Origin of the sequence: Paenibacillus timonensis (genome assembly GCF_022427145.1) — a bacterium.
Lineage (GTDB): Bacteria > Bacillota > Bacilli > Paenibacillales > Paenibacillaceae > Fontibacillus > Fontibacillus timonensis.
The window spans coordinates 1-55899 of sequence record NZ_JAKSXN010000029.1 but is presented as its reverse complement, the minus strand read 5'-3'; the positions used below and the strand labels follow the sequence as shown (position 1 = coordinate 55899).

59 protein-coding genes, 1 tRNA gene and 1 other annotated feature (1 of these 61 only partly in view) are annotated in these 55899 nt (G+C 55.0%); of the genes, 15 read left to right on the top strand and 45 right to left on the bottom strand.

Going from position 1 to position 55899, the window contains the following annotated elements; all coding sequences use genetic code 11:
- The 7 genes from MJ257_RS13060 to MJ257_RS13030 form a co-directional block, all read right to left on the bottom strand.
- A protein-coding gene (locus tag MJ257_RS13060; RefSeq protein WP_240269674.1) for a hypothetical protein crosses the window boundary here: on the bottom strand, positions 1 to 709 show its start. The gene continues 1298 nt to the left of window position 1, outside the view; only the first 709 of its 2007 coding nucleotides appear in the window; it begins with the start codon at positions 707 to 709; the stop codon falls past the left edge of the window.
- A gap of 22 nt (positions 710 to 731) precedes the next feature.
- A complete protein-coding gene (locus tag MJ257_RS13055; RefSeq protein ID WP_240269673.1) occupies positions 732 to 1814 on the bottom strand; it encodes a glycoside hydrolase family 172 protein in 1083 nt (360 codons plus the stop codon).
- 670 nt (positions 1815 to 2484) lie between these two features.
- Complete coding sequence (locus MJ257_RS13050; RefSeq protein ID WP_240269672.1) at positions 2485 to 4755, bottom strand: DUF6259 domain-containing protein; 2271 nt, start codon at positions 4753 to 4755, stop codon at positions 2485 to 2487.
- Positions 4756 to 4779: 24 nt separating this feature from the next.
- Entirely contained in the window at positions 4780 to 5607 is an 828-nt protein-coding gene (locus tag MJ257_RS13045) for a carbohydrate ABC transporter permease (protein WP_240269671.1), read from the bottom strand.
- A gap of 28 nt (positions 5608 to 5635) precedes the next feature.
- On the bottom strand, positions 5636 to 6523 hold the full coding sequence (locus MJ257_RS13040; RefSeq protein ID WP_240269670.1) for a carbohydrate ABC transporter permease: 888 nt from the start codon (positions 6521 to 6523) through the stop codon (positions 5636 to 5638).
- A gap of 2 nt (positions 6524 to 6525) precedes the next feature.
- On the bottom strand, positions 6526 to 7950 hold the full coding sequence (locus MJ257_RS13035) for an ABC transporter substrate-binding protein (RefSeq protein WP_240269669.1): 1425 nt from the start codon (positions 7948 to 7950) through the stop codon (positions 6526 to 6528).
- Positions 7951 to 8035: 85 nt separating this feature from the next.
- Positions 8036 to 9151, bottom strand: a complete 1116-nt coding sequence (locus MJ257_RS13030; protein ID WP_240269668.1) for a glycoside hydrolase family 183 protein — start codon at positions 9149 to 9151, stop codon at positions 8036 to 8038.
- Positions 9152 to 9557: 406 nt separating this feature from the next.
- Between MJ257_RS13030 and MJ257_RS13025 the strand changes: the two genes are divergently transcribed.
- Positions 9558 to 10457 carry an AraC family transcriptional regulator gene (locus MJ257_RS13025; protein WP_240269667.1) on the top strand — a complete coding sequence of 300 codons (900 nt, stop codon included), beginning with the start codon at positions 9558 to 9560 and terminating at the stop codon, positions 10455 to 10457.
- Between the two features lie 84 nt (positions 10458 to 10541).
- Here the strand turns inward: MJ257_RS13025 and MJ257_RS13020 are convergent, their stop codons facing one another.
- The 5 genes from MJ257_RS13020 to MJ257_RS13000 all read right to left on the bottom strand — a co-directional run bounded on the left by MJ257_RS13020 (position 10542) and on the right by MJ257_RS13000 (position 13275).
- Positions 10542 to 11507 (bottom strand): acetylxylan esterase, encoded by a 966-nt coding sequence (locus MJ257_RS13020; protein ID WP_240269666.1) that lies wholly within the window; start codon positions 11505 to 11507, stop codon positions 10542 to 10544.
- Between the two features lie 115 nt (positions 11508 to 11622).
- The gene (locus MJ257_RS13015; RefSeq protein WP_240269665.1) at positions 11623 to 11859 is read right to left on the bottom strand and encodes a YuzB family protein; all 237 of its coding nucleotides are present in this window, start codon (positions 11857 to 11859) and stop codon (positions 11623 to 11625) included.
- A gap of 31 nt (positions 11860 to 11890) precedes the next feature.
- Positions 11891 to 12193, bottom strand: coding sequence for an iron-sulfur cluster assembly accessory protein (locus tag MJ257_RS13010; RefSeq protein WP_240269664.1), 303 nt, complete (start codon positions 12191 to 12193; stop codon positions 11891 to 11893).
- A gap of 82 nt (positions 12194 to 12275) precedes the next feature.
- Positions 12276 to 12515 (bottom strand): hypothetical protein, encoded by a 240-nt coding sequence (locus MJ257_RS13005; RefSeq protein WP_240269663.1) that lies wholly within the window; start codon positions 12513 to 12515, stop codon positions 12276 to 12278.
- A 136-nt stretch (positions 12516 to 12651) separates the two neighbouring features.
- Complete coding sequence (locus MJ257_RS13000) at positions 12652 to 13275, bottom strand: TraX family protein (RefSeq protein ID WP_240269662.1); 624 nt, start codon at positions 13273 to 13275, stop codon at positions 12652 to 12654.
- 120 nt (positions 13276 to 13395) lie between these two features.
- Here MJ257_RS13000 and MJ257_RS12995 point away from each other — a divergent pair, with 120 nt between their 5' ends.
- A complete protein-coding gene (locus tag MJ257_RS12995; protein ID WP_240269661.1) occupies positions 13396 to 14307 on the top strand; it encodes a diacylglycerol/lipid kinase family protein in 912 nt (303 codons plus the stop codon).
- A gap of 70 nt (positions 14308 to 14377) precedes the next feature.
- Here the strand turns inward: MJ257_RS12995 and racE are convergent, their stop codons facing one another.
- From racE to MJ257_RS12975, 4 genes are all read right to left on the bottom strand, one after another.
- Complete coding sequence (gene racE, locus MJ257_RS12990; RefSeq protein ID WP_240269660.1) at positions 14378 to 15196, bottom strand: glutamate racemase; 819 nt, start codon at positions 15194 to 15196, stop codon at positions 14378 to 14380.
- Positions 15197 to 15374: 178 nt separating this feature from the next.
- Positions 15375 to 15809: a YtxH domain-containing protein gene (locus MJ257_RS12985; protein ID WP_240269659.1), complete on the bottom strand. Its 435-nt coding sequence runs from the start codon at positions 15807 to 15809 to the stop codon at positions 15375 to 15377.
- Positions 15810 to 15929: 120 nt separating this feature from the next.
- The gene (locus MJ257_RS12980; RefSeq protein ID WP_240269658.1) at positions 15930 to 16349 is read right to left on the bottom strand and encodes a DUF86 domain-containing protein; all 420 of its coding nucleotides are present in this window, start codon (positions 16347 to 16349) and stop codon (positions 15930 to 15932) included.
- A 25-nt stretch (positions 16350 to 16374) separates the two neighbouring features.
- Positions 16375 to 16662: a Dabb family protein gene (locus tag MJ257_RS12975; protein ID WP_240269657.1), complete on the bottom strand. Its 288-nt coding sequence runs from the start codon at positions 16660 to 16662 to the stop codon at positions 16375 to 16377.
- Between the two features lie 165 nt (positions 16663 to 16827).
- Between MJ257_RS12975 and MJ257_RS12970 the strand changes: the two genes are divergently transcribed.
- Entirely contained in the window at positions 16828 to 17136 is a 309-nt protein-coding gene (locus tag MJ257_RS12970; RefSeq protein ID WP_240269656.1) for a hypothetical protein, read from the top strand.
- A gap of 132 nt (positions 17137 to 17268) precedes the next feature.
- A tRNA-Ala gene (locus MJ257_RS12965) sits at positions 17269 to 17341 on the top strand.
- A gap of 48 nt (positions 17342 to 17389) precedes the next feature.
- Here MJ257_RS12965 and MJ257_RS12960 read toward each other — a convergent pair.
- The 3 genes from MJ257_RS12960 to MJ257_RS12950 all read right to left on the bottom strand — a co-directional run bounded on the left by MJ257_RS12960 (position 17390) and on the right by MJ257_RS12950 (position 20372).
- Complete coding sequence (locus MJ257_RS12960) at positions 17390 to 18298, bottom strand: VOC family protein (RefSeq protein ID WP_240269655.1); 909 nt, start codon at positions 18296 to 18298, stop codon at positions 17390 to 17392.
- 663 nt (positions 18299 to 18961) lie between these two features.
- Positions 18962 to 19636 (bottom strand): transcriptional regulator, encoded by a 675-nt coding sequence (locus MJ257_RS12955; protein ID WP_240269654.1) that lies wholly within the window; start codon positions 19634 to 19636, stop codon positions 18962 to 18964.
- A 157-nt stretch (positions 19637 to 19793) separates the two neighbouring features.
- On the bottom strand, positions 19794 to 20372 hold the full coding sequence (locus tag MJ257_RS12950; RefSeq protein WP_240269653.1) for a TetR/AcrR family transcriptional regulator: 579 nt from the start codon (positions 20370 to 20372) through the stop codon (positions 19794 to 19796).
- Positions 20373 to 20543: 171 nt separating this feature from the next.
- Between MJ257_RS12950 and MJ257_RS12945 the strand changes: the two genes are divergently transcribed.
- Positions 20544 to 21782, top strand: a complete 1239-nt coding sequence (locus MJ257_RS12945) for an MFS transporter (RefSeq protein WP_240269652.1) — start codon at positions 20544 to 20546, stop codon at positions 21780 to 21782.
- 67 nt (positions 21783 to 21849) lie between these two features.
- Positions 21850 to 22070 (top strand) — a binding site (T-box leader).
- A gap of 45 nt (positions 22071 to 22115) precedes the next feature.
- Positions 22116 to 23993 (top strand): arginine--tRNA ligase, encoded by a 1878-nt coding sequence (locus MJ257_RS12940; RefSeq protein WP_240269651.1) that lies wholly within the window; start codon positions 22116 to 22118, stop codon positions 23991 to 23993.
- 103 nt (positions 23994 to 24096) lie between these two features.
- Here MJ257_RS12940 and MJ257_RS12935 read toward each other — a convergent pair whose 3' ends face one another.
- From MJ257_RS12935 to MJ257_RS12920, 4 genes are read right to left on the bottom strand one after another with little or no spacing between them, the layout of a single operon-like run.
- Positions 24097 to 24891 carry an ABC transporter permease subunit gene (locus tag MJ257_RS12935; RefSeq protein WP_240269650.1) on the bottom strand — a complete coding sequence of 265 codons (795 nt, stop codon included), beginning with the start codon at positions 24889 to 24891 and terminating at the stop codon, positions 24097 to 24099.
- A 38-nt stretch (positions 24892 to 24929) separates the two neighbouring features.
- Positions 24930 to 25733: an ABC transporter permease subunit gene (locus MJ257_RS12930; RefSeq protein ID WP_240269649.1), complete on the bottom strand. Its 804-nt coding sequence runs from the start codon at positions 25731 to 25733 to the stop codon at positions 24930 to 24932.
- A 6-nt stretch (positions 25734 to 25739) separates the two neighbouring features.
- On the bottom strand, positions 25740 to 26621 hold the full coding sequence (locus tag MJ257_RS12925; protein WP_240269648.1) for an ABC transporter ATP-binding protein: 882 nt from the start codon (positions 26619 to 26621) through the stop codon (positions 25740 to 25742).
- A 32-nt stretch (positions 26622 to 26653) separates the two neighbouring features.
- On the bottom strand, positions 26654 to 27268 hold the full coding sequence (locus MJ257_RS12920; RefSeq protein WP_240269647.1) for a TetR/AcrR family transcriptional regulator: 615 nt from the start codon (positions 27266 to 27268) through the stop codon (positions 26654 to 26656).
- Positions 27269 to 27462: 194 nt separating this feature from the next.
- Between MJ257_RS12920 and MJ257_RS12915 the strand changes: the two genes are divergently transcribed.
- From MJ257_RS12915 to MJ257_RS12905, 3 genes are read left to right on the top strand one after another with little or no spacing between them, the layout of a single operon-like run.
- Positions 27463 to 28833 carry an ABC transporter substrate-binding protein gene (locus MJ257_RS12915; protein WP_372489796.1) on the top strand — a complete coding sequence of 457 codons (1371 nt, stop codon included), beginning with the start codon at positions 27463 to 27465 and terminating at the stop codon, positions 28831 to 28833.
- A 60-nt stretch (positions 28834 to 28893) separates the two neighbouring features.
- Complete coding sequence (locus MJ257_RS12910; RefSeq protein ID WP_240269645.1) at positions 28894 to 29781, top strand: carbohydrate ABC transporter permease; 888 nt, start codon at positions 28894 to 28896, stop codon at positions 29779 to 29781.
- 23 nt (positions 29782 to 29804) lie between these two features.
- The gene (locus tag MJ257_RS12905; protein WP_240269644.1) at positions 29805 to 30638 is read left to right on the top strand and encodes a carbohydrate ABC transporter permease; all 834 of its coding nucleotides are present in this window, start codon (positions 29805 to 29807) and stop codon (positions 30636 to 30638) included.
- Positions 30639 to 30653: 15 nt separating this feature from the next.
- Here the strand turns inward: MJ257_RS12905 and MJ257_RS12900 are convergent, their stop codons facing one another.
- Complete coding sequence (locus MJ257_RS12900) at positions 30654 to 31649, bottom strand: helix-turn-helix transcriptional regulator (RefSeq protein ID WP_240269643.1); 996 nt, start codon at positions 31647 to 31649, stop codon at positions 30654 to 30656.
- Positions 31650 to 31703: 54 nt separating this feature from the next.
- Positions 31704 to 32201, bottom strand: coding sequence for a DinB family protein (locus MJ257_RS12895; protein ID WP_240269642.1), 498 nt, complete (start codon positions 32199 to 32201; stop codon positions 31704 to 31706).
- 195 nt (positions 32202 to 32396) lie between these two features.
- Here MJ257_RS12895 and MJ257_RS12890 point away from each other — a divergent pair, with 195 nt between their 5' ends.
- Positions 32397 to 32561 (top strand): hypothetical protein, encoded by a 165-nt coding sequence (locus tag MJ257_RS12890; RefSeq protein WP_240269641.1) that lies wholly within the window; start codon positions 32397 to 32399, stop codon positions 32559 to 32561.
- Positions 32562 to 32630: 69 nt separating this feature from the next.
- On the top strand, positions 32631 to 33080 hold the full coding sequence (locus tag MJ257_RS12885; protein WP_240269640.1) for a DoxX family protein: 450 nt from the start codon (positions 32631 to 32633) through the stop codon (positions 33078 to 33080).
- 58 nt (positions 33081 to 33138) lie between these two features.
- Here MJ257_RS12885 and MJ257_RS12880 read toward each other — a convergent pair whose 3' ends face one another.
- Entirely contained in the window at positions 33139 to 33258 is a 120-nt protein-coding gene (locus tag MJ257_RS12880; protein WP_193419096.1) for a sporulation protein YjcZ, read from the bottom strand.
- A 204-nt stretch (positions 33259 to 33462) separates the two neighbouring features.
- Here MJ257_RS12880 and MJ257_RS12875 point away from each other — a divergent pair, with 204 nt between their 5' ends.
- Positions 33463 to 33717 carry a hypothetical protein gene (locus MJ257_RS12875; protein ID WP_240269639.1) on the top strand — a complete coding sequence of 85 codons (255 nt, stop codon included), beginning with the start codon at positions 33463 to 33465 and terminating at the stop codon, positions 33715 to 33717.
- A 37-nt stretch (positions 33718 to 33754) separates the two neighbouring features.
- On the opposite strand, the gene MJ257_RS12870 is transcribed toward MJ257_RS12875, so the two are convergent.
- The 6 genes from MJ257_RS12870 to nrdR form a co-directional block, all read right to left on the bottom strand.
- The gene (locus MJ257_RS12870; RefSeq protein ID WP_178021715.1) at positions 33755 to 34378 is read right to left on the bottom strand and encodes a DedA family protein; all 624 of its coding nucleotides are present in this window, start codon (positions 34376 to 34378) and stop codon (positions 33755 to 33757) included.
- Between the two features lie 213 nt (positions 34379 to 34591).
- Positions 34592 to 35350: a phosphate ABC transporter ATP-binding protein PstB gene (gene pstB / locus MJ257_RS12865; protein ID WP_178021714.1), complete on the bottom strand. Its 759-nt coding sequence runs from the start codon at positions 35348 to 35350 to the stop codon at positions 34592 to 34594.
- A 14-nt stretch (positions 35351 to 35364) separates the two neighbouring features.
- Entirely contained in the window at positions 35365 to 36252 is an 888-nt protein-coding gene (gene pstA, locus MJ257_RS12860; protein WP_178021713.1) for a phosphate ABC transporter permease PstA, read from the bottom strand.
- Positions 36249 to 37151, bottom strand: a complete 903-nt coding sequence (gene pstC / locus MJ257_RS12855) for a phosphate ABC transporter permease subunit PstC (protein WP_240269638.1) — start codon at positions 37149 to 37151, stop codon at positions 36249 to 36251. Before pstC ends, pstA begins: the two co-directional genes overlap by 4 nt.
- Before the next feature lie 89 nt (positions 37152 to 37240).
- Entirely contained in the window at positions 37241 to 38197 is a 957-nt protein-coding gene (locus MJ257_RS12850) for a phosphate ABC transporter substrate-binding protein (protein ID WP_240269637.1), read from the bottom strand.
- A gap of 186 nt (positions 38198 to 38383) precedes the next feature.
- Positions 38384 to 38854, bottom strand: coding sequence for a transcriptional regulator NrdR (gene nrdR / locus MJ257_RS12845; protein WP_240269636.1), 471 nt, complete (start codon positions 38852 to 38854; stop codon positions 38384 to 38386).
- A gap of 136 nt (positions 38855 to 38990) precedes the next feature.
- Between nrdR and MJ257_RS12840 the strand changes: the two genes are divergently transcribed.
- On the top strand, positions 38991 to 39212 hold the full coding sequence (locus MJ257_RS12840) for an alpha/beta-type small acid-soluble spore protein (protein WP_059046046.1): 222 nt from the start codon (positions 38991 to 38993) through the stop codon (positions 39210 to 39212).
- 74 nt (positions 39213 to 39286) lie between these two features.
- Here MJ257_RS12840 and MJ257_RS12835 read toward each other — a convergent pair whose 3' ends face one another.
- From MJ257_RS12835 to MJ257_RS12790, 10 genes are all read right to left on the bottom strand, one after another.
- Positions 39287 to 39850: a lytic transglycosylase domain-containing protein gene (locus MJ257_RS12835; protein WP_240269635.1), complete on the bottom strand. Its 564-nt coding sequence runs from the start codon at positions 39848 to 39850 to the stop codon at positions 39287 to 39289.
- Positions 39847 to 40443 carry a dephospho-CoA kinase gene (gene coaE, locus MJ257_RS12830; RefSeq protein WP_240269634.1) on the bottom strand — a complete coding sequence of 199 codons (597 nt, stop codon included), beginning with the start codon at positions 40441 to 40443 and terminating at the stop codon, positions 39847 to 39849. Before coaE ends, MJ257_RS12835 begins: the two co-directional genes overlap by 4 nt.
- Positions 40444 to 40481: 38 nt before the next feature.
- Entirely contained in the window at positions 40482 to 41357 is an 876-nt protein-coding gene (mutM, locus tag MJ257_RS12825; RefSeq protein ID WP_240269633.1) for a DNA-formamidopyrimidine glycosylase, read from the bottom strand.
- Between the two features lie 51 nt (positions 41358 to 41408).
- A complete protein-coding gene (polA, locus tag MJ257_RS12820) occupies positions 41409 to 44069 on the bottom strand; it encodes a DNA polymerase I (RefSeq protein WP_240269632.1) in 2661 nt (886 codons plus the stop codon).
- Positions 44070 to 44217: 148 nt separating this feature from the next.
- Positions 44218 to 44877 (bottom strand): phosphate signaling complex protein PhoU, encoded by a 660-nt coding sequence (phoU, locus tag MJ257_RS12815; protein WP_240269631.1) that lies wholly within the window; start codon positions 44875 to 44877, stop codon positions 44218 to 44220.
- Positions 44878 to 44895: 18 nt separating this feature from the next.
- The gene (gene pstB / locus MJ257_RS12810) at positions 44896 to 45651 is read right to left on the bottom strand and encodes a phosphate ABC transporter ATP-binding protein PstB (RefSeq protein ID WP_240269630.1); all 756 of its coding nucleotides are present in this window, start codon (positions 45649 to 45651) and stop codon (positions 44896 to 44898) included.
- Between the two features lie 237 nt (positions 45652 to 45888).
- Complete coding sequence (locus tag MJ257_RS12805) at positions 45889 to 47097, bottom strand: methyl-accepting chemotaxis protein (RefSeq protein WP_240269629.1); 1209 nt, start codon at positions 47095 to 47097, stop codon at positions 45889 to 45891.
- Positions 47098 to 47238: 141 nt separating this feature from the next.
- Positions 47239 to 47964 carry a response regulator transcription factor gene (locus tag MJ257_RS12800; RefSeq protein ID WP_240269628.1) on the bottom strand — a complete coding sequence of 242 codons (726 nt, stop codon included), beginning with the start codon at positions 47962 to 47964 and terminating at the stop codon, positions 47239 to 47241.
- A gap of 147 nt (positions 47965 to 48111) precedes the next feature.
- Positions 48112 to 49908, bottom strand: a complete 1797-nt coding sequence (pnpS, locus tag MJ257_RS12795) for a two-component system histidine kinase PnpS (RefSeq protein WP_240269627.1) — start codon at positions 49906 to 49908, stop codon at positions 48112 to 48114.
- Positions 49909 to 49910: 2 nt separating this feature from the next.
- Positions 49911 to 51461 (bottom strand): fumarate hydratase, encoded by a 1551-nt coding sequence (locus MJ257_RS12790; protein WP_240269626.1) that lies wholly within the window; start codon positions 51459 to 51461, stop codon positions 49911 to 49913.
- 174 nt (positions 51462 to 51635) lie between these two features.
- On the opposite strand from MJ257_RS12790, the gene yfbR reads away from it, so the two are divergent.
- Positions 51636 to 52256, top strand: a complete 621-nt coding sequence (yfbR, locus tag MJ257_RS12785; RefSeq protein WP_240269625.1) for a 5'-deoxynucleotidase — start codon at positions 51636 to 51638, stop codon at positions 52254 to 52256.
- A 98-nt stretch (positions 52257 to 52354) separates the two neighbouring features.
- Here yfbR and MJ257_RS12780 read toward each other — a convergent pair whose 3' ends face one another.
- Positions 52355 to 53224 carry an SDR family oxidoreductase gene (locus MJ257_RS12780; protein ID WP_240269624.1) on the bottom strand — a complete coding sequence of 290 codons (870 nt, stop codon included), beginning with the start codon at positions 53222 to 53224 and terminating at the stop codon, positions 52355 to 52357.
- 101 nt (positions 53225 to 53325) lie between these two features.
- The gene (locus MJ257_RS12775; protein ID WP_240269623.1) at positions 53326 to 54210 is read right to left on the bottom strand and encodes a glycosyltransferase family 2 protein; all 885 of its coding nucleotides are present in this window, start codon (positions 54208 to 54210) and stop codon (positions 53326 to 53328) included.
- 161 nt (positions 54211 to 54371) lie between these two features.
- On the opposite strand from MJ257_RS12775, the gene MJ257_RS12770 reads away from it, so the two are divergent.
- Positions 54372 to 54704 (top strand): helix-turn-helix domain-containing protein, encoded by a 333-nt coding sequence (locus tag MJ257_RS12770; protein WP_240269622.1) that lies wholly within the window; start codon positions 54372 to 54374, stop codon positions 54702 to 54704.
- 59 nt (positions 54705 to 54763) lie between these two features.
- On the opposite strand, the gene MJ257_RS12765 is transcribed toward MJ257_RS12770, so the two are convergent.
- Entirely contained in the window at positions 54764 to 55189 is a 426-nt protein-coding gene (locus MJ257_RS12765; protein ID WP_240269682.1) for a hypothetical protein, read from the bottom strand.
- Between the last annotated feature and the right edge of the window lie 710 nt (positions 55190 to 55899).

Below are 55899 nucleotides of genomic sequence, written 5' to 3'. Positions count from 1 at the left end.
CCGGGGCCCCTACCCGAATCCCGTTCCAATCAAACTCCTGCCACACCGGCCGTTCCCAATGCTCGAACGCCCAGCGATACGCGTACCGGACGAACGGTTCCAGCGGAGCGGTTAAGGGGGCCCCGGTCCGATAGAGCGGCGCCCCCCACCGTTCCCAAAGGAAACGCAGAACCGGGCGCCACGGGTTGGCCAGCGCTTCCGGCGCATCGCTGACCATCAGGTAAAAGCCAACCTTCACGCGGCCAGCGGCGTACCTTGCGCCGGGCATTTTTTCGTAAAGCACGTGTTCCTTTACCCGGCTTTCGCCCATGCCCAGCGCAAGCTCGTTCCGGGAAGCGTCATTATCCACATACCAGCGGACCTGCGTCCCTTCCCCCAGCACGTCGAGGTCGGGAATCAGCGCCAACATCCGCCGGTCATCCCGGACGATCAAGGCCGGGGAGCGGAAGCTGTGCTGATCGATCACATGGCGGTCGGTCGGGGTCAAATGGGGCGCCCAATGGAAAGAGGGGGCAAAGGCCGGTACGACCTTCACCCTCCAATCATCCTGCCGGACCGGACGATCCAGGCGAAACGTCAGCCTAAAATGGTACACGCCGGGTTCCGGCTCGCTGCCTTGCACCTCCGGCTCCGTACCTCCGATGAAATCGTACGCAATCGACGCGGCGAATTCCGACAGGTCCGGGCCGGGCGAAATGCTCCCTAGCATGTCATTCCCTCCTTGGATTCGCTTAAATGACTTCCAGCCCGTCGTTATCCGGCAGCTGCGGGTAAGCCGCATGCGGCTCCGATTGATACCAGTAGCTGACGGAGGCGATGTCGTCCTGCAGCGGCAAATACCGGCCGCCGGACCGCCAGCCGAGCGCCTGGATTGTGACGCGCAGGTCACTTTCGAACCGAATCGGGTCCATCACGTGCCAGCGGTACATGCCGAAGCGCTGCTGGCTCCGGTATAAGCCGTCCGGCTTGATGATCTGATGGAGACCTAAGTAAGCCGTGGAAAAGGAGGCGTATTCTCCTTTCGGCTGCTCGAAGTTCCACGCTCCTCCGAAATAATCTTCCGTGCCCGTGCCGCAAATGGTCGGATAATCCTGATCCCCGTCCATGTAGAACTTGATTTCCCCTTCGCCCCACCAGCCGTTGTTGTTCACCTGCCAGGCCAGATAGGTGCCCACGTAGTGCCCTTTTCCTCGAACGCCATCCAACAGCACGTGCACGTCCTTGTAGCGAACCGGGTTGCTTCTTCTCCATTGGGCATGGAAATAAGCGGCATCGTCCGGGACCTCGGTCAAGGTGTAGTCGATTTGATAGTACAAGACAACCGGCGACCCCATTCGGTTTTCGACCGTGATTTTGGCTTTTTGGCGAAACGGCATCACCCAATAGCTGTTCATCCCGCCGGCCGGATTCACCGCTACCGGCAGCGAGTTAACGTTGCTGCGCTCGCACCAGCCGTTGCAGAAGAAATCGCCCAGCGGCGTTTCCACGCTCGGCTCGCTCTCGCCGTCCCAATACATCCGCAAAATCAGATGCCGCCAGCTGTCCGGGAAGCAGGTCAGCCAGATATGCTGAATCGCTCCCGGGCCGTCGATGTCCGCCACCGTCAAAGTCTGCCCCGGCGCGATGTTCACCGACGGCGATACCTTCCAGCCCTGGCCGAGATCGCGGGCACATTCCGCCCCCGTGCCTTCGGTGGCCATGCCGCCTTGGCCTTTGGCGCCGGTAAAGTTCTCCGCGCTGATCGAACGCGTCTTCGCCGGCGACATCCGGTACAAATTGCCTAATCCTAGATCTAGTCCGTTAAATGGGTTCATGGTTATCTCTCTCCTTGATAAAAATTGTTCATTATCGAAAAATAGCGGAACATTATGGTCTTATTTTTCAATGAATTGTGCAAAATGCAGGGATTCCCCAAAAATAGCGCCATAAGCTTGCTTTATTTCACTTCAAATGAGGAAAATCGCCGAAATAGCGCCATTATTTTCCGTTATAGGCTCGCGTAAGTCTTTCTCCCGGCTTTCTTAAGCAGCTATCCCAAACTTTTTACTCGCCGTGTACTCATGTTCATCCAGGTACACTCCACTAGCAAGCTAACGGAAGCCAGAGGCGCTATTCACTGCTTTGGGAGTAGCTTCCGATTCTAACGGAACTAGGAGACCTTATTTCGGTCAAAAGCGGCTAATGGGCCACCTTAAGGGTCCAATAAGGTCTCTGGATTCCGTTACAGCGGGAAATAGCCGGGAAATACGAACATAAGGTCACTACGTTCCGTTACATTCGTTGCGACCGCCGCGATCCGATTCGATCCGATGCGATCCGATGCGTTGCGATCCGACCCGATGCGATTCGATTCGATGTGATCCGATCCGTTGCGATCCGATCCGTTGCGATCCGATACAATCAGGTACGACCGTTACAATCCGTTGCATCTGTTACGATCCGATCTGTTACGTTCCGTCGCGACGCGAATCTCCTGGCCGCATATTACTCTTCACGCGTTCGCTTCACGGGATGCAGCAGCGCTTCCAACAAAACGACGCAACGCGGCGGGATCGTCAGTTTGAGCTCCTGGGCATCCGCCTTGACGGTTTCGGGTTCCCGCCGCTCCGGACCGGGCGAATACATGTGGTAGCGCAGCTCCATGACCGAACCGGTCACGGGAAGATCGCCCGGGCACAACGCCACTTCCCGAGCCTCCTCGCTCACATTGGCGAAAAATAACCCGACGCTTTCGTCCCGGTATTTCCATACCGCATGCACAATCCTTTCCACGCTTAGGCTCCCCGCATCGTTATACTCCAGGGAACCGATCCCGTGGTTGTAGTGGAACCAATCCAACGTCAACCGGCCGGCATCGAGGGGAAGCGGCGGCAGCATTTCACCGTAGGCGAGATACTTATTGCCCGTGCCGGTTCGCAACGCGGCAAACAAGCTCAGGTAATCCGCCCGTTCCTCCGCAAAAGCATACCCGCGCGGCTCGAACGCGGCGTAATGCTCGTCGCTCCCGTTCTCCACGCCGTCCAGCGCCTCCATCGGGCTGTATTCGTAATTGAGCTCGTACAGCCCGCCCCACAAATACGTTCGCGCCACCGTGAAATAAAACAGGTCGCCGATTTCCGCCGTGAGCTTTCCCCACCCGTCCAGCCTAACGGGACCGTACTCGTGGTACACGTAGGTAAACAACGGCACCAGTTCCACATCCCCCGACTTCAGCAGTTCCCGGAACGGGTAGCCCTCCAGCGGGGCGGCCGGTTGACCGCCGGCACGGGCCTGGTAGAAGTCGAGCACGTCCATAACCGTTTCGTTCATCATTTCCGTGCCCATCGGCACGTAACGTCCTGCCGCCTGCCCCATCGCCGCTTTCGTCTCCGCGTAATTAGACCGGTACGCATCGTTGATCGCTTTGCCCCCGCCGATCGGGTGGCCGTGGCTTTCGTCGTGACACGCTTTCAGGATGTTGTTCGCCGAAATGTCGTAATAAATCGCGTCCACGTCCGCTTCCCGTTGCAGCGTTTCGTCCCGGCGCTGGTGCAGCTCCCGGGTAAAGGGGGCTGCCGGACAGAGGAACGGGAACCGGTAAGCGTCGATGCTCTTTTTGTCCTCCGGAAAACGTTGGGCGGCCGCTTTGGCCCGTTCCCCGTCCGCCCCGGCGAAATTGAACAAATAGTCGAATTCGAATGGAGCAAACCGGTCGCCTTGCTCGCGGATGCAAGTGATGTTGTCCAGGTTGAAGCGGGTCGGGAACCAGTCGTCATAGCCGCCGGGCACGCCCCGGCCGAACGTCTGCGGCGCTTTGCTCCAATCCGGACCGAGGATATGGAACAGCGGCGTCCCGATCCGCTCGCGGTACTTGCGCAGCCACTTCGTCCGGTCGTAGCCGGCGTTGACGCCGAACGTGGCCGCGCCCGCCTCCTCGTACAACCAGCGGAACAGCCCTGCATCGCCGCGGTCCCGCCGCTCGGCCAAAGTTCCTTTGGCGCACCACGACTGCTGAACGGCCCAAGCCTTATAGAGGCCGGCCGCCTCAGGCCAGCCCTGCCCGCGAAGCAGTTGCACCTCCATCACGTAAGAAACCTCGATGCCTTTGCCGGCGCCGATGTCCTCGCAGGCGTGAATGAAGGACGCTTCCAGCAGTCCGCCCTCGCTTTTGTAGAAGTTGAGCCATTTGGCATAACCTTCCGGATCCAGCGCCGCAAAATACAAGCCGCCGCGCCCCTTGCCGTAATAGGCGAAGAACTGCATCGCCGCGCCGGAGAAGCTCTCCGGATAGGGCATGTAGCGGAAGCCCATTCCGTCATGCCGGAAATGCTTCAGCGGATTTCGGACCTGAAATCCCGTGGCAAAGCTGTGGACGACAACGTCGTCCTCGCCTCCGTCCGTGATCGCCCCGAGACCCGAAAGGATCGGATACTCCAAGCTGATAACGGGCGGTCCATCCGCGGCGTTCTCCACCCCGCAGCGAAATTCCAGCAGATCCGCATCCTCCCGCAACCGGACCGTCCCGGTAACCGTCGGCCCCGCCTGGCTTTGCCAGCGGAGCAGGCACTCCCGGTATCCTTCGCCCTGCCGTATCTCGTAAGCAAATCCGCGAAACCCGCCCGAAGTGCCGGCTTCGGTCTCCAGCCGGAAGACGTCGCCCCCGGTGCGGCCCGGTTCGATGTATTCCCGTCCGTTCGATCGATCGCGCAGGGAAACGATCGCGCCGTTCTCCTCGCTAAGTCCCACGTACAGACGGGTGTTTTCCAATTCGATCACCCAAACTTCCTCCTTTCGCCGACGTTACTTCAACCCAGAGATTTTGATGCCGCGAATAATGTATTTCTGGAAGATCAGGAAGAGCACGATCGTCGGCACGGCCGCCAGGCTCGATCCGGCCATCAGCATCCCCATCTCCGTCCCGCGCTCCGAGCGGAACGTGGCTAGATACTGCATGATTTGAAACAGGTTGACGTTCGTAATCGTCATCGTCGGCCAAACGAAGGAGTTCCAGTAGCCCAGGTACGAGCCGATGCCGACGATAACGAAAACCGGATACGACATCGGCAGGAAAATATGCGAGAAAATTTTGAAGCGTCCCGCTCCGTCGATCAAAGCCGCTTCCTCCAGCGCCAGCGGAATATTGAGATAGAACTGCCTGATGAAAAACATGTGTCCGGCGGAAGCGACGCCCGGCAGCACGAGCACCGCCAGCGTATCCAGCATCTGCAGCTTGGTCACGACGATAAACGAAGTCACCAGGATCGCCATCCCGGGAATGAACATCGTCATGATGACGTACACCCACAGCACCCGCTTGAAGCGGAACTCCAGACGGGCGAACACATATGCGGCGGAGGCGTTGATCGCCAGGCTTAACGCGGCAAACAACACCGCCCCGCCAAACGTAATGATCATCGATTTGAGAAACAGGCTGTCCTGCAGGATGGAGATGTAGTTTTCGACCAGCCACCGCTCCGGGAAAAACCGGAACGGCGTGGACAACACCTCCGTTTTGGCCTTGAATCCGGCGATCGCCATCCACAGCAAGGGAAACAATGCGATGCAGGCGACCAGGATGCCGGCGGCATGCAGGACGATTTTGCCGAACAACGCTTTGTTGTTACTCATCGTCTTTTAGTCCTCCATCCGGGTTGATTTATCCGTCCACCGCTTTATCCGAGTTCAGCACCTTGAAGATGATCGCGGAGATGCTGCCCAGCACGAGGAACAGCAGCAGCGCCGAAGCGATGGAGTGGCCCACGAGCACGTCGTTCCGGAAATGGTTGAAAATGTACAGGTTCGGCGTTTGCGTCTCGTTGAGCGGACCGCCGCCGGTCATGACGAGCGGCAGCTCGAACTGCTGGACGGCCCCGGTGAAGCCGGTGATCAGCAGGTACAAAATGACGTTTTTCAGAAGAGGCAGCGTTATCCTCAACATCTTCGTCAGACCGCCGGCCCCTTCCAGCTCGGCCGCTTCGTAGTAGCTCTCCGGGATGTCAAGCAATCCGGCCAGCATGATCAGCGTCGTAATCCCGAAGCCGAGCCATACGACCGGCACCGCGATACTCGCGAGCGCCGTCCGAACATCGGCGATCCAAGCCAACTTCTCCAGCCCGAGCAACCCGAGCAGGTAATTGGCCAGGCCGGCGTCGTAATCGTAAATAAACGCGAAGACGATCGATGCGATGATGCCGGAGATGATCGTCGGAATGTAGATCGAAGTTTTCACGAACCCGGACCAGCGTCTTCCCATGCCTTTGATCACGTGAGCGAACAGGAAGGCCAGCACCAGTTGGGCCGGAACGACCATCAGCGAGAAACGGAGGCCGATCAGGATCGACTTCGTAAACAACGGGTCGGTCAACACGTTCGTGAAATTACGTAACCCGACGTAAACCGAATCCTGGTAAAAACTCCAATCGTAGAAGCTGACCTGGATGGCATACGCGAACGGAATGATGACGAATACGGTGAGCAGCGCCAGAATCGGCAGCAGCATCGTGTACGCCACTTTGTTTTCATAACGATGCTTGGAGCGATGCATCCTTATTCACCGCCGTTAGCTCTCGGGTTCGTCCCTGCCAGCTTCTGCTTCTCGATGAAATTGTTGATTTCTTTCTCCGCGGTCGCGAGCGCCTTATCGACGTCCTCGCCCTTCATGGCTTTTTCGATCGCGGTGGCGAAGAACATGCTGATGTCCCAAGGATACACCGGCTCCGCTTCGGAATAAGGCACGATTTTCTCGGAAATCAGCTTGCGCCACTCGTCGTTTTTCGCGTCCGGATCCTGATTCATCGCTTCGTCTACCGATTTGCGCGGCGAGAACTTGGAGAATTGGCTCGTTCTGAAGAAGTCGATCATGATATTCGGATCGCCGGCCAGCAGCCAGCCGATATATTCCGCAGCCGCTTCGGGATGTTTGGATTTGCCGTCGACGACCAGCGTCCAGCCGCCCAGCGTGGCGGTCGTTTTGGTCTGGTCTCCGTCGATCGAAGGCATCGGGGCGACGCCGATTTTGTCCAGCATATTTTTGTATTCGTTGCGGAACAAGCCGATCGACCACGATCCGCTGATCTGCATCGCGGTTTTCCCTTGCCCGAACGGCGCCGCATCCGCGTAACCGGCCAATTGCTGCTTCGGCATGATCCCTTCCTGGTACAGCGTCTTGTAGAAATTCAGCAGTTCCTTGTAACCGTCATCCATGACATCCGCTTTGGACCAATCATCCGTGATCGGCAGATGCCCGGCTGCATTATATTGCAGGCCCCAACTCGACCAGCCGAGATCACCGGCGGTTTGGGCCGTCGATAAGCCGTACACGCCGTTCTTGGTTAGTTTCTTGCCGTAATCGATCAACTCGGCCCATGTCACCGGCGGCTTAGCCGGATCCAGCCCGGCGGCTTCGAACAAATCTTTCCGGTAATACAGCACCGTCGAAGGCTCTACCAGCATCGGATAAGCATAATACTTACCTTCCACCGTAACGAAACCCTTGACATTGTCGTGCAGGTCATCGATCAAGCTAGGGTCCAGATAGTCGTTCAGCGGCAAAATCTGGCTTTGCTTCGCCGAAGGCGCGAGGTTGCTGTAGTTCATCGTCATCACGTCGGGCGCCTTGCCGGCCGCCTGCGCCGCCTTCAGCTTTTGCGCCCAGGCGTCCCCCGGCACGATCGTCAGCTTGACTTCGATATCGTCATGCGTCTTGTTGAATTCGTCCGTCCATTTCTTGAACCAGGCATCGGTCGTCTCCTCGAACTTATTGGCCCAAAACTCGATCTTGACCTTCTCCTTCGGAGCCGCGTTATCGCCGGTCCCCGGTTCCTCGGCGGCGTTTCCGCCAGCCGTTTCCGCATTTCCGCCCGAAGCGGCATTCCCGCCGTTCCCCGCACCCCCACAGCCGGTTACGAGCATGGCTATGATCAGCAGCAATCCCAATGTCCATGACAATCCTTTCAAACGACGCTGTTTCATTTGGTTAACCTCCCTTTTTTATTCGGCAAAGCTTCTATTTAAACGCCTTTAGGCGCTTAAACCTTCACGGAACGCCCTCATGGGCTCAATCGCCGGGACCGGATGCCTCCAGCGTGGCTTTGAACCAGAACACGTTATACGGATCCCAAAGCGATAAGGCAAAATAAATCGTCCGCCCGTCGTCCGCCAGAAACCGGTCATTCATGAAAGGCGCGTACAACCCTGGAAAATCGGCTGCCGGAACCAAATCCAGCGCGTCGCCCCACGGTCCCCAAGGGGTTAAGCCTTCCCGGAGAACAACGCCCTGCCCTTCCCTCAAATACGTCATCAGCCACCGTTCCAACCCGGGATTCCAGATCACCGACAGTTCCCCGACGGTGTCGTCCACCACGAGCTTGGCCTGGTTCATCTCCTTGCTCCATCGCGGTTGTCCTTCTTCGTCTTCCCCCGTAAAATATTCGTAGCTGCCGAGGTCCTCGATATTTCGTTCCTTGACCCGCATCAGCTTGACGCCGCCGAAACGGCCGGACGGGATCGTCCAGAAATAGATTTCCGCCTCCTCGCCGTCCCCGGCTTTAAACGGACTCACCTGGATGAATCCGCTGTCTCCCGGCCACTGGAGTCCTTCCACGACCGACCAATGCTCCCCGCCGTCCTCCGATTTGGCCACTCCGGAGTGATTGACGTCCCATGTTCCGGGATCCCCCCAATGTTGGACCGACATAAAGTAAAGGTACATGGCCCCGTTAGCGGCCAAACCGTGCGTAGGGATGACGGTCATCTCGTCGTAATCGAGTTTTTTCGACGGGATCAATTCTTTGGCCAGCCCGACCTCATCCGTAATCATCCCGTCAAACGTAATCCCGTCGGACGGATCGGAATCCGAGCTGTAAGCCATGACGTTGGATCGCCAAAAGCTGCCGCCCCCTCCCGTCATGCCTTCCGGCCTTTCGCCGAACGTGTCCCCAAAGACGAAGTAGGTTTGGTCCCCCATCGTGAACATCGAACCTAAATCGGTTCCGTAAACGGCGTACCGATCCGTATGGTTCAGCGAATCCTTGCCGGTCAGCTGGGCGATTTGCTGCAGGTTGGCGGTATTTTTCAGGATAAACGTTTCCCCCGCAGGTGCGGTTGTCCGCGGGACTCCGGGCGGCTCCTTACCGCAGGAGGCGGTCAAGAGGAGCAACGCGGAAAGAAACATCAATGGAAAGCTGCGCAACGGTATTCATCCCCTTGTTGGCGTCCCCTTAGGGCCGCTGGAAAATGGCTATTTGCCATTCTGCAATCGATTGCAGAATGGGGAAACATGCTCCTTCGCCTGGCCGAAATCGTCGGCTTCGCTTCCGCCACGATAAGCCCCCCTTTCGGTTCGGTTTTAACCATGATATATTGAAAGCGATTACATATTTGAATTTTACATGATCCTCCCGCCTGGTTCTATGTTGGGATTTGTGATTTCTTATCCATTCTTGCTATTGTGGCTTAATCAAGATCCCTTCTCTATCAGCGACTCTATCAAATAACGGGAATTCTATATATGATGAATAGATCATCAAGTTTCTATGAATGGAGGATTTGCTTCCAATCTTGCTACACAGGAGGAACGGATGGACAATCAGCCTATGACGCTTCAGGACTTGATTCATCGCCTATCGCCCAACGTTCGGAGAGCCTGGAATCACCGGGTCGACGAGATGACGCTGGCGCCTCGTATCATTTTTGACTACGAGCTGCTGTATATGGAAAAAGGGGAGCTCACCATTCGCGTGGAGAACGAAACGTTCGTCGCGGAGCCCGGGGATATCCTGCTGTTCAAACCGGGGCTGGAGCACGAGTTCGTGGAATCGCGGGGGGAGTGCTGGATGCCGCACATTCATTTTGACGTGCTGTATTACGAGGATTTTGAGCAGGTGCCGATCAATTTCAAGAACCGCAGCGAATGTACCGAAGAAGAACTGGCCTGGCTCCGTCCCGATATCCTGGGGACCGCCTTCGGATTTCCCAACGTGCTGCGCATCGGCAACCATGCCGAGGTGCATAAAACGCTGATGCAGATCATTCATGCCTACGAACGGCGCGACGCCGACTATCCGTTGATGCAGAAATCGCTGGTGCTGCGCATTCTTTATTTGCTGCAAAAGGGGCTAAAAGCGAACGACAATGCGCATCTCGTCATGCATCAACGCGCGATGGAACGGGCGGTCACCTACATCATGGAGCATTACAACGAAACGGTCCCGCTGGAGGCGTTGTCCAAGATCGCTTGCCTCAGCGTGTTCCATTTCTCCCGCATCTTCAAGCAGACGTTCGACCTGACGCCCCATCAGTTCCAGATCCGCTACCGGATCGAGAAGTCGAAGGAATTGATGATGTTTAACCGCCTGTCCCTGTCCACGATCGCCGAAAAAGTCGGTTACGGCAACGTCTACTCTTTCAGCAAAGCGTTCAAGCAGACCGAGGGCATGTCCCCCCGCCAGTTCATGCGCACGAATTCAAAATCGACTTAGGCCGGACGGGCCACCCGGCTGGTCGTACGCCAGGAAGCCCGGGCAGCCCGGGAAGGGTTGAAGGCGGTGCCATCGCATCCGCCTTTAAGGCCGCAAATGCTCGCGCAAGAAGGCGTACGCTTTCAGCCGGTGCTCGTCGGGCCCTTCCTCATGCCCCATAAACGGGTAAAGCAGCAGTTCCTTACCTACCGCGGGATTGCGGTTGTAGGCCGCAGCGATCGTTTCCGGCCAGCAGATCAAATCTTTGAAGCCCGCCGAATATAAAACGGGCATCTTGATTTTTTCGGCTAAATTCAGATTGTCAAAATAGCTTAACGTCGTAAGTACCTGCTCCAGCGCTCCCGGATTTCGGGCCACGAATTCGGCGATTTCCGAGACGGAACCGGTCGAATTCATCAACGCGAATTCCAGATGGCACAGGTTCGGGACATTGGCAACGGCCACGCAGGGAACCTCGCTTAACGCCGCCATTTGTAAAGCCAACCCTCCGCCTTGACTTGTTCCGTACACCCCGATCCGATCCGCATCGATCTCGGGTTGAGCGCTCACCCATTGCAACGCCTTCCAAGCGTCGATCGCCATCGCCAAGCCGTAGAACTTCTCCGGTTCCAACAAGCCTTGGGTCATCCACCCTTTGACGATGCCTCGGGCGGAAGCTAGACGATTCCCTGTTTCTCCTGTCTGCCCGCGTGTATCCACCGCAAAAATGGCGTACCCCATCTGCAGCCAGGCCGCATAATTTTCGGGAATCCCCCGGTGCGTCTGGTATCCCTGATAAATCACCAGACACGGCAACTTGCGTTTCCGTCCTTCTCCTCCGTTCGGGACCAAAAACCAACCGTGCAGCGGCGTATCGTCGTACCCTTCAAACTGTACGCGTTCCGCGCCAACCCCCTGCATAAACGTAGCTGCCGGCTCCCGGCGGTCATGCAGCGGCTTGGCCGCAAACTGCTCCAACGTCCGGCTCCAGAACTCGTTGAAATCCTCCCTGGCCGTACGCTCCGCCCGGTAACGCGCCACATCCGCCATGCGTTCCTGAATCGCTCCCATGATCCGACTCCTTTATTGAAAAATATAGGTAGGCAGGTTCTATTCTACCAAAAAAATCCGCCCCCGAGGCATGGATCCATGGATCGCCTCGAGCAGCGGATTTTCGTGGGTCAGCTTATTCCGGTTTCGGTTTCTTCACGAACGGTGCAGCCTTCGCCAGCACCTCTTCTTCCGTCGGTGCGCTGACGTATCTGCCGTTGATATATACGAACGCTCTTTTGCCGCACGGACCGCAATACGACTTGCACCCGATTTTGATTTCGGCGTCCGGCGCGAGCTTTTGCAACTTCGGTACAAACGTCTTCATGCGGATATGATTGCATTTATCGCAAATCCGAATATCGTTAGCCATGCCAGGTCCCTTCTTTATCGTTAGCTAAAGCTTAGTGATCCCCGTGATTGCCTTTGGACGGGTTGGTGATGACGAAACCCTCCTCCGGGAAATACAAATAATCGATCTTTACGCCGTCGAGCAGCGGATCGGTGCCTTCCACGATCACATCGATGTCCTTGTCCGTTTGGACGATTTGATCGGCGTCGCCCGGCTTGGCTAAATCCAGGCCGTAGTGGGCATGGTCGCCGTGGGAATGGGTGATGAATACCTTCAGCACCAACCCTTGGTTCTCTTCCTTCGCCAGTTCTTTTTGTATCACTTTCGCCGCATTGCGGGTAATTTTGACGTTCATATGATCTCTCCTATCGCACAAAAATGGCTTCCTCTAACATTCCTATTGTAAAGAAACGTCGCCCAACAAGCAAGGCCAAACGCTAGGCTCCCGGGAATTTCCGCTCCGCCCGGGTGACGAACCAATCCATCAACAGCATCGTCACGGCCATGTCGTCGATCGGAATCCACGGCAGCACATCCGGCAGAACCCAATAAAGCAGTGCCGGCACGACCAAAAGCAGCTTATCGCTAAACGGAACTTTGCCCGAAGTCAGCAGCGGGAGAGTCCGGCGAAAAATATGGGACCACCGACGAAGCGACCACCAGCTTTTCCATTTCATCTCCATGCCTCCCTCCTGCCATCAGCCTAGAAATATCTCCATTAAATATAAGATACCCTATTTTAACATGTTTCATGGCGCAAAAAAATCCGGGACATCTCCCGGATCTTTCGTGTGCCTCGGCCCCTTAGCCTATTTACATCAAGTACACCAGCAGCGCCAACACCGCCAAATGGGCAGGATAGAACGCCCTCCACACCCAACGGGGAAGCCGCCACGCTTCGAGCTTTCGCCACAGCCCCGGTCCGTAAGCGATCACGATCGTCGGCAGGATGCTAGCCAATTGGATCACCCAGCCGTAAGCAAACAAATAAACAAGGTTCAACAGCAGGTGCATCGCCACCGCTTTTCCTGGCCCGGCATATTTGAAGATCAGCACCAGCAGCAGCCCATAGGCACCGTAATCGAACGGAAGCACTTCCATGATGACGCAGACGCCGGCGATGATCACGGCGGAGAGCGGCCCCGGTTTGGCCGAATCCAGCATGCGAAGGACCAAGGAAGCGGCAAACAAGGTCGCGACAACGTTGAGTCCGTTCGTATCGAAGGCCAGTTGGTAAGGAATTTGCGAAAGGACAGCGATCAGAAACAAACGAATCGCGTATTTCCGGTAATTGGAGGTATGCACATGACCCTGGACCAGCGCGTAGGCATAGATCGGAAAGGCAATCCGCCCGATAATCCGCCACAGCACTTCTCCGGGAAAAAACAGCAGCCCGACATGGTCGATCAGCATGGTGATCATGGCGATCAGTTGCACGGCCTACACTCCTTTCGTCCATCGACGGGGGGTCGAAAAATTTTGATTTTCATTTATTCAAATCTTCAGTAGACTGAAATTACGCCGCTTGGCGCTGCCAACATAGATAGGGGAGTCATCATGTATTTGTTTATCGTGAATCCAAATGCCGGGAATGGCGAAGGCCGCCGGGTTTGGAACAAAATCAGCAAGCAGTTGCGCCGGCGGGGCATTCCTTACGAGCATGCCTTTACGGACAGCGGAGAGCAAGCGCATACATTTCTTCAGGACCGACTGTCCGGCCAGGAGACTTGGGAGGCCGTGGGAGTTGTCGGCGGCGACGGCACGATCCACAGCCTGCTGCCGGCGATGCGGCACTCCGGCGTTCCGCTGGCCGTATTCTCGGCCGGCTCGGGCAATGACACCGCCCGGGGCTTCGGCATCCCGCGCCGCACTCGGGCCGCGCTGGAGGTATTGTTTAACGGCCGTCCGGCATCGGCCGACCTGATCGCCGTTGCAGGTCGCAGCACACTGACCGCGCTGGCCGTCGGCTTCGACGCCGAGGTGGCCCGTAACGTTAACCGCAGCCGCTACAAGAAAATATGCAATGCGCTGGGACTTGGCAGGTTGGCTTATATTATCGGCATCTTTCATACCCTGCTTACGTTCCGCCCCGGCCCCTTGAACGTCGACTGCGACGGGATCGCCCATCGCTTCGAGTCCGCCTGGCTGACGGCCATCAACAATGTCGACAGCTATGGCGGCGGACTGACCATCTGCCCTGACGCCAAGCCGGATGACGGGGTGCTCGATCTCTGCGTCGTCCACGATTGCTCGAAGCTGAAGCTGCTGCTGTTGTTTCCGACCGTCTTATTCGGTGCCCATACCAAGTTTTCGTTCGTCACAATGCTAAGGGGCCGGAATATTACGGTGTCGAGCCCCATCCCTCGCCTTGCCTTGGGCGACGGGGAAGATGTCGCCGCCACGCCGCTTAACGCATCGGCGGATCCCGGCGCCATTCAAATCCTGCGTCCCGTGCCGGAAACAGCTTAATGCCGCCGGGCCGCGTTTCAAAAAAACCTTTGGACGGGACGAAAGACCCGCCAAAGGTTTTTTTTATCGATTACCCTGCCGGGCTGGACACCTGCCAAACGATCGGTGTCAGCTCGATTTGCTCGCCCAGCCATTGGCGGGCGATCTTGCGGAACATCTCCGCATCCCCGCTGCAAAAAAACTGGTGCACGGGAATCCGGCTGCCGCGTGCCAGGCAACCGCGCTGGTGAAGCACGGTGCTGATCTCCCTCGCAGTTTCGTCCGCAGAACTGATAAGCTTCACTTTGGGACCCATCACCTGCTGGATCGGATCTTTTAAGAACGGATAATGAGTACAGCCTAAGATCAGGCAATCCATCGCATGTTCCTTCATCCCCCGCAGCGATTGCTGCACCACGAGCAGCGCTTCTTTCGTATCGTACAGCCCTTTCTCTACCAGGGGAACAAACTCGGGACAAGCCTCGCTGACGATCTCGGTCTGCGGATTCAGCTCTCGCAATGCTGCGGTATAAGCCCCGCTTCGAATCGTCCCCACCGTTCCGATCACGCCGATCTTGCCGGTTTTGGTGGCGCTGATCGCCGCTCTGGCTCCGGGATGGATCACGCCGATTACGGGAATGTCGACTTTGGCTTTAATGAAATCAAGCGCGGCCGCCGTAGCCGTATTGCAGGCGATCACGATCATTTTAGGCTGAAACTGGATCAAATAATCGACGATTTGCTCGGTAAACAAGCGAACTTCTTCAGGTGATCTTGGACCGTAGGGAGCTCGGGCCGTATCTCCGAAGTAAATGATCTTCTCTCTTGGAAGCTGTCTCATGACTTCCTTGCAGACGGTGAGGCCTCCCACTCCCGAGTCTAGTATAGCGATGGCTTGCTGCACGAACATACCGCATCCTTCATGATTAGTTTAAATTCCCTCTCGTTACTTTATGACTCGGGTCTTCAAAGGGTACCTAAATCTTAACTCAATTTACGGTGCAAGAAAACCCGCGATGATGGAGAAAACGGGAAAAAGACCCGTCAGCGGGTCTTTTTCGGGCAATCGTTTAGGTTAGCCGTTCGAGTTATTTGTCCTCTTCGCTTTCGGCAGTTGCCGCCGCTTCCGAAACTGCGACTTCGAGCTCTCCGGCTTCGGTCGTTTCTTCCCCCGCTACGACGCCAAGGACAACCGTCTCCTCCTCGGCCGCAGGCTCCCCATCCTCCGCAAATTCGGAGACTTGAGCCACTTCCTCCTCCGCGACGTCCTTGGCGGACCGGCGGCTTTGAATCTCGCTGATCAGCCCTTCGGCAGCTTCCTTCACCTTGCCTACCAGCACCGTGCTTTGCTCCGATACTTTGCCGGCAACCTCTTGCGTCTTCTCGCCAACCTGGCGAGCACCGTCGGCAATATCCTTGCGAAGCTCTTTCCCCGCTTTAGGAGCAAACAGCAGCGCCGTTACCGCACCGGCAACCGTACCGATGGCGGCACCCCATAACCAACCTTTATTTCCTTTGCTCACGTCTCATCTCTCCTTTTCGGCATCTCTCCGCGAATGCCTATATCGATAATGCATTATAAGCAGCGACGGTCCGTCCGGTCACACCTGTAAGGAATTATTTTTGGGCTTGTCCACTCCCGGTCAAACCCCTTCCTGATCAAGATACTTCAGCACGTTTGCTTTAAAATCCTGCAACGCTCCGGGTAACCGCTCCCTCAAGCCGATTACTTCCTGCCGATCCCACGCGAAATAATCCTGGACCAACGGTTTCCGCAGGCGAACCAGCTCAATCAGCGTCGCATGCAGCGGAGCATCGACCACTTTCTCGTCCAGCAGAATGTCCACGATATCCTCATAGCTGCTTGCATCGCGCATAATGAAGCCGTCGATCAAATAACTGCCAACGTCCGTCACAATCTCGATGGCCAGATGCAGCGCCCGCTCCTCGGCATACCGCCCCAACAAAGACGAATCGGCCTGGACGGATTCTTGGAACGCCTGCAGCAATTCCGGCACCAGCTCCAGCCGGCGTTCGATTTGTTCCCGGTTTACATAATACACGGATATCCCCTCCTCCGGGTCCTACCTAAAATTCGAAATCGACCGCGACCTGGCTTTCACGTACCTCATTCATGTGCGCAATGACTTTCTTGTGCTCCGGATGAACCTGGTACCCTTCCAAATCGGCGAGCGAATCAAAGGTAGCAATCAACGCAATATCATAGGAACGAGGGGAACGGATCACGTCGGTGCCCACCTCCAGGCTTCTCAACTGCTCCACTTTGCCCTGCAAGCCGCGTAATACCTCAACCGTTCGTCCAACGTTCTCCGGCGATGCATCCTTCAGTTTGAACAAGACGATATGTTTGATCATCGTTAATCCCTCTCCTTACGTATCGGATTCATTAGATGTTTTCAGCATAACATAAAGGATACCCGCCGGAAAGTAAGCCCCACCCGAACTCTATCAATCTATTTTCATATGATATATTGTCTCTTTGCTAGAGACGAGTTCCGTCACGAAAAGAGGTGAATCGCGTTGACCATCCTGCGCTTTCTGCTGCACGAACCGCTGCGAAGGCGAATTCGCCTGCTGCAAGCCGAGCTTGAGCTGCTGGCCAGCCGTGTGGAGCATCTGGAGCAAGCGCTCGAGGCCGCGGCCTTCCCGGACTCCGAAACCCGGCAACGAATCAAAGCTTCCATCGGCCTCAGCATCCGCATTGAGACGACCGGCTCCGTCCTTTACGGCACGCTGGTCGCCGTGCACACCGATGCGCTGGAATTGATCGATGAATCGGGGCGGCCGGTCATCGTCCCGGCCGCAAAAATCACGGCAATGAAGGCGTAAGCCGCGCGGGAATCCGGCACAGTTCCCCCCCTTTCCGGCAACCTCGGTTGCCGGAACTTCGGGGAGTGCATTTTTTTGCAATGGGATATTGACAGCCCGGCCGCATTTTTATAAAATAAAATAGTCGCTCACGGGGCCTTAGCTCAGCTGGGAGAGCGCATCGCTGGCAGCGATGAGGTCAGGGGTTCGATCCCCCTAGGCTCCATAAAATGCAAGGAAGCTTCACTCGGTCGAGTGGAGCTTCCTTTTTTCGTTATCTCCCATCAAAAGCTTGTTGCAACTCCGCAAGGTTAAACTTCTTCATCTTCAAAAACGCCTTCGTGACGCGATTGCGTTGTTCCGGCGTGCCCCGGGTCATCATCTCATCCAATGAGGAAGCAGAAATTTGCCACGAGACACCGTACCGGTCTTTGAGCCAACCGCATTGTTCTGCTTCGGGGACGGCGGAGAGATGCTCCCAATAATAATCGATTTCCTCCTGCGTTTCGCAGTTGACCAAGAGGGAGATCGCTTCGTTAAAACTGAACCTATGGGCATGCGAGCTGTCCATCGCCGCTAACCACGTGTTTTCCAGCATAAAATCGGTGAACATGACCGTACCTTCCCGGTCCGGTTCCTGGCCGGGTCCATACTTGACGAGGGCGCCGGGTTTCGCGTTCCGGAACACCGAGAGATAAAGTTCGCGCGCTTCTTCCGCCTTGCCGCAGTTCTCGCCAATGAACATCATCGAGGGGACGATCGCCGGACGCGGCTCACCATCGGGATTCGTCAACATCAGCTGCCAAGTAAATCCGTACTTGTCCTGGATCCATCCATATCTTTCGCTGAAAGGATACCGGTCCAGGGGCATGAGGGCAATCCCGCCGTCGGACAGCTTGTCCCACGCTTCATCCAGCATTTCTCTGGCGTTAGGATCTCGGGAGGGGTCGAAATTGACGATGCACGAAACGGAAGGATTCATCTTGAAGTGCGGTCCTGCCGAAATAGCCATGAACGGAAACCCCCAAACGGTGAACGAAATCATCTCAGAATCACCCGAAGGGGTATCGTTTATCGTCGTAACTCCCGTGATTCGGGAATCCGGAAATACGGAGCAATAGAACTCCGCGGCTTCTTTCGCCTCTTTGTCGAACCATAGATGCAAGGTGATGGATGAACTCATTTTTATCCTCCTTTGCATGAATAAGGTTAATCTTCTTCATTCTAGCACAAATGATTCTCCTTGGCCTACGGGTCCGAGGACCTTCGGTTGACTACGGATGCTTACAGGTGCCTACGGTTAACGGGTATCGGGTAACCTCAAACTTACCATTCAAACTTGTCACACTAACCTGTCATTCCAACTCATCATTCTTACTCGTCATTCTTGCCCATCATTCTAACTCATCATTCTCCCCCCTCCTTCAAACCGCTAACGCTTGCCACAGATCTTATATGCTTCAATAATGACACTTTGCGATTCTAACGCTTCCTACAAAGCTTATTCCCCTGTTTTGTTGCCAATTTGCTCGATTTTCACCCAAATAGAGTGTCTCATCGTCGTTAGAATTTTGTGGAGAACAAATTTGCCCAAATAGCGTTGCTCACCAGCGTTAGAGCTAAGAGTGAGTTAGAGTTTAGCACCAGTGTTCGCAACCTAGCGCCAGCGGCTAGCGTCAGCGGCTAGCGTCAGCGGCTAGCGTCAGCGGCTAGCGTCAGCGGCTAGCGTCAGCGGCGGCTAGCGTCAGCGGCGGCTAGCGTCAGCGGCTAGCGTCAGCGGCCAGCGCCAGCGGCCAGCGCCAGCGGCCAACGTAGGCAACGGCCTCCCCTAGCGCCAGGCCCCTTTCTACCCGGCTCCTACTCCCCTCCGATCGGCCTGAGGAAGCCTGAACGTACGATACCGTTGTTTGCCGTCGACTACCTCCAGCATTTTTCGGTCGTGCATGACATGTAAAATCGCTCTTGTATGTTGCTGGGATAACGTGAGATGCGCTGCGAGCTCAGCCGGAGTAAAGGGACGCATTAGACGGCGGGCAAACCGCAAAGTCTCCGCCTCTGCCCAATGAAGGCCGGAAGGCACGGCATTGGACAGAAACTTACCAACGAAGGATAAGACCAGCTGCTTGCAGACTCCCGGGTCTTCCCGAATAGATAGATAGGCAATCGGAAGAAACAGCCAATCGTCAAGCGCCAATAGAGATTGCTTCATGCACAGATCCTTAAATCGCCCCGCTTCGATATCCCGGGCATGGCTCCGGTAATCCTGAATCTCGATACATCCTTTGGCGTTGCCCGGTCTATAAGCCAAATCGAGGTAACGGTAACCATTATTAAAGTCGCGAACCTCATACTCAGGATATAGATCTTTGAAATTTCCGATGGCGGGATACCATATGAACCGCAGAAAATCCGTTGTCCCCCGGTTCAGTCCCTTTTGCAGAAACTCCCGTCTTCTTGGGTTTCTCTCCTCGTCGATCTGTCGGTCCAACCATTCCAAATAAACGTCATCAAACTCGCTCATGATTAACCCTCCTTTTCCGATGCAATAAAAAACCGCCCAGATCCCCATGCCCCAAGAGCAAGTCGAATCCGAGCGGTATGTGCTTCACACCCAAATCTCAATTATGGTAAATAATGTATCATAAGCGAAAGACGTCTTCAAGCGGGACGTTCCCGATTCATTTTGCCGCGAGTCCCTCCAGAACCCACTTCACCAAATGTTCAACGTAGTTTTCGTCCAACTCGTCGCTTAAGATCAAAAGCCGATAAAAGATCGGTCCGTAGATTTGATCCAGGCATAACTCAAGATCAAGCCGGTCCTTCAGCTCTCCGCGCCGGATTCCGCGTTCAAGGATTTGGCGTGCCTCAAGCCGGCGGGGGCGAAAGTACCTCGAGCGGTAAGTTTCCGCCAGTCCGGCATCCATTTGTCCTTCCCCGACCAGTTCTTTGATGACATTCCCCTCCCGGCTAGTCATAAAGCGAACCAATCTCGTAACGTGGATGACCAGGTCCTCGGAAACCGAACCCGTATCGGGAACCGGAATTCTAGCCGTAGACGCCGACAGGAACCCGTCCATGACCACCGCGGCTTTGTTGGGCCACCATTTATAGATCGTGGCTTTGCTGACTCCGGCCCGCTCCGCGATTTTCTCCACCGTGACCGATCCAAAACCTTGTTCCAGCAACAAATCGTAGGAAGCGGCAAGAATGGCGTTTTGCGTATCCATATTGCGCGGACGCCCTCTTTTGGTACTCACTTGGACCCACTCCTTTTCCGCATAAAAACTGTACGTTTATTATACTAAATATTCATCGAAGCGCGGGAATCAAAATTTATATTTACAAAACGGTACGTTCAGTATATTATTTAATCATTAACAATTACTAAACGATACGTTCAGTATTTAATTAAATGAGGAGGTTTTGTCATGGACACGAAACAAACTGCCGGCAGTAAGCCGATTTCAGGATGGATCTTATTTTTGTTAGCCGCCGCTTGCGGGCTTATCGTAGCCAATCTGTATTATTCCCAAACCTTGGTCGGGCCGATCAGCGCCGCCACGGGGTTAACTTCCGAGGCATCGGGCTTCATCGTTACTTTAACGCAAATCGGGTACGTGCTGGGCCTATTGTTCATTGTTCCGCTCAGCGACATCGTTGAAAACCGGCGACTTGTGGCCATCTTCCTTATCGTGGCCTTTTGTGCCTTGGCGACGGCATCCTTTGCCGCAAGCGCACCCCTGTTCCTCGCCGCGTCCTTGTTTATCGGTCTGGGATCCGTGGTAGCCCAAATCCTGGTTCCTTATGCGACCTATTTGGCACCGGGGCCCCATCAGGGCCGGGTGGTGGGAAATGTAATGAGCGGACTTCTGCTCGGAATCATGTTCGCCCGTCCCGTGGCCAGCTTTATTGCCGGCCTGTGGAAGTGGCAGGCGGTATTTGCCTTGTCCGCGGCGGCTATCGCCCTTTTAACGATTTTATTGTACCGGGTGCTTCCCGAACGGAAGCCGGAGCCTGCCCTAAGTTACGGCAAATTGATCGTTTCCCTGGGCTCTCTATTGAAACAAACGCCGATCCTTCGCCGCCGCGCCGCTTATCAAGCTTGTCTGTTTGGCGCCTTTAGCCTGTTCTGGACCGTGGTTCCGCTATATTTGGCGGACGAATTCGGCCTGACGCAGCAAGGGATCGCCTGGTTCGCGCTGGCCGGCGTAGGAGGCGCCATTGCCGCGCCGATCGCGGGAAGACTCGCAGACAAAGGCTGGACCAGGTTCTTGACCGGATTGGCCCTGAGCGTTGCCGCCTTGTCTTTTGTCCTGGCCTATCTTGTTCCCGGCCATTCGACGGCATCGCTCATCCTGCTGGTACTTGCGGCGATTTTGTTGGATATGGCCGTTTCGGGAAACCTGGTGCTTGGACAACGGGCGGTTTATTCCCTGGGCAATGAAGCCAAAGGACGCCTTAACGGCTTATTTATGGCTATCTTTTTCATCGGCGGAGCTGCCGGATCGTCCTTGGGCGGGTGGTCATATGCCCACGGCGGCTGGAATTTCACCTCCCTGATCGGCATCATCGTACCGGTGCTGGCCTTGGTTTACTTTTTTACCGAAAAAAGAACCGGTATTACAGTGGGCTCACGGAAACATGAACACTTCATCTCCAAGTTGTAAACAAGTTTAAAAAGAAACTCACAGGTTGACTTTCGGGAACAGCCGGTTATAATATTACGAAATAACCCAAAATTCAACGATTGGGAGAGTAGCTGTCGGTTCTAGTCCAAGCGAGCCGGGATGGTGGAAACCGGTACGGGGCAGGCAGCGAAGCGGACCCATGAGAAGGGTTGCCGAACGTAAGCGAGGTAGGCAGCCACGGCAGAAGACCGTTATCCCTAGAGTGGTTAAACATGGAGTTTAACAACAAGAGTGGTACCGCGAGCGCGCAAAGCCTTCGTCTCTTTGATGAGACGGAGGCTTATTTATTTTATAGCCAAGGAGGAGTATTCCATGATCAGCAGGTGGATGAAAAAGCAACTTGAAACCTCGGTTCAGCAAGTCGTTTCAAGGCTCGGCCAAAGTGTTGAAAATCTCCCGGACGTTCTGATCGAGCGGCCCGCCCGTCCGGAACATGGCGATTATTCGACCAACATTGCGATGCAGCTGGCCAAAACGCTGCGCCAATCGCCGCTGCACATCGCCGCGCAATTGAAGAACGAACTGGAACAGGCAGGCCGGATGGAAGGACTGCTGAACCGGATCGAAACCGCGCCGCCGGGTTTTCTGAACTTCCACCTCGATTGGAGCGAGTGGGCTCGCAAGGCCTTTCGCCTTCCGGATGCGGTCCACGAAAAGGTCGTGATCGAACACACTTCCATCAACCCGAACAAATCGGCCCACATCGGTCACCTGCGGAACGCCTGTATCGGCGACTCGTTGGCGCGATTGTTGGGAAGAGCCGGATACCAGGTCGAAGTTCATAATTACATCGACGATCTGGGGAATCAGCTGGCCGATACCGTCGCAGGGCTGCTAAACGTCGATCATCAGGCGGAGCATTTACGGTTCGGCGATTATTGCTGGGAGCTTTATGCCCGCGTGAACAAGGCATACGAGCAAACGCCTTCCCTGCTGGAGCAAAGAACGCGAGTGCTGCGGGCGCTGGAAGACGGGGACGGAAACGTGGCATGGATCGGCATGCTCGCGGCGGAACGGATCGTGCGGGAGCATCTGGAGGAAATGAATGCCTTCGGCATTGATTACGATTTGCTTGTATGGGAGAGCCGCATCGTCCGCGAAGGCTTTTGGGACTCGGCCTTTCGTTTGCTGCAGCAAACCGAGCTGTTCCAGCTGGAAACGTCCGGCAAGCTGGCAGGCTGCTGGGTGCTGAAGCAACCGGCGGCCGATCCGGCGGAACCCGATGCCGAGCACCATGCCGAGCATCAAGCCGATAAGGTTCTCGTTCGGTCCAACGGAATTTTGACTTATACCGCCAAGGATATCGCATACCATCTCTGGAAGTTCGGGTTGCTGGCGAAGGATTTCCGGTATAAACCGTTTGCGGACGGGCTCTGGACCACGCATGCAGACGGCATCGCCGCCGACTACGGCAAGGCGGACCTCGTCGTCAACGTGATCGACCGCAGACAGGAGTATCCGCAGGCGATGGTGAAGCAAGCGCTGGAAGCGCTCGGCTTCGCAGGCCAGGCAGAAATGCTGCGCCACGTCGGTTACGGCGTCGTATCGCTTAGCCCTGCCGCGGCACAGGAGCTTGGCCTGGACACCTCGGACGGCAAAGCCTCGTACGCCATGTCCGGCAGGCAAGGGGTCGGCATCAAAGTGGCCGATTTGCTCGATCTCATGGAAGCGCAAATCGAAGGCAAGCGCTCCGATCCCGAGGGGTTATCCAGTCGCTTGATCGCAGCTGCGGCCATCCGTTATTACCTGCTGCGGTTCGCCTTGCCGACCGAAGTGGTTTTCGACATTCAGCAGGCCACGGAGACAACCGGCAACACCGGCGTATATCTGATGTACGCGCATGCCCGGGCCGCCGGCATCTTGGCCAAAGCCCAGGGAAACGGGCTCCCGCTGACGGAGTCGCTCCTGGAGGACCTCGCTCCGCTGGATCGGGCCGAACATGCCCTGTTGAGGCAAATCGCGGCTTGGCCTGATACGCTGATCGCAGCATGCGAGGAACTGTCCCCTACGCCGATCTGCCATTTCGCTTATGAGCTCGCCACCTTGTTTAATCATTTTTATACGGCGTGTCCGATCCTGAAAGCCGAGCCGCAGCAGCAACCGTTCCGGCTGTGGCTCACGGCCGAATTCAAGGAGACGATCGCCGAGGCGCTGGATGTCATCGGATTGCCGGCTCCGGATCGCATGTAGCAGCAAAAGCTGTGCCAAGCGTACGCGTAAGACCAAAGAGGCGCGGCCGGGCAATCCGGTCGCGCCTCTTGCATGGACGGACTAGCCGCCTTCGTGCAATAGATCACACGTTCAATTCTCTTTTGCGATACGCCGCATAAGTAGAAACAACCAGCACCGCCACCAGGAGGAGGGAGAGTGCAGCAATCCCTGCATGGATGCCTTCTCCGTTTACGATGCGCTCATAGCTGAAGTACTTGAAAGGAGAGAGCACGTTCAAAGCATCCAGGTGATCCGCCAAGTCGGTGATTTTGGAAATGACAAAGCATCCCAACAGGATTCCCGTGGCGATGGAGCCCGATGTTTTGGGCCGTTTCAACAAGGCCGAAAGCGCCGTTCCCAGCGACAGGAAGATCAGTTGAACCAACAGCATGCTAGCCATGAACTGCAGGATTTCGCCGGTAATGTCCTCCCCTTTATTGTAGGCGGAGACCATAACGAGCGAGGAGGCCAGGGTAACGACATTCAGGAGGATCACCTGGACCAGGGCGGCGAACAGCTTCGCCGTTATGACGCTCCCCCGCGACACCGGCTTGGCCATAAGGAATTCGACCGTTTTGTCCCGCTCCTCTTTTGCGATGATCCCGCTCCCCAGCAAGACCGCGTGTATAGCTACCGTGAGCTCGATATATAAAAACAACATGGCAAAAAATCCGGCCATCTGCGTGACATCAAAAGAACCCATTCCAAGCAGCGCCTTCATCGTCCGCGGCATGGTATCAAACACCTCGCTGCTCGCGCCGCCGGCCGAATAGGCCGAATACTTGCTCATCCCGCTGACAACCAGCAGGAACAGGCACACGCTCCAGATGATCAAGCCTCGCCGGTGCGCCTTGAGTTCCCTCCAAAAAATATTCATCGCATTTCCTCCATTCGATAGAATCCAAGCCGCGGTTTTTAGCTCACCGCATGAATGTCTTTTTTCAGGTACACCGCGTAGCTCAACGCCACCCCGGCGACAACGATGACGGCGCCGGCGATGAGGTAAGGCGTCTCATACCCGGCATGGGCCAGAATGTAGGAAGGCTCGAAATATTTCAAGGGCGAGACGAACCGCATAACCTCTTTGTCCTCCCCGGTCGCGAGCAAGGCGCCGATCAGATACAATCCGAACACTACGCCCAGCGATAGCGGAAGGACACTCCGGAGTTTGGAGAAAAACACGGAGGCCGCCATGCCGATGGCCAGGAACATCAGCTGGACAAAAAATAGAGTCAAATTGATCAGCAAAAACAGTTTTAGGCTGAAATCCTCCGTTTTGACGCTGTTGGCGATGAGCGACGTTGCCGCATAAAAGACGACATCCGTCACGATCAGGAGAAGCACGGCCGCCAACAGTTTGGAGCTGACGATCCGAGCCCGCGACACGGGTTTAACCAGCAGGAAATCCGCCGTTCTCTCCCTCGACTCCTTGGTCAGGATGGATACGCCGAGATTCATCGCCTGAATCGCCCCGCATAAAGCAATAAAAGAGAAGACCATGGAATACAACCCCAGGATCGAGGTGATCGTATCCAAATCGATGCCTAACATCGCTTGAACGGATTCCGGGTAACTGCCAAGCAGCTTTTTGAAATCCACGGCATCGCTCGCCATGCTGGGATAAATCGACAAATAGATAGCGGCCAAGGCGACCATCGCGCAGGTCCAGACGATCGTCGATTTCCTCATCGATTTCAGTTCATGCAATACCATATTCATGATGGCTTACTCCTCCTTCACGTAGTAATGCATGAAGATTTCCTCCAGATCGGGCTCCACGATCGAGATGTTGGTTAAATCGACTGCGGCGATTCTTTGCATCATCGCGTTGATGCTGCCTTTAAAGATGAAGCTGGCCGCAGAGCCTTTCAGCTCAAGATTGCTGACGCCGTCCAGCACAAAGGCGGTCGGATCGATCGCGGATTTGGCTTCCAGGCTGACTTTCTTATAGCTGTTGTCCTGCAAATCGCTCATCTTCTCCTGCTTGATGATGCGCCCTTCCTTAATGAAGGCGACGCGGCTGCACATCTTCTGAACTTCGCTCAGGATATGGGACGAGAAAAACACGGTCGCCCCTTTGCGGTTTTCCTCTGCGATCAACTCGAAGAAGGTCTGCTGCATCAGCGGATCCAGGCCGCTGGTCGGTTCGTCAAGAATGATCAGCTTCGGCTCATGTAGCAGCCCCTGCACGATGCCAACCTTCTTCTTGTTGCCGAAGGACAGGTCGTCGATTTTCTTCTTCAGATCCAAATCCATTCGCTCGGCCAGTTCCTTGATTCGTTTGGTGCAGTCCTTCTTATAAAAGCTCGCGGAATATTTGAGCAGGTCGATGACCCGCATGCCGTCATAATAAAATACTTCCGAAGGCAGATACCCCAGCTCCTTGCGGATTTCGGGGTGCAAAAGGCAGCTCTTTCCGAATATGGTGGCACTGCCGCTGGTCGGATAAATGAGCCCGAGCAGCGTCCGAATCGTCGTCGACTTTCCCGCCCCGTTGGGACCGATAAAGCCGAAAATCTCCCCCTCCTCCACCTGCAGGTTTACGTCGGTAATGCCTCTGGCCTTGCCGTATTGCTTCGTGAGATTTTTCACTTCAATCACGCTCATAAAACGCCCTCCTCCTCGAATGAATCGCCGCGTTATAAATATTCCGGTCGATAAAACTGCGATCTCAGCATATCGATGCTGCGGAAAAACTCCCTTGCGATAACCTCGATATCGATCTTGTTATCCCTGGACATCTGACTGGTAAAGCCCTCCGCCATCCAAGTCAACATGCTCATGAGGAGCTTCAGGTCGATGCCTTCCTTAAACTTCGACTCATCCACGCCGGACAAGGCGATCCGATTCCGGATGTCCTCCCCTTTGGCCAAAATCGCCGTAATGTCCCGCCGGACTTCCTCATTCGTTTCGAAATAGACGCTGGTCAAGAAAGACAGCACCGCCGCATGCTTCCCCATCACGGCGACCTTGATGTTCGTCGCTTGTTTAATCCGCTCGAAAAAATCCGTCAGCGCATGATCGAATTTCGCTTCGATCTCGTTCATCACCAGATCGTGGCAATAGTTGATCAAATAGAGATACAACGCCTTCTTGGTGCCGAAATAGTGGAAGACCATCGCTTTTGAAATTCCGGCCTCCGCGGCGACGTCGTTCATCGACGTTTTCTTGTAACCGATGGTTCCGAAACACGTTAGCGCCGCATCGATTATCCCGTGTTGTTTCTCCAGGGGCAAACTCAAAAATTTCTCCATGTTTTCACCTCCCCGAGCGCCATAAACCGATTTGGTCAACAGTTTTTCGAGGCGATTTTTGAATAAATTGTTCCCTCGGCAAGTATGTTTTACTGGAAGGATTGTAAGCGGATACATCGTAATACCTTTCACAATCGCAAGGAGTTGCGAATCCAACGGGGTACCGAAACCAGGGAGGGATCAGCATGTCATTCATGAAAAAAAGAAGTTGGGCCATCGCTTCCGTTCTGTTGTGTACGGCTTTGGGCGGGTCGCTGCTAGCCGGGTGTTCCGGGTCCGATGAAAAGTCGGGCAGTTCCGGAAAAACGACGATCACGGTGACGTACCGGGATGACGGTGCCGGAGAAAAAGGCTCGCTGTACCGATGGCTGACGGAGATTGCCGCCGACTATCCGAATAAGGACGTCGAGATTAAGCCGGCGCCGATCCAAGCCTCCGAAGGCGATTATTTCGCCAAAATCGCCTTGGCCTTGAAGTCCAAGGATACCGCGCCGGATATCGTGACGGAGGATACGTTTATTCTCAATTCCGACGCCAGCGCCGGTTATTTGGAACCGCTGGACGAGCGGCTGAAGCAATGGGAGGACTGGACGAACGGCTCGTTCATCGAGGCGATGAAGAAGGGCGTTACCGCCAGCGACGGCAAGGTGTACGGGATACCATACAATACCGACTCGCGGGGCCTTTGGTATAACAAGGAGATTTTCAAGCAGGTAGGCCTCCCCGAAGAGTGGGTGCCGAAGAACTGGGAGGAAGTGCTGGACGCGGCTCGCACGGTCAAGGAAAAAGCGCCGGACATCGTCCCGATTTGGATGAACATGGGGAAGGCGACCGGAGAAGCCACTTCCATGCAGACGTACGAAATGCTCTTGTACGGCACCGGCGAACGGTTGTATGACGATGCGAACGGGAAGTGGATCATTCAAAGCCAGGGAATTTTGGACGCATTAGGGTTTATCGAAACCGTGAATAAGGAAAAGCTCGGACCGCCGCTCTCCAAGGTCCTCAACGGGCAAGCCGGCAACACCGCTTCCCGCGAATATTTGCCTCAGGGCAAGCTGGCCATCTCCCTCGACGGCTCCTGGATCACCGGCAACTACCTGGATTCGGGCGCTTCTCCTTGGCCGGAATACAAAGATGTGCTCGGCTTTGCGCCCATGCCGACGAGCCAAGGCCAAGCGCCGGGTTCCATCACCCTCGCCGGAGGTTGGGCGCTGTCCATTCCAAGCAACGCCAAGCATAAAGACGAGGCTTGGGAGTTTATCCAATACGCGCTAAACAAGGAAAACAGCCAGAAGCTCGTTATCGCTTCGGGCAATATTACCGTTCGGGCCGACGTCGCCAAAGACCCGGAATACACGAAAATGCCGTTTAACGAAATCGCTACGGAATATCTGCAAAACGCCGAATTCCGCCCGGCGCAGGATAAATACCCGGAAGTATCGACGCAAATCCAGACGATGGTTGAATCCGTCGCGACGGGTACCTCCCCTGCGGACGCAGCTCAAAAATACGCCCAGGACGTAACCCGCATTGTCGGCGAAGACGCGGTCATCCAAAAGTGACGCGTTACGCTTCAATCCAAACTAGCGGCAAAGCATTGCCTTCCGGAAGGAGAACGAATCATGAACAGCATGACGGCTGAAGGTTATTCCAGAAAACGTAACTCGTATGCGTGGCTGTATTTCATGCTCCCTTCGATTGCGATAATGCTGGTGTTTTTTATTTATCCCGTCTTACTGACCTTTTTCTATTCGTTTACGAACCTCGCCTTAACGGGGGAATCCGCCAGGGAATTGAAATTCGTCGGATTCGACAACTACCTCCACATGTTCGAGGACCCGACGGTCCGGATCAGCATTTGGAACACGCTGATTTTCCTGTTTGGCTCGGCGGTTATCGGACAGCAGGTGCTGGGTTTTCTGATCGCTTTGCTCATGAAGCACAAAAATAAAACGTTCCGCCGGGTCATCGGGACGATTGTCCTGGCTGGCTGGGTCACTCCGGAGATCGTCTGCGCTTTGTGCTTGTACAGCTTCTTCGGCGACGAAGGCACCCTGAACTCGATCATCACCTCGCTGGGGATTCCGGCGGTCACCTGGCTATATACGGTGCCGATGCTGACGATCATCCTCGCCAACATTTGGCACGGGACGGCCTTCTCGATGCTCGTCTTTCAAGCGGCCTTGGACGACGTCCCCAGCGAAGTGGAGGAAGCGGCGGTCGTCGACGGCGCCTCGCGGTGGCAGGTGCTGATCCGAATCATTATCCCCTACATTAAGGAGACGTTTACTACCAATATGATGCTGGTCACGTTGCAGACGTTAGGCGTCTTCGGGTTAATCTACGCCATGACCGGCGGAGGCCCGGGAACGTCCACGACCACGCTGCCCATCTTTATGTACAACCAAGCCTTCGTGAACTATCAACTGGGGTACGGAACCGCGATCTCTTTGCTGCTTCTGTTGATCGGGATCGTGCTGAGCCTGTTCTATACCCGCTCGCTGAAATAGTCCAAGTGCAAGGAGACTTCCTTATGAACGCAAAACAACGGAAAATCGTCTACCGGATCATGCCCTATGCGATCCTCACTTTCATCGGGATCTGCTTCGTCCTGCCCTTGCTATGGGTGGTGGTTGCTTCCGTCGACGCCAATGCGATGCAGACGCTGAAGCTGCCGCAGCGGATCACGGCGGACAACTACATCGAGGTTGTTACCAGCCGCGAGAACCAGCGCGCTTTCCTGATCGGCTTGATCATGTCGCTGGGGCAGGCGGTGCTCGTCGTCCTTTTGGCGCTGCTGGCCGCCTATCCGTTGTCCCGGTACCAAATAAAATACAAAAAGCCGTTTATGCTGACCATCCTGTTCATGACCTCCCTGCCGATCACCGCGGTGATGGTCCCGGTCTATCAGCTGTTTCTGAGCCTGAAGCTGTATGACCAGATCTTTGGCGTCATCTTGTTTTATGTGGCTTCATCCATGCCGTACGGCATTTGGATGCTGAAGAACTTCATGGATTCCGTCCCTCTGGATCTGGAAGAAGCGGCATGGGTCGACGGAGCTTCCGTATTCACGGGGATCCGCAGGGTCGTTGCGCCGCTGATGGTTCCGGGGATCTGCACGGTGGCGATTTTCACCTTCTCGGGCAGTTGGGGCAACTTCTTCGTCCCTTACATTTTGCTGCAAAATCCGGAGAACTTCCCGGCTTCCCTGAAGTTGTACCAATTTTTCGGCCAATACGGGATGATTGAATACGGCAATCTCGCCGCCTTCTCCATCCTGTACGCCATCCCGTCCATTGTGTTGTATATCTTATCCCAGCGGTTTATGTCCAAGGGGTTCGGATTGCAGGGCGGAACAAAGGGGTAAGCCGGCTGTAACCACTTACCCTTCCGATTCCGCCTTTCCGGCCTTCTTCATCTGTTGGTAATGTTCGGCCATCGCCAAGCTTACTTCCGCCATGCGCTCGATTAAGACTTCGGGTTCTATGATGGTCAGAGCTTTCCCATACGGAAGTAAGTAATATGGCACATAAGTATGCAAGGAGGCGCTTTCCATCCGGAAAACCGCCTCCTCTTCGTTTCGCCGCACCAGCGTATGCCCAAACATCCAATGCCGCTGCAGCTCGTTTAAGGCCTGCTCGGGACCACGAATTCTAACCGTGAGCAGCGAAGCGTCCTCCAGGGACTCCGGCAACAGATTGCCTAGCAGGAACGCCTTTGCGGAAAAATCGGAGGGGCGGTCAAACCGCTCCTCGCTTCGTTCCAAACGTTTGATCCGGTCGACCCGGAAACTGCGCAGCCGCTGCCTCAGCCGGCAGAAGCCGACGGCATACCAAATGCCCTTCCAGTGTACAATGCCGTAGGGGTCGAACAGGCGGACGACGGCAACCGCCTCCTTGCCTCCCCGATACTCCATTTCCAGCGATCGGCCTTCCGCCGACGCCAGCTCCAGGGTCTGCAGGAAAGACTGCTCGAGCTCGTCCACCGGCGGATGAATCACCGACACGCCGCGTCCGTGGCGTTCGATCTGCTCCAACTGTTCTTCGTTCGTATACAGCTTCAGCTTGTCCACCGCCCGGAGTAAGGCCTCGCTGAACGGATATCCCGCTTCCCGGGCGAAGATCGAGGCGTGAACCAGCGCCTTCTGCTCCTCGGCGTCAAACACCAACGGCGATTCCGCAAACCGGCCGAGAATCCGGTACCCGCCGCCCGGACCGGCATCGGCCACGATCGGCACGCCGCTGGCACATAGAGAATCGATGCAACGGTATACGGTACGGATATGAACTTCCAGTTGGTCAGCCAATTGGCGGGCGGTGATCTTCCGGCCGGAGCGAAGGAGCCAGAGGATCGACAGCATATGGTCCGCTTTGGACATGCACATAACCCTTTCCGGTAAAATATTGCTTATATTGTAACCGCCCGGACCGGATTAGGCCAGCGGTTCCATTCCCTGTTCGATCCAGGTCTCGTAGGTTGGACCGTAGATATCGGGCAATCGCAACCCGGCTTGGCGCATCAATACGGTCATTTGACCCCGATGGTGCGCCTGATGCATGAGCGTAAACCGAAGCGATGCCCCATTCGGCCATGGTTCGCCCGCTATTTCCGTCGTAGCCAGCAGTTGCTCGTCCGTCCACTGCGAACGAATCGCCTCAAGGAGTGCCTCGCTAATGCGCCGGTACTCCTCCGCGATCTCCGCCGCCGATGCGGGAACACGCTCCCCGCTGGAAGGGCCGGCGAATTCCAAACCGCAGTGGGTCATGTAATGAATCGATCCAACCAAGTGCCAGGCAATTTGCCCTAAGGTTCTGCGCCCTTCTGCGACAGGCTGGGATAACGATGCGTCGGTGAGCGCCCCCATCACCCGTTCCGTCAATTTGCTCTCCTCTGCCCAGGCCTCCGTAAACTCATTAATCTTCACAAACATCTAAATTCCTCCCGCAATATGATTTTTGAGCTAAGTATAGCCGGGAAATACTGACAGATACGGTCAGTGATTTCATGTCGAACGATTTATATTTACAAACCGACGGTCTGTTTTTATAATTCAAATCTAAAGTATTGATCGACTTGCTGGGCAAAGACGATGATCCCGCCGTTGAGGCGGTCCAGAAACGGTTTTATGACCGTTGGATGGAGTTGTCCCGCCAGGTGGATCGTTACCGGTCAGGAGCACGGCGTCATCCCGGAAACGGTGGATGCAGGCAAAACGGCGGAGCTGTTTGTACTCCTGTCGCTGGGATTGCGTACAAGAGCCTCCTTACCGGTGCGTCCTGCCGCTTTTTAGGTCGACGATTTTACCGAATTGATCATTGCGCGGTTAACGGGAAAATAAACAATCAGGAGGTTTCGAGTGATGGTACCTTTTATTGCGTTGATCGTTTCTTTTTTGTTATTCCGTGGGCTCGGTTTCGCTGGATGGGGCTACTTTGACCATTGGCAAACTTCGCTGCAGGCGGCTTGCGCAGCCATGCTCTTATTCGCCGCATCCGCCCACTGGGGCAAGCGGCGTCCGGATCTGATCCGGATGGTCCCTCCGGCCTTTCCGCGACCGGATCGGATCGTCACGCTGACCGGTTACCTGGAAATTGCAGGCGCGATCGGCTTGCAGATTCCGTTTCTGGCTCCGACCGCTTCGATCTGTCTGTCATTGCTGCTGATCGCCATGTTTCCGGCCAATGTACGGGCGGCCAGGGAACGGCTAACGATCGGCGGGCGTCCCGTGCCGCCCTTAGCCGTCCGCACTTTACTGCAGCTCGTTTTTTTGGCTGCGATCGTCTTTGCTTCGCCGTTAATCCCGCTTTAGTTAAACATAAAAAAAGGCCCTGCCGTAACAGGGCCTTTGCCGAGGCGTACTCCTCAAATCATACGATAAGCGCTCTGGAAACGATAACCAGCAGGATGAACAGAACCAGGATCGTCCCCGTGGAAGTCCAGAAACCACCGTAACCTACATTGCCTACGCCATTTTCATATCCCGACATTGATTTTCCCTCCTTTTTAAATATAGAACATCATATTACGACTCGCCTGCGAACGATCGGGACATCTGCGGAGATCGGCAAAAATGGGTGTGCGCTGACCTAGGGATCCAAGATGGGAAAAGCCGTTTCCCGGCCGATGCAGCCGCCTAATCACGCCAATCGCCAACTGCATATGATGGAACAAGTCAATTTCAAAAGCGGGTGGTGTTCTTGGGAGGAAAAAAGAGGCGACAATACCGAAGACTCCAAGACAATGACATTTCCTCGGATGACCTGGCAATCATCGGCGCCGGATTCACCGTCCTCGGGGATTTTTTCGATTTACTCTCCCTATTGAAGCTGAAAGAGGAAAAAGCGGATAACGGCGGCAACGGCTCCGGCGAAGTTACCGAGGAGACGCTGCTTGACGACTTCATCCTTCACCGAAGCAAACCTGAGAACAAAAAAAGACGAAAATAACAAAGGCGCGGGATCCACATCCTGCGCCTTTTGGGTATTATCGGGACAGCTTGGCAACCTTCAGCCTCCAACGCCGCCACTTCATGTACGCGAGCAGCACCACCAGCGCGCCCAATCCCATGAAGAAGTACTTCAAATATTTCTCAACCAGGTCAATCGCGACCTGCCACTGTTCGCCAAACACAAATCCAATGCTTACAAATGCAGCCACCCAAAGCGCCGCCCCGGTATAAGCATATAAAGCGAAAGTTCGAAAAGGAATGCGGATAATGCCGACGAAATAACCGAAGAACTGCCTGACGCCCGGCACAAAAAAACTGATCAGCAGCATTTTGTTTCCGTACTTCTCATAAACCCGCCTCGTTTTGTCCAAATGCGAGGGCTTGACCAAAATCCACTTTCCGTAACGTTCAATGAGCGGAGCGCCAACCCGATGGCCGATCAAATAGGTGATGGTCACCCCGACCACCGCCCCAGCGTATCCGGCGAGAAAAGCCGGCAGGAATTCAAGCAAGCCTCTATAAGCCAAATATCCCGTATAAGTCAATGTCGTTTGACCCGGCGGCAACGGCAGCGCGATAAAATCGATGGGGAGTCCGAGCAGCAGGACAAAATAGCCATATTGCTCAAACATCCTTTCTATCCAATCCAACACGTTCATGATCCAGTCTCCTTTAGTGGTCCCTGGCGCTGCCTACGCCATTCTTCTTTTATGTTATCAGTATATACGGAGATTTTCCAATCTAAAAGAGACCGTGGACGGGGCGGCGCCCCGACCCTGGTCCGGCATTGTCCCGACGGTCACGCAAAAAAGGCCAAGCCGGAAAGGATTCCTGGTTTGGCCTTTTGAGTCGCTTGTTCCGGCAGGCGGGGCTTATCCGAACCGGCCGGTGATATAATCGTCCGTCCGTTTTTCGGACGGGTTGGTGAAGATTTTGCTCGTATCGTCGTATTCGACCAGCTCTCCCATCAGGAAGAAAGCCGTCTTCTCCGACACCCGGGCCGCCTGATGCATGTTGTGCGTTACGATGATAATGCAATAGTCCTGCTTGAGATCGGCGATCAGCTCTTCGATTTTGGCACTGGACACCGGGTCCAGGGCCGATGCCGGCTCATCCATCAGGATGATGCTCGGATTTACCGCAATCGATCTGGCAATGCAGAGCCTTTGCTGCTGGCCGCCGGACAACGCGAGGGCGGAGCTGTGCAGCCGGTCTTTCGTTTCGTTCCATAGCGCCGCTTTGATGAGCGACTCCTCGACGATCTGATCGAGCTTCTTCTTGTCCCGGATCCCGTGATAACGCGGCCCGAAAGCGATGTTCTCATAGATCGACTTATGAAACGGGTTCGGCCGCTGCCAGACCATGCCGATCTTCTGCCGCAGCAACACGACATCGGTTTTCGGATCGTTGATATTGTCGTCCCCGATCCAGATTTCCCCCGTGATCTTCGCCCCGCTGATCAGGTCGTTCATCCGGTTCAAGCTCCGCAGGAAGGTGGATTTGCCGCAGCCGGAGGGACCGATCAAAGCGGTAACCTGCCGGGAGGCAAAGTCGAGCGATATATTCTTAACGGCCTGCTTCTCTCCGTAAAAAACGCTTAAGTTTTTCGTTGATAGTTCAATATTAGGCACTTGGTTTCGCCCTCCTATTTCGTCGCCGTAAATTTCTTGAGCATCACGCGTCCGAGCCAGCGGGCCAGCAGGTTAAACACCAGCACGGTCAGAATCAGGACGGCCGAAGCGCCGGCGGCGATTTCGGGAGCATCCGGCGCCAACCCTTCGGAATTGATCTTCCAGATATGAACGGCCAGCGTTTCCGCCGGACGGAAGGGATTCAGCGGCGACGTCGGGCTAAGCGGATTCCAGTTGCTGAAATCGAGACGCGGACTGCTCATGCCGGCCGTAAACAGCAGCGCGGCTGCTTCGCCGAACACGCGGCCCGCTGCCAGGATCGTCCCGGTCAGGACAATCGGCATGGCAATCGGGAGCATCACCGATTGGATCGTTTTCCATTTGGACAAGCCCAGCGCCAAGCTGGCTTCTTTTTGCGCCTGCGGTACGCTGGCCAATCCCTGCTCGGTAATCCGTACCATCAGCGGCAGGTTAAAGATCGTTAACGCCAACGCCCCCGAAAACAGCGAGAAGCCGAAGCCGAACAGGTTCACGATGACGAGCAAACCAAACAAACCCACGACGATCGACGGAAACGAAGATAACACTTCGACGATCAAACGGATAAAATCGGTGACCTTCCCCGGTTTGGCGTATTCGCTCATGTAGATCCCCGCGCCGATGCCGAGCGGAATCGTGATAATCATGGTCAAGACCAAAAGGAATAAGGAATTAAACAATTGCGGGCCGATCCCGCCGCCTTCCTTGATCGTTTCGGGAGGCGACGTCAGAAAATCGAAACTGATGTGGCCCAGCCCCCGAACCAAAATAAAGCCGAGCAACCCCGCCATGATAAGAACGATCAAGCCGGCCAATGCGATAATGACGGCCGTTGCGATTTTGTCTACGGTTTTTGCGCTCATCGTTTTGCTCTCCTTTCCAGCCAACGGACGATAAAGACGAATACAAACGTCATCAGCATCAAAATCAGCGCCAACGTCCAGAGCACGTTGTTCTGCGTCGAGCCCATTACCGTATTCCCCATGCTCAGCGTTATGACGCTGGTCAGGGTAGAGGTGGATTCAAAGAGCGAACGCGGAATATGCGGCGCGTTCCCGATGACCATCTGCACCGCCAAGGCTTCCCCGAAAGCCCGAGCCATGCCCAGAACGACCCCGGTCAGCAAGGCCGGCATGGTCGTCGGCAATACGGTGCGCGACAAGGTTTGCCAGCGCGTTGCGCCGAGTGCGTAAGAACCTTCTTTCAAACCGGGAGGCAAGGCAGCCAGCGCATCGGTGGCGATCGAAGTGATCGTCGGCAAAATCATGATCGACAATACGGTCGCTCCGGCCAGGATGCCAAGGCCTTGTCCCGGGAAGATATCCCGGTAAAAAGGAACGATGACGCTAAGCCCTACAAAACCATAAACGACGGAAGGGATCCCGGCCAGCAGCTCGATGACCGGCTGCAAATATTTCTTGCCGAACTTCGGCATGATTTCGACCATAAACAAAGCTGCGCAAATGCCTAGCGGGGCCGCGATCAGCGCCGCCAGAATCGAAGTGCTGAACGAGCCCAAAATAAACGGAAGGGCGCCGAATACCGGAGGTTCCCCATCCGGTTTCCAGTTCGTGCTCCCGAAGATTTCCTTTAGGGCGATCCCGTCTTGAAAAAAGGTGCTTAACCCTTTCGTTGCTACGTAATAAACCATCGAGAAAATCGTGACCACCAGCAGCACGATACAAAATGAAGCGTAGATTTTACCTGTCCATTCCTCGATGATATGCGGTTGTATTTTTTTTCTTCCGCCGGACTGAGCCATGAAACCTCTCCCTTTAATAACAGCACAGAAAGAGGCAGAACAGTCCGCCTCTTGCCGCGCCGATATGATGTTATCGAGTCCTGCTATTGTTACTTCGTGATGTTGCCGTCAACATCGCGCTTGACTTGCATTTTGCTGATCGGAATATAACCAAGCTCTACAACGTCGCCGTTATCGCCTTGGACGTCAGGAGAAACCATGAAGTCCAAGAACGCTTTTACCACTTCGTTCGGCTCGCCTTTCGTGTACATGTGCTCGTAAGCCCACACCGGATATGTCCCGTTCGCTACGTTCTCTTCCGTCGCATCGACGCCTTCGTATTTCACGACCTTCACGGAATCGTCAAGGTAGGACAAGGCGAGATATCCGATTGCTCCCGGCGTTTCGCCGACGAGCTTCTTCACCGTACCGGAGGAATCCTCTTGGATCGAACCTTGCAGGTCTTCCGTTTTCGTGCCCAGCGCGTATTTCTCGAACGTTGCGCGCGTCCCGGAGCTCGACGGACGGTTTACGATTTGGATCGCTTGATCCGGACCGCCGAGGTCTTTCCAGTTCGTTACTTTCCCGGTGAAGATTTGAACCAGTTGATCTTTCGTCAAATTGTCGACGGTGATGTCCGGGTTAACGACGGCAGCCATCGCGACGACGGCAACTTGATGGTCAACCAGTTCGCCGGCTTGTGCCGCTTCCAGCTTCTCTTCTGCAAAGACGTCTGAGTTCCCGATGTCCGCTTGGCCTCCGGAAACCTGCGTCAGCCCCGTGCCGCTGCCTCCGCCTTGAACTTGTATAGAAACGTTAGGATTTTGATCCATGAATGTTTTCGAAACTTGGTCTACCAAAGGTTGCAATGCCGAGGAACCTACAGCCAGGATCGATCCGGACAGTTCCGATGCGGCTGCATTGCCGCCGTTGTTCGCGGAAGCTTCATCCGTGGTCCCGCCGTTTGTTCCGGCCGTGTTGTTTTGTGCCGCGTTGTTGTTTTGACCACATGCCGCCAGCGTCAAGCTCAACACCAAAGTCAAAACCAATAGCATACTCTTTTTCATTGTCTTAGGTATCCCCCTTATGTGATTTACATTTTGATTATAGAAAGCGAAGATTAATCCTGTGTTTTCGTTTTGTAAACTTTGTGTAAAATGAAGAGGCAAATCTCTTCGTTTCTTTAGTCTTTGCTAAATAAATAAAAAAAACACTCCTGCGCCTTTCGGCGAAGAGTGCTTGATTGATTCGAATTATTCGGAGACCTCCGTATTTTTGGACAGCAGGCCTTTGAGCTCTTTCATAAACATGTTGATGTCTTTGAATTGGCGATAAACCGAAGCAAACCGGACATAAGCCACCTCATCCACCGGATACAGCTGCTCCATCACCAATTCGCCGATCTCCCGGCTTTCGACCTCCGCATTAGCGGAATGCCGCAAGGAACGCTCCACCTCGGAAACGATGGATTCCAGCTGCTCTACGGATACCGGACGTTTCTCGCAGGCCCGGATCAAGCCCCGCAGCATTTTCTCCCGGCTGAATTCCTCGCGGCTCCCGCCTTTCTTAATGACGATCAGCGGCATTTCCTCCACCATTTCGAACGTCGTAAACCGCCGGCTGCATTTCTCGCATTCGCGGCGGCGGCGGATGGAACGGTTCTCGTTGGCCGGCCTCGAATCAAGCACCTTGGTCCCTAAATAATCGCAATACGGACATTTCAAGCTAGAACGCCTCCCCTCTAAACGCCGTTATGACGGCTTTTTTGCCCTACTGGCAATAAATTACTTTAAATTCATCGGATTGAAGTTGATAGTCCGGCACATAATACTGTTACCAACCACAAGGAGGTGAACAATCATGGCCCAAAATAATAACTCTTCGAACGACCTGGTGGTTAGACAAGCTTCCGGAGCTTTGGATCAAATGAAATATGAAATCGCTCAGGAGCTTGGCATCTCTTTCCCACAAGACGGATATGCTGGTAACCTGACTTCTTACGAAAACGGTTCGATCGGTGGTTTCATTACGAAACGTTTGGTCACCCTGGCTGAACAACAGCTGGCAGGTCAATTCAAATAATCCGATCAACTGAAGGAAGCATTGACTGGCGTTTAGCCGGTCGATGCTTTCTTTTGTATTTTCGCCAAATCCGCCTAAAACTCCTCGTAAATCTTCAGATATTGCTTGTAATAATGGGAGACCCGCTGAACGTAATGCCGGGTTTCGCCGAACGGGATATCCTGCGCCGTCTCCAGCCGTCCGTCCCACCGTCCGCTCTTCAGCCAGTTCTTCACATTCGTCGGACCGGCGTTATAAGCCGCGATCATGGCGATTGGGTTGCCTTCGAATTGATCGGAGAGCGACCTCAAGTACCAGGTGCCGATTCGGATATTCGTCTCCGTCTCGTTGCGAATGTCCTCCAGCGTCGTGTCGGGCAGCTTCGCTTTAGTGATCACCCACTCCGCCGTATCCGGCATGATTTGCATAATTCCGAGCGCCCCTTTTCGGGACTCGGCCCCCGACTTGTAATTCGTCTCGACCTTGATGATCGCCGCGACGATAAACGGATCTAACCCGTTGTTTTTGGCGTGCAACCGGATTTCCTCTTTATAATAAATCGGATAAAATAACGAAAGCCAAGCGGAATTAAAAAAGATCAGGACCGTGAAACCGATAAACAGCAGAAGCAGGACTCTTTTTTTGCGAAGCCACCTCATCTTAGTCCCTTATCCCGCCAAAAGTCGTCGATCTGCCGTCTCGTCTCGTCAAGTCCACCGCTGTTATCAATCAAAATATCCGCCCTCTCCTTCTTTTGTTCGATATCCATCTGGGCGCTTAACCGCTGTTCGGCCGCTTCCCGGGATAACCCGTCCCTAAGGATCAACCGGGACAACTGCATCTCCCGGGGCACGTACACGACCATGATTTCTTCATATAACGGATCCAGACCGGATTCGTAAAGCAAAGGGATATCCGCCACCACCAGTCTTTGCGGATCCACTTCTTCCAACTCCTCCAGGCGCCGCTTCATTTCGGAGCGGATGGCGGGATGTGTTAAAGACTCCAGCGCCTTCCGCTCCTCCGGATGCGTGAACACGATTTCGCCGAGCTTCTTGCGATTTAGCGTCCCGTCGGGGTGAAGCACATCCTGGCCGAAACGTTCGCTGACGGCGGCTAACACCGGATGGCCCGGCTCCATAATCTCTCTGGCGATCACGTCCGCATCAATCACGGCGGCACCGCGGCTGGCCAGCATGCGGGAAACCGTGCTTTTCCCGGTGGCAATGCCTCCGGTGAGTCCGATGTTCATTCCCTTACACCTCACTGTTCTGACTTGGAGCTTCGGTCTCAACCTTGTCTTCCGTTTCGTTGTTGCCGCGCCTTCTGGCTTGTCCGGTAAGGCGGCTGACAAGTCGGGCAAAAATGCGTACCCCGCCCTCCTACGACCGTCTTCACCACCGGCTGCCCGCAATTCAGGCAAGGCTCTCCTTGGCGGCCATACATGCGCAGGGAATGCTGGAACATCCCCATTTCCCCCTGCCCGTTGACGTAGGATTTGATGGAGGAGCCTCCCGCTTCCACCGCTTCGGTCAGCGTATCCACAATAGCGGCATGAAGCCGCTCCAGTTGCCGTTTAGTCAGCTTGTCCGCCGGATGCTCCGGATGGATTCCCGCCCGGAACAGCGCCTCATCTACATAAATATTCCCCAGGCCCACGATGTATTCCTGGTTTAATAACGCCGGCTTGATCTTGGTGGTTCGCCGAGAGATTGCCTCTAGGAAGGCGGCTTCCGTGAAGGAGGCATCCAAGGGCTCCAACCCCAGTTTCGCCAAAGGCTTCTGCTTAAATTCCTCTCCGGGCGCAAACAGATGCATGGTCCCGAACTGTCGCACATCCTTGTAACGGAGCTCCGTCCCGTCCGTAAACCGGAAGATCACGTGAGTATGCTTCTCCACCTCATCGCCGGTCCGATACACCCCATAACGCCCTTCCATCCGCAAATGGGAGACGAGCACCAGCCCGTCCATGACGATGCGCAAAAATTTCCCGCGGCGGCCGATCTCTACGATGGTATGACCGGCGAGCTCGGTTTCAAACCGTTTGATATCATCCGGCCTTTGGATGATCCGCGGCAGATAAACCTCTACGCTTTGAATCGTCTTCCCGACGATCAGCTGGGTTAATGTCCGTCGGACCGTTTCGACCTCCGGCAATTCCGGCATATCCTCTCACCTCGTTCTAAGATGTTATGGGGAGCTTACTTCGTCTTTCGCCTACTTCGCTTCGTACCAATTCAAGCCGCTGGACACTTCGGCCTTCAGCGGAACGGTGAGTTCCAAGGCTTTCCCCATCGTTTCCGGAACCAGCTTGCTCATGAGCTCCAGCTCCTCCGGCGGCACTTCGAATACCAATTCGTCATGCACCTGGAGCAGCATACGGCTCTTGAGCCCATGCTTGTGCAGCTCCTCGTCCATCCGCACCATCGCCAGCTTGATGATGTCCGCCGCGGTTCCCTGGATCGGCGTATTCATGGCGGTACGCTCGGCAAAGGAGCGCAAGTTGAAGTTCGAAGCGTTGATTTCCGGCAAATAACGACGGCGCTCCAGCAGCGTTTTGACGTAACCGTCGCGTTTGGCTTCCTTGACGATCTCGTCCATGTAACGTCGAACGCCTTGGAATGCATTGAAGTATTGTTCGATAAACCGGGCCGCTTCTTTCCGCGTGATGTTCAGGTTCTGGGACAAACCGTAATCGCTGATCCCGTAAACGATCCCGAAATTGACCGCTTTGGCCGAGCGGCGCATATTGGCGTCGACCTGGTCCGGCCCTACGCCAAATACATCCATGGCCGTCTTCGTATGAATGTCCATATCGTGCAGGAACGCTTCCTGCAACCCCGGATCCCCGGAAATGTGAGCCAACACGCGGAGCTCGATTTGCGAGTAGTCCGCGGCCAGAATAAACCAACCTTCCTCCGATGGTACAAATACCTTGCGGATTTTGCGGCCTTCTTCAAGGCGAATCGGGATGTTCTGCAGGTTCGGAAACTGGCTGCTCAAGCGTCCGGTGGCGGCGATCGTTTGCCGGAAATACGTATGCACCTTGCCCGTTTTCGGCGAAATTTCCTTCAGCAGCCCCTCGACATAGGTCGATTGCAGCTTGGCCAACTGGCGGTATTCCAGAATAAACTGCACGATTTCATGGTAAGGCGCCAGCTTCTCCAGCACTTCCGCGTCCGTCGAGTAACCGGTTTTGGTCTTCTTGATGACCGGCAACCCCAGCTTATCGAACAGGATTTCCCCTAACTGTTTGGTGGAGTTGATATTAAACTCCTGGCCGGCGATTTCGTAAATTCGCGCGACCAATTTGTTGATCTGGGCTTCAAATTCCACGCCGAGCTCTTTCAAGGCTTCCTTGTTTACGGCGACGCCTTGCTTCTCCATGTCGGCCAAAATCCGGGATAACGGCATTTCCAGTTCGTAGAACAGCCGCTTCATTTCATATTTCTCCAGCTCCTGCCGCTGCAGCGGCAGAATGCGCAGCAAGGCGTCCGCCTTGCGGGCCAAATGGCGGCTTAACGCCTCCGGCTCCGGCACCTTGAATTTGGCGCCTTTGCCGTATACCTCATCGTCGCCGGGTACCGGCGGCAACTGGTATTTCGCCGCCAGGCCGCTGATCGTCTGGTCGCTTTCCGTCGGATCCAGCAAATAGGCGGCCAGTTGCACGTCATGTTCGGCTCCGGCAAACGCAACGCCTTGCCAGAACAGCACCAAATCCGCCCGGTGTAAATCGTAACCGCGCTTCGGCACGTGCTCGTCGGCCAGCCAAGCGCGCACATCCGCGGCCGCTTCCGATTGCAGCACGTCAAACGGCAGGAAATAATGGCGGCTGGCGGTGGACAACACCATGCCCATCATCGTGGCCTGATGCGGGTTCTCCCCATAGGATTCCACGATGATCCCTTCGATGTTCGGCAAATCGGCGGTCAGCTCGGAAAGGTTATCCCGCTCAACCGCGGTAACGTCAATTTCAACCTGTTCCGCAGGAGCCGCTTCGCCGGCCGCATTCCCGCCGCCGGCAAAGGACATCCGCTCCAGCAGCGACTTAAACTCCAGCTTGCGCAGCATCGGAACGGCGGCTTCCTCCTGGATGCCGTCAAACTTCATCTCCTCCCAGGAGCGTTCGACGGGAACCTCGCGGAAAATGGTCGCCAGCTGTTTGCTCATGCGGGCGTCATCGGCATGGTTCACCAGATTTTCCTTCATTTTTCCCTTCAATTCATCGGTATGGGCCAGCACTTCCTCAACGGAACCGAACTGGTGCAGTAATTTCAGGGCCGTCTTCTCCCCGATCCCCGGCACACCGGGGATATTGTCGGACGTATCGCCCATCAACCCTTTCAAATCGATGATTTGCAGCGGCTTCAGTCCATATTTCTCCTCGATTTGCTGCGGATCATAAGGCTCGACTTCACTAACGCCTTTGCGCGTTAACGCCACTTTCACCCGGTCGCTGACGACCTGCAGCATATCTTTGTCGCCGGTAACGACGAGCACTTCTTGACCGGCTTCCTCCGCCCGTTTGCTTAAGGTGCCGATAATGTCGTCCGCTTCGTACCCGGCCAGTTCGAACCAAGCGATGCCAAAGCTCTCCAGCAGCTCGCGCATCAGCGGAAACTGCTCGGACAGCTCGGGCGGCGTTTTGTCGCGTCCGCCTTTATATTCCTGGTACCCTTCATGACGGAACGTGACCTTGCCCGCATCAAAGGCAACCAGCATATGCGTCGGGCGTTCCTCCTGGATCAAGCGCAGCAGCATGTTCGTAAAACCGTAAACGGCATTCGTATGCAGGCCGCTGGAGTTCGTGAGCGGCGGCATGGCAAAAAATGCCCGGTAAATAATGCTGTTACCATCTATAAGTATCAATTTTTCCATACGACACCTCGTCCACAGTTTTCTACCTTCTCTTATGATAACACAGGGGCCATCCCGATAACACCAAAGCCGGCATTGGAAAAGAAAAACCGGCCGCTGCTTGCGAAATTTCGCAAACGGCGGCCGGTTGTAGGCAGGGAAAGCTCGATTATTGATTCAGGTCCGGACGATGGCCGGTCACCAGATATACGGCACTTTCGCCGATATTCGTCGCGTGGTCGGCGATTCGTTCGATATACCGGCCCACCAGCGTCAACAACATCGCCTGCTGGAGGGATTCCGGATTCGCGATCATAAATGAATACAGCTCGTGAATCATCTGGCTGTACAGGTGATCGACCTCGTCGTCATCCTTGGCCATTTTATAAGCCAAATCGGTATTCTCGTCCAAGTACGATTGCAGCGACTCCCGCAACATCAGAATGACGAGCTCGGACATTTTGGGAATATCGATCAACGGTTTGATTAATTTCTGGCCCTCCAGCCGCGTGGTGACCTTGGCGATATCGATGGCCAGATCTCCCATGCGCTCCAAATCGCTGGAAATTTTGAAAGCCACGATGATCCGGCGCAAATCCTTGGCCACCGGTTGCTGGGTCACGATTAGGCGCGAGCCGATCTCCATGACCTGCTCCTCCATCCGGTTGAGCTCTGCGTCCCGCTCCACGATCCCTTTCGCTTTGGCCGAGTCCAAAGCCTGCAAAGCGCTGATAGCCTCCGACAAAGCGTGTTCGACATGCTCGCCCATCTGTCTCAGCAGCTGCCTTAAATCCTCGAGGTTCTGATCAAATTCTTTTCTTTGAATCATCTTGCTGCAGCCTCCTTATTATCCGAAACGACCGGAAATGTAATCTTCAGTGCGTGGATCCTGCGGTGTGGAGAAGAGCTTCTGCGTATCGTCCGCCTCCACGATCTCCCCGTTCAGGAAAAAGACGGTCCGGCCCGAGATGCGCGCCGCCTGATGCATGTTATGCGTCACCATGACGATCGTATAACTATCTTTTAATTGCTGCACCAGCTCCTCAATCTTGAGGGTTGAAATCGGGTCCAGCGCTGAAGTGGCTTCGTCCATCAGCAGAATATCCGGCTGCACGGCGATGGCCCGGGCGATGCATAGACGCTGCTGCTGCCCGCCGGACAAGCTGAGTGCAGACCGTTTCAGGAAATCTTTGACCTCATCCCACAACACGGCCTGGCGAAGACTCCGTTCCACGATTTCATCCAGGGCCGCTTTGCTCTTGATGCCGTGCAGCCGAGGGCCGTAGGCAACATTGTCATATATCGATTTTGGAAAAGGATTCGGCTGCTGAAACACCATACCCACCCGTTTGCGCAAGGCTTCCACCTGAACGTCGTCACCGTAGATGTCGGTACCGGCGATTTGTACAGAGCCTTCGATCCGCGTTCCCGGAATCATATCGTTCATCCGGTTCAACGTGCGGAGAAGCGTCGACTTCCCGCAGCCGGAAGGCCCGATGAAGGCGGTGATCGCTTTCTCCGGAATATCCAGAGAAACGTCCTTTAGCGCATGGAATCGGTCATAATACAAGTTCAACTTTTGAATCCGGATAATGTTATCCATCACAGTTCTCCTTCACAAATAAACATCTTTGCCTCCGGCAGCAGGTCTTATGCCTGACCGACCGGGGAAATGCAGGGCAAACTTGAAGCACGGTACCCGCCTTCCAGCGGGCCCGTGCCGGTGCTTCAACTATTGATTTAGTATGCGCGTATGATGATTTATCCCATGTAAAACAGTTTCATTTTATCGTACTTATGTAAAAGAACATGGGTCTAAATGTAAACGCAGTGTAAAATCTTACGCAAGCGACGCCAGATGCTGCAATTCGTCAAGCACGGTTCTCGTTCTGCCGGCTGCCGTTTCCGATGACCGGAACATTTCCTGGCCGCGTTCCTCTACTGTACGCGCGGAAGCCACCAGCGCTTGGAACGTCCCGTCCGCGTTACCGACCCGCCCATGGCTCTCCGCCATCTCCTCTGCCGTAGTGGAAGCAGTGCCCGCCGTTTGCTGGATCAAACGGTTCACGACGCCCAGCGTCGAGCCGATCTCCTCCGAGAAGCTCTTGGTCTGCAGGGCGAGCTTGCGAACCTCGGAAGCCACGACGGCAAACCCCCGTCCATGATCGCCCGCATGCGCCGCTTCGATCGAGGCGTTCATGGCCAGCATGCCGCTTTGATCCGCGAGACTGCGAATATGATCGGCGACCGACGAGATTTGCTTGGTCCGCTCTAGCAGCTCCGCCATTTGTTTCTCTTGGGAACGGGTCATTTCGAGCACGCGGGTAAACGACGCCTTGACGGCCTCCAGCTCTTGCCGCCCTTCCGCCGATAATCCACTCATCCGCTCGGATTCCAGCAAGCTTCGTTTCGCGGACTCCGCCACTTCGGCTATCGAGCGCTCGATCTCGACGATCCGGTCGCGGCTTTCCCGGACCGCCGTCTGCCTGGCTTCATCCGCCTCCCGTTGCAGCTGCCGGGACATCTGCATCAGATCCTGAACCGTCAGGATCCCGTAATATTGACCTAAATCGGTCAGGATCAACCCGTCGTAGAAGGAGGCGCCTTCCCGTCCGAGCGCTTGATCCAGCAGTTCTCCGGGAGGCGTATCGAGCTCGCAGATCAGCGGTTGCCGCTGGGCAAACCGAAACGCGGACTCTTCATAAAACAGATCGGCGGCAAACCGTCCGGCCAGATGGCGAAAGAAACGATCCCGCATCAGCAGCCCCATCGGCTTGTGATCATCATCACAAATCACGATGCATGGGAGCTCCGGCTGCTTTTGAAACTGCCCTAGCACATGACGGCAGGTGACCTCCGCTCCGATCACAGGAACCTTGCGGCAATAGAAGCGAACCTCTACCGCAGCGACTTCTGTGACTTCTGCAAATGCTGCGGCCGAAGGCTCCCCAGCCATTCTGCCGTCTCCCTCCACCGTCCCCCGTAGATCTCCGCTTTCCCCGTTTGCTGCCACATTCTCTGTCTCTTCAAGCGCTGAACGTTCCAACACTGCGATGGCCTGATTTTCCAACCTGAACCACTCCCCCGTATGTATTCGTTTACGTTCGATCTACTAGAATCATAGTGGGAGATTGTTAAGGTCATGTTTTCGGGACTTTTGCCCTATGTAAAAAGAACGCCCATCATGAATTTACATGATGGACGCTTTTTTCTTGTTGACAACCAATTTATAGCCGACGCCGCGAATAGAATCGATGTGCACCGACTGCGGATCCAGCTCAAGCTTCTTCCGCAGCGAGCTGACGTGGACATCCACCGTCCGCTGCCCCCCAATATAGTCGAACCCCCATACGGCATTCATGAGATCGTCCCGGGTCATCACGACGCCGGGCTTGCGGGCCAAATACAACAGCACCTCGAACTCCTTCGGCCTAAGTGTGATCGCTTCCCCGTTCAACGTGACTTCGTATTTCTCCGGATAAATCGTCAAGGCCCCCAGCGCAATTTGCGAATTCTCCTGTTGGGCCGGTTTGTCGCGTTCCTCCTGGCCGGACGATCGGCGGAGAACGGCGGCGACGCGAGCCAGCAGTTCGGCCACGCCAAACGGTTTCGTAATGTAATCGTCGGCGCCGGATTTCAAGCCCTGCACGACTTCCTCCTCCGCATTTTTTGCGGTCAGGATGATCACCGGCGTCATCACGCCTTCGCTACGCAGCTTCGACATGATTTCGAATCCGTTCATGCCCGGCAGCATCAAATCGAGCAATATCAAATCAAAATCCTGCTGCAGTGCGGTTTCATAACCGGTCTGCCCGTGATCCTCTACGACAACTTCATAGCCTTCGCTCGTCAGGTTGTAAGACAAAAGCCGGGATAACGTCGGTTCATCTTCGATAACCAATAGACGTTGTGTCATAGTACCCCCCATTTGTTTGCGGTACAAGTTCATGCTCTGAACCAATATCGATTTCATGACAAGCCCAGCATATCACGGCATTGTTAACGCGGTGTAAAGTTTTTCAAAAACGGTTTACACTTTATTCGTAGGTTCCCCGGGCCGGTCTTAATCATCCAAGGCATGCATCAGGGGAAGTTCCAAAATAAACGTCGTTCCTTCACCGACTTTGCTCTCCACGCGGATGGTGCCGTGGTGCAGCTCCACGAGGTGTTTAACGATGGACAAGCCTAGACCCGTACCGCCGGAGCTGCGGGATCTGGCCTTATCCACCCGGTAAAAGCGTTCGAAAATCCGCGGCAAATCCTTTTTGGGAATGCCGATCCCCGTATCGCTCACCACGAAACGAACCTTCTCTTCGTCTCCGCCTTCGCCTACTATGCTAGCCGAGACGCGTACTTTCCCGCCTTCCAGGGAATAGCTGATCGCGTTAGACAGCAGATTCATGAAGATTTGCCGCAGCCGGTCTTCATCCCCTTCGATAAACAGATGTTCAGGCACGTCATGCGCCATCGAGATGGATTTTTTGCCGGCCGCCGGTAAAAGCACCTCATAAATGCTGTCGAACAGCTCTTTCAGCTGTACGGGGGCGTATTCCAGCGGTACCCGCTTCGATTCGATTTTGGATAGCTCGAGAATGTCGCCGATCAACCGGTTTAACCGGTCTCCCTCGTCATAAATGATCTGCAGGAAGGACCGGGCGGTTTCCTCGTCCTTCACCCCGCCGGCGAGCAGCGTTTCGGCGAAACCTTTGACCGCCGCAATCGGCGTCTTCAACTCATGGGACACGTTGGCGACGAATTCGCTGCGCATGCGTTCCAGCCTGCGGATATCGGTGACGTCCTGCATCAGGAACAACATGCCGCGGTAGCTGCCGTTATCCTCAAACATCGGGACGCTGTCGAACAGCAGGATTTTCTCTTCGGGATCGTAAACGTTCCGTTCCTCTTGAACCGCTTCCTTGCGGGCAATGCCTTCTTCCATGAATTTGATGAATTCATAGTTGCGCTTGAGCACCTGATACGATTTGCCCAACAGCAGTTCGCCCTTCATATGCAGGATCCTCTCCGCCTCCCGATTGATCAAGGCGATACGCTCCGAGGCATCCACCATGAGAATGCCGCCGGTCATGTTCGCGAGCACGCTCTGCATCAAATCCTCGTTATCGCGGATCCGCTTGAGCTGCTGCTGCAAACTGTCCGCCATCCCGTTGATCGCCAGGCCCAATTGACCGATTTCATCCTTGCGGGCCAGCTTGACCCTGGCGTCGTAATCGAAACCGGAGATGCGATGGGCAACGCGGGTGATCTGTTCCAGCGGTTTGGTCAAACCGGCCGCCACCCGGTAACTTACCAGCCCGGCGACAAGGAAAAGGATAAGCAGTCCGCCAAACATCCAGATCCACCCTTGGACAAGCCCCTTCTCCACGTCGGCCAAACTCATGGAAAGACGAATGTAGCCGTCAAATTCGCCGGCGGTCACGCGGTGCGCGACGTACAGCATATTTTCGCCGATCGTGTCGCTGTACCGGATCGCGCTGCCGACGTTCCCGTCTGCGGCCGACTCGATTTCCTGCCGATGAGCATGGTTATCCATCCGCTCCGGATCGGATTCGGAATCGCCAACGACGATGCCGTCCAGCGTGATGAAAGTGACCCGGGAATCGGTCAGCTCCTGAAGCTGCTTCGCTTGTCGTTCGTAGTAGTCGTTCGCTTCGGGATTCCCTTCCGCGGGAACGAAATCGAGGGTCGCTTCCAGCAAGTTAATTTCCCGGGCCATATTTTCCTCTAACGCCCGGATATGCGAGTTTTTAAACATTTGGGCCATCGTGATGCCGGCAGCCAGCATCGAGATGCCAAGCAGGATCATTAAGATCAGGGTTAGGCGTGAACGAAAAGTTTTCATTGTTATTTGAACACCGGATCCTTAAAAGCGGCCAGTTTCATCAGCGAATCCTTCTCCACGCCTTCATGCAGGCTGTCTCCATGCGAATCCATCGTTACGATCGCGGCAAACCCTTCGACCTCCAGATGCCACATCGCTTCCGGAACGCCGAATTCCATGAAATCGACGCCGTTTACCTTCTTGATGCATTCCGCATAATACTGCGCCGCCCCGCCAATCGCGTTCAGATACACGCCGCCATGCTCTTTCAAGGCAGCAAGCGTCTTAGGACCCATGCCGCCCTTGCCGATCACCGCGCGGATGCCGAATTTCTTCATAATGTCTCCTTGGTACGGTTCCTCGCGGATGCTGGTCGTCGGTCCGGCCGCCTTCACGTGCCAACCTTCCTCGTCCTTCAGCATCACCGGTCCGCAGTGGTAAATGACCGCTCCGTTCAAATCCAGCGGCGCGTCGTGATCCATCAAATATTTGTGCAGGGCATCGCGGCCGGTATGCATTTCTCCGTGGATGACCACGACATCGCCGACCCGCAGGCTGCGGATTTGCTCCTCCGTCACCGGCGTTTGCAGCACGATTTCGCGGCTGGCCGGGGCCGGAGATTCTTCGGATGCCGTATCTGTTGCGGCCGCTTCAAGATCCCCTACCGGCACGTCGCTGCCGCGCTCGTAAAGCCATTCGCGAATGGCGCCGGTTGCGGGATCGATGTCCACCCCTTGGCGGCGGAACGCCCAGCAGTTGTACGCAACCGACACAAAGAAGCTGGCCGGAAGCCGGTTGATCGCCCCGATTTTGCAGCCGAGCAAGGTCACTTCTCCGCCGAATCCCATCGTACCGATCCCCAGTTGATTGGCCGTTTCCATAATATAACGTTCCAGCCGGTCCAGATCCGGATTCGGGTTAACGTCATCCAGCGGGCGGAACAGCTGCTGCTTGGCTAGCTCATACCCCGTCGTACGGTCGCCGCCGATGCCGACCCCAAGAAATCCTGCGCTGCAGCCCTGCCCCTGCGCCTGATAAACGGCATGCAAAATGCATTTGCGGATGCCGTCGAGATCCCGCCCCGCGCGGCCGAGTCCCTCCAGTTCCGTCGGAAGGCTATATTGTATATTTTTATTCTCGCACCCGCCGCCCTTCAAGATCAGCCGGATGTCGATCGCGTCTTGCTCCCATTGTTCAAAATGAATGACCGGCGTACCCGGCCCCAAGTTGTCTCCACTGTTCTCTCCCGTTAAGGAATCCACGGAATTCGAACGCAGTTTACCTTCCTGGGTCGCCCGCTGCACCGCGGCGTAAATCGCCTTCTTCATCTCGATTTGGTTTGCCCCTACCGGCGTATGCACCATAAAGGTCAACATCCCGGTATCCTGGCAAATCGGCGAGACCTGTTCCTCCGCCATACGGATGTTTTGCGCGATGGTCGACATGGCTAAGCCGGCCCGTGTCGCCCGGTTTTCCTGGGCTCGCCCCCGGTTCACCGCACGCCGCACGTCTCCCGGCAGCTTTGTTGAAGCTTCCACAATCAATTCGTATACGCTTTCTTCAAACTGGTGCATGATCCAAGAATCCCCTCTCCCTGTCATCTTGTTTACCCCTTGGGCGCAAAAAAGCAAAACCTTGTCGCGTCGTTAGCCATATCGTATTCTTCAGATTTATAATAACATAAGAACTAGTTTCGGTTGACAACTTCTGTCCAAAATCCACTCCAAAATAAGCGAGGTTTATCACTGATGAGCTACCATTTCCCTGCTTATCTGTACCGCTTGCGTGCCATCCATCGCTGGAGCCTGATGCGCAGCACCGCCGCCGATAGCGTTGCCGAGCATTCGTTCCATGTCGCGCTGTTGGCCCATCTGCTGTGCGAAATCGGAAACGCCCGTTTCGGGCGCCGCCTGAATGCGGAACGCGCCGCAACGCTGGCGTTGTTCCACGACGCGACGGAAGTATTCACCGGCGACATCCCGACGCCGGTCAAGCATCATAATCCGCGTCTCTTGTCTAACTTCCGCGAAATGGAGGCGATCGCCGCGGAACGTTTGCTCTCCATGGTCCCGCCTGAACTCCAAAACGTGTATGCCCCGCTGCTCTCGCCCGGCCAAACGGCGGACTCGCCGGAGGACACCGTATTGCTGGCGTATGTCAAAGCCGCGGACAGCTTGGATGCTTATTTGAAATGCGCCTGGGAGCTCACTGCCGGCAACCGTGAATTTGCCGTCGCGAAGACGCAGCTTCTGGATAAACTGCAGCGGCTGCAGCTCCCGGAGGTCGCATATTTTCTGGAACACCTGGCGCCCAGCTTTGAAATGACGCTGGATGAGTTATCCGAAGCGGAGGGGCGGGAGGAAGAATAAATCGGTTAGAAGCTGGAAGAACCCCCAAGCAGGTTCGGCGCAGCCGACGAACTTGCTTGGGGGTTCTGTTCACCGGGATATGCCCGGTCACGGCTTCGCTAGCCGTTAACGATCTCTCCACCGTTGATATGCAGGACTTGACCGCTCATATACGAGGAGTCGTCCGAAGCCAGAAATACGTAAGCCGGGGCCAGTTCTTCCGGTTGGCCGGGCCGTTGCATCGGCGTCGTCCCCCCGAATTCGGACACCTGCTTCTCGTTGAAGGTTGACGGGATCAACGGGGTCCATATCGGGCCAGGGGCCACCGCATTCACCCGGATGCCTTTGCTCCCGACCACGTTCATCGACAACGCCCGCGTGAAGCTAACGATAGCCCCTTTCGTTGCCGAATAGTCGATAAGCTGCGGGTTGCCTTTATAGGCCGTCACCGAGGCCGTATTGATGATCGCGCTGCCTTGACGCAAATGCGGCATCGCCGCTTTGGTCAAATAAAACATGGAGAAGAGGTTCGTCCGGAACGTTTTCTCCAGCTGCTTCGCCGAGATGGCTGTTATATCCGGCTGCGGATGCTGCTCGGCCGCGTTGTTGACCAGGATGTCCAGGCGCCCCAGCTCCTGTACCGTTTGCTGCACGGCCTGCTCCGCAAACGCCTCGTCGCCGATATCTCCGGCGATCAGCAGGCATTTGCGCCCTTCCTGCTCGACTTCCTTCCGGGTCACGCCCGCATCGTCATGCTCATTCAAATAAACGATCGCCACGTCAGCCCCCTCTTTGGCGTAGGCTACGGCGACGGCCCGTCCGATGCCGCTGTCGCCGCCGGTGATGAGCGCGACTTTGCCTTTCAGCTTGCCAGCCGCTTGGTAAGTCCCCTCATAGACCGGTCGCGGATGCATTTCCGATTCGACGCCGGGCTGATGGTTTTGGTGCTGAGGCGGCAAGGTCTGCTTCGATTGTCCGTTTCCTGCCATTTCTGCATCCTCCTTCGGGTTATCGGTAATCCAGGTGCGAATATCCCCGATCGCTACCTTCCCTAATTAGGATGACCTGACTGCCCCGCCTTATCCCTTCCCTACTTCCATTGAATTCCGAATCGGTCGAAAAACCATATCTCGTCATGCTTACGAAGAGAGGCATATTTCTCCCTCCGTGCCGAAGTCAGCTCGCTTAGCCCGTACTCGTCCAACGGTTCTGCCCCGAACGCTTGATGCACCTGCTCCCGGCTGGCCGAAATCATTTCATCGCCGAAATGCAAATAGGCAAGGGTCATCAAATCCATCCCCCACTGCTCTCCGCTGTTGTCATAGGGGAAATTCTGCCGGAACACCTGAATCAAAGTAACCTCCGGGACAAAACGGCATCTCCCGCCCTGAAGCCATAATCTCAAGGAGAATTCCGCCGTCTCCAGATCTTTGCCGATAAATCCGTCCTCCATCCCCCCCATATCCCGAAACGTATCGCGCCGGACGGCAAAACACTCCCAGGTCATCCACGGAATCTCGTTTTGACTATCAACCAGTACCGGGTAGCTGCGCACCGATCCGATCCCCCCTCCGACATCCCCCCCTTTCGGGGCAGGGGAGTGCTCGCTCTTCTCAAAAGCGGGCGAGACCCCGTCCGCTTGTCCCTGCATCAACGGCTCCAGCAGCCGCTCCATCCATCCGTCATCATAATATAAATGAGACCCGCAAAAGATCAAATATTCTCCGTCGGCATGTGCTGCCCCGATATTACGGGCCGATATTCCCGGCTCTCCCTTGACCCGCTTAAAAGGCCGGTCGAATCGATAACCCATCAAAAAATCACAACACCCGTCGATAGAACCTTCATCGACGATAATGACTTCATATGGAAGCGTCGTATGCGACACTTTCAAAGACTCCATCGTGGTATACAGATCGATTCCGTTGTTCTTGACCGTAATGATGATCGAAACTGAAGTAGATTGGGAAGGCATGTATAATCTCCTTAATTTGGTTATAATTAATAATTGAACCATTTTAGTAAATCCCACCATTCCATAATAACCCAATTCGTACTTGCAGTAAATACAAACAAAACCTGTAGTTTATTATCTTTCCTCTGGGTTCTCACTAAGGTAAATACAGGAGGGGTGTTATGGATTACGAGGCATTGGGGAAAAGACTGCGTCAAGAAAGGCATAAAATGCACTTGACCCAGGAAAAACTCGCCGAACGCATCGAAGTTTCGGACGCATACATAGGACAAATCGAACGGGGAGAGCGCAGTTTGTCCCTGGAAACACTCGTCAAACTGGCGAATCAATTGGGCGTTACCGTTGATTATTTGCTCCACGATTCGATCGAGATCAGCGACGACCATTTTATGAACCAGATTCAACAGATCGTCATGAATCGATCGCCGAAAGAGAAACAGCTGGCGCTCGATATTTTGAAATTAATGTTTACCCATTTGGACGAATTAGAATAAGAGAATAAAAAGGCCTGCCGGCTATCGCCGGCAGGCCTTTTTATTAGCTTGTGCCTAGATTAAATTATGGTGCTGAACACCATAAAAAACGAAATCAGCAATACCGTCACGGATAACAGCGCACTTAACGTACGCAGCTTTCCTTCCTCCGCCGTCACGGTCTTATTCTGACGGATCCCTTCCAGCGCCAACCGCAGCGGTTTGGCCATGATACCGCTAAACGCGCCGATCGCCAAAAACAAGATGACGATCACGATCATCCAGGGCACGGAATAATCGCCTTGACCGATCAAATATCCGCCCGTCAACAACTGGATCACGAGTCCGATCTGTGCGTATCGGTTCAGGGAGACCACGGCGGATACCGTTCCTTCCTGGGCCGCCAGCGACAATTTGCCGATTCGGCCGAGCACAAACGGCAGGAACAGATAGAAGCCCAACGCCAATGCGCCGATGATATGTAGGAATAACATGACTTGATACATTAACATAACCGTCCTTTCCGCGTCAATTACATTTATTATAATCTATTATAACTTTGGATGGAAATAAAAGAAACGTCTGTTGGGGCGGGGCTAGATAAACCGTGGATAAGGAATGAGGCAACGCTAGGAAATGTTCCTACGATCGCTGTTGCTCGCGGGTTTCTTGATCCGATAAATTCATACGAGGTTGAAACTCGCTCACAAAGGCGAACGCTCCGCTTCTTCGGAATCATTTCCCGCTTATGCCCTGCTCCTTATCGCGATTGAATAGCATAGCCCGCCCCGAACAGACTCGGGGCGGTAGATGAAAACAAACTGATAAGGAATGGGGCAACGCTAGGAAATGTTCCTACGATCGCTGTTGCTCGCAGGTTTCTTAATCCGATAAATTCATACGAGGTTGAAACCCGCTCACAAAGGCGAACGCTCCGCTTCTTCGGAATCATTTCCCGCTTATGCCCTGCTCCTTATCGCGATTGAATAGCATAGCCCGCCCCGAACAGACTCGGGGCGGTAGATGAAAATAAACTGATAAGGATGGGGGCAACGCTAGGAAATGTTCCTACGATCGCTGTTGCTCGCGGGTTTCTTGATCCGATAAATTCATACGAGGTTGAAACCCGCTCACAAAGGCGAACGCTCCGCTTCTTCGGAATCATTTCCCGCTTATGCCCTGCTCCTTATCGCGCCAAAAAAAAGCCTCCCTAACG

What these genes read in the sequence shown, in the direction of transcription:
- MJ257_RS13055 (WP_240269673.1), bottom strand. Translation starts at nt 1,814, where the DNA reads ATGAACCCATTTAACGGACTAGATCTAGGATTAGGCAATTTGTACCGG.
- MJ257_RS13045 (WP_240269671.1), bottom strand. Translation starts at nt 5,607, where the DNA reads ATGAGTAACAACAAAGCGTTGTTCGGCAAAATCGTCCTGCATGCCGCC.
- MJ257_RS13040 (WP_240269670.1), bottom strand. Translation starts at nt 6,523, where the DNA reads ATGCATCGCTCCAAGCATCGTTATGAAAACAAAGTGGCGTACACGATG.
- MJ257_RS13035 (WP_240269669.1), bottom strand. Translation starts at nt 7,950, where the DNA reads ATGAAACAGCGTCGTTTGAAAGGATTGTCATGGACATTGGGATTGCTG.
- MJ257_RS13030 (WP_240269668.1), bottom strand. Translation starts at nt 9,151, where the DNA reads ATGTTTCTTTCCGCGTTGCTCCTCTTGACCGCCTCCTGCGGTAAGGAG.
- MJ257_RS13025 (WP_240269667.1), top strand. Translation starts at nt 9,558, where the DNA reads ATGGACAATCAGCCTATGACGCTTCAGGACTTGATTCATCGCCTATCG.
- MJ257_RS13020 (WP_240269666.1), bottom strand. Translation starts at nt 11,507, where the DNA reads ATGGGAGCGATTCAGGAACGCATGGCGGATGTGGCGCGTTACCGGGCG.
- MJ257_RS13015 (WP_240269665.1), bottom strand. Translation starts at nt 11,859, where the DNA reads ATGGCTAACGATATTCGGATTTGCGATAAATGCAATCATATCCGCATG.
- MJ257_RS13010 (WP_240269664.1), bottom strand. Translation starts at nt 12,193, where the DNA reads ATGAACGTCAAAATTACCCGCAATGCGGCGAAAGTGATACAAAAAGAA.
- MJ257_RS13005 (WP_240269663.1), bottom strand. Translation starts at nt 12,515, where the DNA reads ATGAAATGGAAAAGCTGGTGGTCGCTTCGTCGGTGGTCCCATATTTTT.
- MJ257_RS12995 (WP_240269661.1), top strand. Translation starts at nt 13,396, where the DNA reads ATGTATTTGTTTATCGTGAATCCAAATGCCGGGAATGGCGAAGGCCGC.
- racE (WP_240269660.1), bottom strand. Translation starts at nt 15,196, where the DNA reads ATGTTCGTGCAGCAAGCCATCGCTATACTAGACTCGGGAGTGGGAGGC.
- MJ257_RS12975 (WP_240269657.1), bottom strand. Translation starts at nt 16,662, where the DNA reads ATGATCAAACATATCGTCTTGTTCAAACTGAAGGATGCATCGCCGGAG.
- MJ257_RS12960 (WP_240269655.1), bottom strand. Translation starts at nt 18,298, where the DNA reads ATGAGTTCATCCATCACCTTGCATCTATGGTTCGACAAAGAGGCGAAA.
- MJ257_RS12955 (WP_240269654.1), bottom strand. Translation starts at nt 19,636, where the DNA reads ATGAGCGAGTTTGATGACGTTTATTTGGAATGGTTGGACCGACAGATC.
- MJ257_RS12945 (WP_240269652.1), top strand. Translation starts at nt 20,544, where the DNA reads ATGGACACGAAACAAACTGCCGGCAGTAAGCCGATTTCAGGATGGATC.
- MJ257_RS12940 (WP_240269651.1), top strand. Translation starts at nt 22,116, where the DNA reads ATGATCAGCAGGTGGATGAAAAAGCAACTTGAAACCTCGGTTCAGCAA.
- MJ257_RS12935 (WP_240269650.1), bottom strand. Translation starts at nt 24,891, where the DNA reads ATGAATATTTTTTGGAGGGAACTCAAGGCGCACCGGCGAGGCTTGATC.
- MJ257_RS12930 (WP_240269649.1), bottom strand. Translation starts at nt 25,733, where the DNA reads ATGAATATGGTATTGCATGAACTGAAATCGATGAGGAAATCGACGATC.
- MJ257_RS12925 (WP_240269648.1), bottom strand. Translation starts at nt 26,621, where the DNA reads ATGAGCGTGATTGAAGTGAAAAATCTCACGAAGCAATACGGCAAGGCC.
- MJ257_RS12920 (WP_240269647.1), bottom strand. Translation starts at nt 27,268, where the DNA reads ATGGAGAAATTTTTGAGTTTGCCCCTGGAGAAACAACACGGGATAATC.
- MJ257_RS12915 (WP_372489796.1), top strand. Translation starts at nt 27,463, where the DNA reads ATGAAAAAAAGAAGTTGGGCCATCGCTTCCGTTCTGTTGTGTACGGCT.
- MJ257_RS12910 (WP_240269645.1), top strand. Translation starts at nt 28,894, where the DNA reads ATGAACAGCATGACGGCTGAAGGTTATTCCAGAAAACGTAACTCGTAT.
- MJ257_RS12905 (WP_240269644.1), top strand. Translation starts at nt 29,805, where the DNA reads ATGAACGCAAAACAACGGAAAATCGTCTACCGGATCATGCCCTATGCG.
- MJ257_RS12900 (WP_240269643.1), bottom strand. Translation starts at nt 31,649, where the DNA reads ATGTCCAAAGCGGACCATATGCTGTCGATCCTCTGGCTCCTTCGCTCC.
- MJ257_RS12895 (WP_240269642.1), bottom strand. Translation starts at nt 32,201, where the DNA reads ATGTTTGTGAAGATTAATGAGTTTACGGAGGCCTGGGCAGAGGAGAGC.
- MJ257_RS12890 (WP_240269641.1), top strand. Translation starts at nt 32,397, where the DNA reads ATGACCGTTGGATGGAGTTGTCCCGCCAGGTGGATCGTTACCGGTCAG.
- MJ257_RS12885 (WP_240269640.1), top strand. Translation starts at nt 32,631, where the DNA reads ATGGTACCTTTTATTGCGTTGATCGTTTCTTTTTTGTTATTCCGTGGG.
- MJ257_RS12880 (WP_193419096.1), bottom strand. Translation starts at nt 33,258, where the DNA reads ATGTCGGGATATGAAAATGGCGTAGGCAATGTAGGTTACGGTGGTTTC.
- MJ257_RS12870 (WP_178021715.1), bottom strand. Translation starts at nt 34,378, where the DNA reads ATGAACGTGTTGGATTGGATAGAAAGGATGTTTGAGCAATATGGCTAT.
- pstA (WP_178021713.1), bottom strand. Translation starts at nt 36,252, where the DNA reads ATGAGCGCAAAAACCGTAGACAAAATCGCAACGGCCGTCATTATCGCA.
- pstC (WP_240269638.1), bottom strand. Translation starts at nt 37,151, where the DNA reads ATGGCTCAGTCCGGCGGAAGAAAAAAAATACAACCGCATATCATCGAG.
- MJ257_RS12850 (WP_240269637.1), bottom strand. Translation starts at nt 38,197, where the DNA reads ATGAAAAAGAGTATGCTATTGGTTTTGACTTTGGTGTTGAGCTTGACG.
- MJ257_RS12840 (WP_059046046.1), top strand. Translation starts at nt 38,991, where the DNA reads ATGGCCCAAAATAATAACTCTTCGAACGACCTGGTGGTTAGACAAGCT.
- MJ257_RS12835 (WP_240269635.1), bottom strand. Translation starts at nt 39,850, where the DNA reads ATGAGGTGGCTTCGCAAAAAAAGAGTCCTGCTTCTGCTGTTTATCGGT.
- coaE (WP_240269634.1), bottom strand. Translation starts at nt 40,443, where the DNA reads ATGAACATCGGACTCACCGGAGGCATTGCCACCGGGAAAAGCACGGTT.
- mutM (WP_240269633.1), bottom strand. Translation starts at nt 41,357, where the DNA reads ATGCCGGAATTGCCGGAGGTCGAAACGGTCCGACGGACATTAACCCAG.
- polA (WP_240269632.1), bottom strand. Translation starts at nt 44,069, where the DNA reads ATGGAAAAATTGATACTTATAGATGGTAACAGCATTATTTACCGGGCA.
- phoU (WP_240269631.1), bottom strand. Translation starts at nt 44,877, where the DNA reads ATGATTCAAAGAAAAGAATTTGATCAGAACCTCGAGGATTTAAGGCAG.
- pstB (WP_240269630.1), bottom strand. Translation starts at nt 45,651, where the DNA reads ATGGATAACATTATCCGGATTCAAAAGTTGAACTTGTATTATGACCGA.
- MJ257_RS12800 (WP_240269628.1), bottom strand. Translation starts at nt 47,964, where the DNA reads ATGACACAACGTCTATTGGTTATCGAAGATGAACCGACGTTATCCCGG.
- pnpS (WP_240269627.1), bottom strand. Translation starts at nt 49,908, where the DNA reads ATGAAAACTTTTCGTTCACGCCTAACCCTGATCTTAATGATCCTGCTT.
- MJ257_RS12790 (WP_240269626.1), bottom strand. Translation starts at nt 51,461, where the DNA reads ATGCACCAGTTTGAAGAAAGCGTATACGAATTGATTGTGGAAGCTTCA.
- yfbR (WP_240269625.1), top strand. Translation starts at nt 51,636, where the DNA reads ATGAGCTACCATTTCCCTGCTTATCTGTACCGCTTGCGTGCCATCCAT.
- MJ257_RS12780 (WP_240269624.1), bottom strand. Translation starts at nt 53,224, where the DNA reads ATGGCAGGAAACGGACAATCGAAGCAGACCTTGCCGCCTCAGCACCAA.
- MJ257_RS12775 (WP_240269623.1), bottom strand. Translation starts at nt 54,210, where the DNA reads ATGCCTTCCCAATCTACTTCAGTTTCGATCATCATTACGGTCAAGAAC.
- MJ257_RS12770 (WP_240269622.1), top strand. Translation starts at nt 54,372, where the DNA reads ATGGATTACGAGGCATTGGGGAAAAGACTGCGTCAAGAAAGGCATAAA.
- MJ257_RS12765 (WP_240269682.1), bottom strand. Translation starts at nt 55,189, where the DNA reads ATGTATCAAGTCATGTTATTCCTACATATCATCGGCGCATTGGCGTTG.